The sequence below is a fragment of the Streptomyces sp. TRM70350 genome (assembly GCF_019219825.1).
Classification (GTDB): domain Bacteria; phylum Actinomycetota; class Actinomycetes; order Streptomycetales; family Streptomycetaceae; genus Streptomyces.
In genome coordinates this window covers 113,685-170,107 of the sequence record NZ_JAHUXH010000002.1, presented here as the reverse complement: position 1 = coordinate 170,107, position 56,423 = coordinate 113,685, and the positions used below count along the sequence as shown (strand labels likewise).

Genomic DNA, 56,423 nt, shown 5'->3' with positions numbered 1-56,423 from the left:
CCGGGCGGCCCCGCGCGGCCAGGACGGCGGCGGCGGTGCGCAGGGCGGCGAGGTGGGCGGTGGCGTAGCGCTCGTTCGGCGTTTCGTGGACTGCTGCCTCGTCGAGCCCGGCGCGGGCCTGGGCGAGCAGGTCGAGGGCGGCGGGCGGGGCCGTGGCCCGGCGGAGCACGGGGTGCACGTCGCTCACCGGGCCGGTCAGTGAGGGGGCAGGGCCGGTGGCGCGGCGCCGACGGGCGGCGGCTGCGGACGAGTTGGCCATGACGAACCTCCTGTCGTCTGTGTGACGGCACGCCCTCACACGGGGTGCCGTATGTGCCCATCGTGAGGTATGGCACTGACAATCCGTTCTGACCTGCGCTTTTGCTTCGATCGGAAGTTCGGGTTAGTTTTTGCACTGACCAGTCAGTTCAAATAGTTCGGTTCAAAAACACCTGGGGGCACTGTGGGGGGAACCGTGGCGGGACTCGCCGTCACCGCCCGCGACTTCGGGCTCGAGGGGCCCCGGGGCTGGGCCTTCCGCGGCATCTCCTTCGCCGCGGAGCCCGGCTCGCTGATCGCGATCGAGGGCCCGTCCGGTTCGGGCCGTACGAGCCTGCTGCTCGCGCTCACCGGCCGGATGAAGGCGACGGAGGGGGCGGCAGTGGTCGGCGACGCCCGGCTGCCGCGGCAGATGGCGGCCCTGCGGCGGGTCAGCGCGCTCGCCCACGTCCCCGGTGTCACCGACCTCGACCCGGCCCTGACCGTCGGGGAACACGTGCGCGAACGGGCGCTGCTGGAGCGGCGGTTCGGCGTCTCGCTGCGGGAGCTGCTGCGACCGCGCGCCGAGCGCGCGAAGGAGGCGCGGCTGCGGATCGACGCCGCCCTGACCGCCGCCGGGCTCGACCGGGAGGCCCTGCCCAAGGGCTCGCGGACGGCCGTACGCGACCTGGAGCGCGTCGAGGCGCTGCGGCTGTCCATCGCGCTGGCGCTCGTCGGGCGTCCGCGGCTGCTCGGGGTCGACGACACCGACCTCAAGCTCTCCGGCGCCGAGCGGGCCGAGGTCTGGGCGCTGCTGAGGTCGCTCACCGAGGCCGGGACGACGGTGGTGGCGGTGTGCAGCGAGGCTCCCGGGGACGCGGTGGCGGTGTCCACCGAACGGGCGAACAGCGACGCACCCGACGACCCCGAGCCCGGCGGCGACGGCGCCGAGGACGACGTACACGAAGGCCTTGAGGGCGACGACGTACCCCACGACCGGGGCGGTCAGGCGGCCCGTGACGATGTGAAGGAGGCGGCGGATGCGTTCGCCGAGGCTGGCCGCGCTTGAGCTGCGGCGGTTCGGGCGGGGCAAGCTGCCCCGGGCCGCCCTGGTGGCGCTGCTGCTGCTGCCGCTGCTGTACGGCGCGCTGTACCTGTGGTCCTTCTGGGACCCGTACGGCCGCCTCGACCGGCTCCCCGTGGCGCTGGTGAACGACGACAAGGGCGCGCGTGCCGACGGGAAGAGGATCGACGCGGGCGACGACATCGTGGCGGGGCTGCGGGACAGTGAGGTCTTCGACTGGCACGAGGTGAGCGCCGAGGAGGCGCGCGCGGGGGTCGAGGACGGCACGTACTACCTGTCGCTGACCATGCCGGCGGACTTCAGCGAGCGCATCGCCTCCAGCTCTGGCGACTCCCCCGAGACGGGCGCGCTTCAGGTCCGTACGAACGACGCGAACAACTACATCGTCGGGCAGATCTCGCGGACGGTGTTCAGCGAGGTGCGCACGGCGGCGTCAACCAAGGCGTCGCGGTCGTTCCTGGACCGGATCTTCATCTCGTTCTCCGACATCCACGGCGAGACGGTGAAGGCGGCCGACGGGGCCGACAAGCTCAAGAGCGGCATCGGTACGGCCGAGAAGGGCTCCAAGGACCTCGCCGACGGGCTGAAGGACGCCAAGGACGGCAGCGGGAACCTGTCCTCGGGGCTGACGAAGCTCACCAAGGGGGCGGGTGATCTGCAGGACGGTTCGGCGCGGGTCGCGGAGGGTACGCAGGCGCTCGCCGACCAGGTCAACGGCATCGCGGACAAGCTGGGGCCCTTCCTTGAGGACAACGAGAAGACCATCGGTGACACGGCACAGCTGGTCGCCGACTCCTCGGCAGCGATCCGCGACAACCTCGACACGCTGGTGAAGCGGGCCCCGGCCGCCGCCAAGGGAGCCCACCTGGCCTCCGACGCGCTGACCGACATCCACAAGAGGCGCTGCGAGACCCCCGTACTGTCCGACGCGGCCTGCTCCGACCTGGAGAAGGCCAGGGACTCGGCCGCCGACGTGGCCACGATCGCGGACGATCTCAACACGGTGCTCAGCAACTACGACGGCGACCTGGACAAGCTCGACGGCCATCTCGCCACCCTTGAGGAGCAGGCCCGGGCCCTCGCGCGGGACGCGCCGCACCTCTCGGAGGACCTCGACGAGGCCGTCGCGAAGATCAACAAGCTGAACGAGGGTGCCGGGAAGGTCGCCGAGGGCGCCAAGGCACTGCACTCGGGGCTGGGCACCGCCCGGACGGGCGCGGTGGACCTCGACGAGGGCGTCGGTGAGCTCAAGACGGGCGCGGACGACCTCAGTGGGGGCATGTACAAGCTCGTCGACGGCTCCATGAAGCTCAGGGACGGGCTCCACGACGGCGCCGAGCAGATCCCCGACTACGACAAGCGGGAGCGCGACGCGCGTACGGAGGTCATGGCGGACCCCGTCCAGCTGGCGTCCAAGTCCCTGCACCAGGCGCCCAATTACGGCACCGGTTTCGCCCCGTACTTCATCCCGCTGTCCCTGTGGGTGGGCGCGATGGTGGCGTACATGCTGATCCCGCCGATGAACCGGCGGGCGCTGGCCGCCGGTGCGTCCCCCTGGCGGATCGCGCTGGCGGGCTGGCTGCCGGTGCTGGCGATCGGCGTGCTCCAGACGGTGGCCCTGATGTCGGTGCTGCACTGGGCGGTCGGTCTGGAGATGGCGCGGGCGGCCGGGACGGTGGGCTTCCTGTTCCTGGTGACGGCGTGCTTCGCGGCGATCGTCCAGTGGCTGAACGCGCGCTTCGGCGCAGCGGGCCGGATCCTGGTGCTCGCGCTGCTGATGCTGCAACTGACGTCCGCGGGCGGCACGTACCCCGTGCAGACCAGTCCGGGCTTCTTCAACGCGCTGCACCCGTACCTGCCGATGAGCTACATCGTGGAGGCGCTCAGGAGGCTCATCACGGGTGGTGGCCTCGGTCCCGTGTGGCACGCGTGCGTGGTGCTCGGCGCGTTCACCGTGGGTGCCCTGGCGCTGACCGCGTTGTCGGCCCGCCGCCGTCAGGTGTGGACGCTGGACCGGCTGCATCCGGAACTGAGTCTGTGAGGTCGACGCGCGTGCCCTCCGGTGGTGCCGTTCCTGTGACAATCAGGGCCATGGAAAGCAGCAGCGCCACGTCGGGGGCGAGCACGCGCCGCGAGGCGACCCGGCAGAAGCTCTATGAGGCGGCCGTCACGCTCATCGCGGAGCAGGGCTTCTCCGCCACCACGGTGGACGAGATCGCCGAGCGGGCCGGGGTCGCCAAGGGCACGGTGTACTACAACTTCGCCAGCAAGTCCGTCCTCTTCGAGGAGCTGCTGCGCCACGGCGTGGGCCTCCTCACCGCCTCCCTCAGGGAGGCGGCGGAGCGGACGGCGAAGGACGGCGGCACCAAGGTGGCCGCGCTGGACACGATGATCCGGGCCGGGCTCGTCTTCATCGACCGCTACCCGGCCTTCACGCAGCTGTACGTGGCCGAGCTGTGGCGCACCAACCGGGCCTGGCAGTCCACGCTGCTGGTGGTCCGGCAGGAGGCGGTGGCGGTCGTCGAGGACGTGCTGCGGGCGGGGATCGACAACGGTGAGTTCAGCGAGGAGATCGATGTGCCGCTGACGGCGGCGGCGCTGGTCGGCATGGTGCTGGTGGCCGCGCTGGACTGGCAGGCGTTTCAGCCGGAGCGCTCGCTGGACGACGTGCACGCGGCGTTGTCGCGGTTGTTGCAGGGGCGGGTGAGTGGGCGGCCGTGAGTGCGGTTCCGTGCGGGTTCCGTACGGTTCGGGCGAGGCGGCCGAGACGCCTGGGTGACCCCCTCGGGAAACGGAAAGCGCCGGTCCGGATGGTGGCCGCGTCCCCCGCGGGCCACGCCGGACCGGCGCTCCCTTGTGCTCCCCCGTTCCCCCGTACTCCCCCGCGATCCCCCCGCTCCCCCGGTTTCCCCCGTTGGGCCCCCGTTCGGTCGTCCCTCCCCCGGGATCCCCCGTGCCTCGCTCCCGCCGACCTGAATCGGCGGAAGGAGCGGTCCAGGGCCGCGCCGTTCCGCCGCCCCGTGTCGGCGGTGCCGGCGCGGGGCCCCTTTCCGTGCCTCCACTCTCTCGTTCGCGCAGGTCGGGACCCATCCGCGCGCGTACTCATCTCCCTGCCTAGGTACGCATACTCAGGCCTGCGCGCTCACCCCCAGGACGCGCCGCCGCGCCCTGGTCACGATCACGTCCGTGTCCGTACTCCCCCTCGTCTTCACCAGCGGCTGGGCCAGCGGCGTCAACGCGTACGCCGTGGTGCTGCTGCTCGGCTTCTTCGGTGCGACGGGACTGAGCGACGAGGTCCCGGAGGCGCTGCAACGCCCCGAGGTGCTCATCGCGGCGGGCGTGCTGTTCCTGTGCGAGGCGGTCGCCGACAAGATCCCGTACGTCGACTCCGTGTGGGACTCCGTCCACACGGTGATCCGGCCCGCCGCCGGCGCGTGGGTCGGGGCGCTGCTCGCCGGGCAGAGCGGTTCGCTCTCCGATCTGGCGGCGGGCGCGATCGGGGGTTCCACGGCGCCGGCCGGCCATGCGGTCAAGGCGGGGACGCGGATGGCGGTCAACTCGTCGCCGGAGCCCTTCGGCAACGTGATCATCAGCGTGGCCGAGGATCTGGGCGTCGGGGGACTGGTGACGTTCGCGATCTTCCACCCGGAGGCAGCGGCGATCATCGCGGCGACCCTGCTGGTCATCGGCCTGGCCGCCCTGTACTTCCTCGCCTCCCGCATCCGCCGCTTCTTGCGCCGCAGGGCGCAACGCCGGGAGGAACGGCGACTGGCGGGGCGGGCAGGGTCGTCGCCGCCGGGCTGAGGTGCGGCGGGCGCCGGGCCGCATCGCAGCCCAGCGATCGCCCGCCCGCGCCCGCCCAGGGCAGCCCCTCCCCCGGCGATGCCACCTGCCACCGAAGGCCGCCCGCGCCGTCGGCCAGACCTCGGCCCGGCGCTACGGGGGCACCGTGCCGGGCTGTCGACGGCTGCAGGGCCGACCCTGACCGTTCCCACCCGGGCGCGGCCCACACCCTGCGCACCTCCCCGGCTGCCGGACCGGGCAGCACCCCGCCCCCGACGCCGCTGGTCACAGGCCCGGCCACGGACTGTCAGTGGCGGCCGATAAAGTCGCAGGCATGGCACGGATTGCGGTGATCGGCGCTGGGATGGGCGCCATGGCGGCTGCCGCGCGGCTGGCCGTGGCGGGCCACCGGGTGACGGTGTACGAGCGTACGGAGACGTACGGCGGGGCGGTGCGGCGGCTGGAGCGGGACGGGTTCGCCTTCGACACCGGCCCCGGCGTGCTGCCGTTGCCCGCGGTCTGGCGGGACCTGTTCCTCAAGACCGGCAAGGAGCCGCTGGAGGCGTGCGTCGAGCTGACGCAGGTCGATCCGTCGGCCCGGCACCTGTTCGCGGACGGCACCGCGGTGTCCCTGCCGAACGCCTCACGCGCGGGCGTGGTCACCGCCCTCGACGACGCGCTGGGCTCGGGTGCGGGCGCCCGCTGGGGCGACTTCCTGGTGCGGGCCCGTGAGGCCTGGGACCGGACGCGGCGCCCGCTCCTGGAGGAGCCGCTGTGGCCCGACTGGCAGGTGCTGGCCGAGCGCGAGCCCTACCCCGCCGTCCCGCACAAGCGGCTGCTGCGCACCCGCCGGGCCGGCACGCTCGCCGAGGTCGGCGCCTGGGAGCTGCGCGACCCCCGGTTGACGGCCCTGCTGGAGAGCCACGCGCTGGCCCACGGCCTGGACCCGCGCGTCGCCCCGGCGAGCGCGGCCGTGCTGCCGTACATGGAGCACGCCTTCGGCACCTGGTACGTGCGCGGCGGCATCCGTGAGCTGGCCCGCGCGGTGTACGAGCGTTGCCTCGCCCGCCGGGTCGAGTTCGCCTTCGGCGCCGAGGTCACCCGGGTGCTGGACAAGGACGGCCGCGCGGCGGGCGTGGAACTCGCCGACGGCACGGTGGCGGAGGCGGAGTTCGTGGTCGCCGGTGTCGCGCCCGGCGCGCTGCCGGACCCGCCGCCGCGGGCCACCGGCGAGGTCCCGCCCCAGCGCGGGCTGCCCAGCCGCCTGACGGTGCTGCTGGCGCTGCGCGGCCCCCGCCCGGAGGGGACACCGCACCGGACGGTGGTGCACACCGGAGACCGGGACGGCGAGTTGGAGTCGCTCTTCGGCACCGAGAGCGGCACGGTGACGGCCCCGCACCCCACGGTCACCGTCCTGCGCCCCGGCGACCCGCGCCTGGTCCCGGACGCCGGCCACGAGGCGGTCACCCTCACGACGACCGTCCCGGCCCCGACCGCCTCGGAGACCTCCGCCCTCTCCCACGCCCGAAGGGGCTTGAGCGGGGGGACCCCCACCGCCGAAGCCATGCTCACCGCCGCCGAACGCGCGATACCCGACCTCCGCGCCCGCCTCCTCTGGCACGAGCTGCACACCCCGGCGGACATCACCGAGGCGACCGGCGCGGAGGGCGGAGCCGTCCCCGCACCGGCACTGGCGGCGGCCGAGGGCAGGCTGCTGCACCCGTCCAACAACACGACTCTGCCCGGCCTGTTCACCGTCGGCGGCTGGTCCCACCCGGGCGGCGGTCTCCCGCACGCGGGCATGTCGGGCGCACTGGTCGCGGGGCTGATCGTGGAGGGCCCGGACTTCCGCGGCTCGCAGTGAAAACCGGCACTGGCTCGCAGTGACAACCGACGCTGGCTCTCAATGAGAACCGGCACCGGCTCTCCATGAGAACGGCGCTCAGAACCGGTACCGCTCGTCGTACCCGTTCTCCTGCTGCGCCTGCCCGTCCCCCTGATAGGGATACGACTGCTCCGGCGGCAGCTCGGCACCGTAGGGATCGTCGGCGTTGCGCTGCTGCGGCACCCACACACCCCCGGCCGGGGTCTCGCCGCCGTAGCCGCCGGTGGCACCGGCGGCACCCGTGGCGTACTGGTCCTGGCCGTAGCCCTGCTGGCCGTACTGCTCGTAGTCGGTGCCGTACGACCCACCGCTGTAGGTCTGGGTGCCGATGTACGGGTCGGAGTAGGCGGCGTACTGCTGCTGACCGGTGGTGTCGTAGCCGTACTGTTGCTGGCCGTAGGCGGAGTAGCCGTCGTAGGCGTAGCTCTGGTCGGCGGTCTGGGCGGCCGTCGCGTACTGGTCCTGTGCCTGGCCCTGGGTGGCGTAGGCGCCGGTGTCGCCGTACACGCCGTACGAGCCGGTGTCGTCGGGCATGGGCTGCGGCTCGTACACCGCGGTGGTCTCGGCGGCCGAGGGGGCGACGGGGCGGGCGGGGGTGAAGACGTCGTCGCGGTCGTAGTCGTCCTGGTCGTGGGCGGCGCCGCCCTGCTCGTACGTGGCGTCGCTGTCGCCGTCGTCGGCCGCTTCGAGGTCGGAGACCTCCAGGGTCGGGTCCTGGCGGTCCGGCTCACCGCGGCGGCGCTTGCTGCCGCCCAGACTCGGACGGCCGGTGACCGCCCAGCCGGCGGCGAAGCCGCGGCGGAACGACAGCGTGACGTATGTCTGCCCGACCGCGAAGGCGGCCGCGCCCACTCCGATCACGATGACGGACGGGATCAGTACACCGACGACGACACCGAGGAAGCCGACGAACGCCAGCAGCCGCCAGCGAAGCCGTGCCTTGTACTGCAGCAGAACCTCACCGAGCAGCCACAGCGCGACAATGCCGAACGCGATGTAGAGGACCGTCCAGCCCATGTACGCCCCTCTCCCAGTGGCCGCTACGCAGTGTGTCGTATGAGCGTGCGACCGGTCTAGGCCTGCGGTGGGTGGTGCAGGCCCAGGTTCTCGTAGATTTCCAGGGTCGCCGTGGAGTTGTTGAGCGTGATGAAGTGCAGACCCGGCACTCCCTCCGCCAGCAGCCGTGCGCAGAACTCCGTGGCGAACTCGATCCCAATGGAGCGTACAGCGGACGGATTGTCTTTCGCTGTGAGGATCCGCTCTTTCAAGGTGGACGGAATGTGAGCATTGCTGAGCTGCGGCAGCCGCTCCAGCATCCGGACGCTGGTCACGGGCATGACCTCCGGGATGACCGGCGTCTCGCAGCCCGCGGCGGCGACTCGGTCACGCAGTCGAAGATAGGACTCCGGCTGGAAGAACATCTGTGTGATCGCGTAGTCGGCGCCGGCCCGGCACTTGTCGACGAAGTGCTCGACGTCCGTGTCCCAGTCGACAGAGCGCGGGTGCATCTCCGGGAAGGCCGCGACGCCGACACAGAAGTCGCCCGACTCCTTGATGAGCCGGACGAGCTCGGCGGCGTAGGTCAGGCCCTTGGGGTGCGGCACCCACTCGCCCATGGGATCGCCGGGCGGGTCGCCACGCACGGCGAGCATGTTGCGGATCCCGGCGTCGGCGAACTGGCCGATCACATTGCGCAGCTCGCTGATCGAGTGGTCGACGGCGGTGAGGTGGGCGACCGGCGTGAGCGTGGTGTCGGCGACGATCTGCTGCGTCTCCTTGACCGTGCTCGCGCGCGTGGAACCGCCGGCGCCGTAGGTCACGGAGACGAAGTCGGGGGCCACCGCCTCGACCCTGCGCAGCGCGTTCCACAGGCTGCGCTCGCCCTTGGCGGTCTTCGGCGCGTAGAACTCGAACGAGTACGTCGTCTTGCCGGTGGCGAGCATGTCGCGCACGGTGCGTGCGCGATCAGTCCTGGTGGATGCGGTTCCGATGGCCATACGGGCAGGTTAGCCAGGGGCTGCCGGTCCCCCAACCGGACGTCGGAAATTTGCCCGAATTGTCGGCTTGTTGTCCATCCCTTGGACAACGCCCGGCGTCCCGCCCGCCGACCTCGCCTCACACGCCTCGCAGCCGCTTCGCGAACTCCGCCGCCGCCGCGCCCGGGTCGTCCGCCTCGGTGATCGCGCGGACGACGACCACCCGGCGGGCGCCCGCCTCCAGGACCTCGTCGAGGTTGCCGAGGTCGATGCCGCCGATGGCGAACCAGGGGCGGGCGGTGCCCAGCGCGGCCGTGTGCCGGACCAGGCCGAGGCCGGGGGCGTGGCGGCCGGGCTTGGTGGGCGTCGGCCAGCAGGGGCCGGTGCAGAAGTAGTCCACGCCCTCCTGGAGGGCCGCCGCCTCGGCCTCGGACTCCGCGTGTGTGGAGCGCCCTATGAGGATGTCGTCGCCGAGGATCGCGCGGGCCGCCGGGACCGGGAGGTCGCCCTGGCCGAGGTGGAGCACATCGGCGCCGGCGGCGTGCGCGACGTCCGCGCGGTCGTTGACGGCGAGCAGCCTGCCGTGCCGGGCGCAGGCGTCGGCGAAGACCTTGAGGTACTCCAGCTCCTCGGCGGCCTCCATGTCCTTGTCGCGCAGTTGCACGATGTCGACCCCGCCGGTCAGGACCGCGTCCAGGAACTCGGGCAGGTCGCCCTGGCGCTTACGGGCGTCCGTGCACAGGTACACCCGGGCGTCGGCGAGCCGGGCGCGAGCGGTGGCGGCGGTGTCGGGCATACGTGGGTCCCCCCGTGGATCGGTATCTCTGGGTGTCACTGTCGGTGGCGTACGGGCCGCGCCGGGCGAGGTCGGCCCGGGGGCCGTGGCCCGGGCCTGTCGTCTGGATCATGCCTGCGCCCGTGGGGCAGGCATGCGCCCAGGGGACAGGCCCTGGCCGGCCACGGCCCGTACGCCGGACGGTTGCTCCGGTCGGGCTGGGATCAGACGGCGAGCGCCTGGGCCCGCCGCTTCACCTCCGTGCCGCGATTCTCGCTCAGCGCCTGCGCGGGCGTTCCGGGCAGGGTCGGGTCGGGGGTGAAGAGCCACTCCAGCATCTCTTCGTCCGTGAAGCCGTCGTCCCGCAGGAGCGTCAGGGTCCCGGACAGGCCCTTGACGACCTTGTCTCCGTCGATGAAGGCGGCGGGGACGTGCAGCGCGCGGTTCTCACCGCGGCGGACGGCGATGAGCTGGCCCTCCTTGACCAGCTGCCGCACACGCGTCACCTCGACGCCGAGCTTTTCGGCGATGTCGGGGAGGGTGAGCCAGGCGGGGACGAGAGCATCGATCTTTGCGTCAATCTCGGTCACGGGAACAAGCCTGCCATCCCCCACTGACAGTCGGAAGTCAGCCCCGCCCAACAACCCCACCCACCTGCGAGAACGCGCTACGCCGTGGCCGCCTTCAGTGGGCGCGCCGGGTCGGCCAGCAGCTCCGCGTCCATCACGGTCCCGGCCTCGATCAGCCGCCGCCCCTGCGCCAGGTCCCGCGGGCGGCCCACGGCCAGCAGCGCGACCAGCCGGCCCCCGCGGAGCCAGCACACCGACCAGGCGGGCCCGGCCGGGTCACCGCGCCACACGGTGGCGTCGGCGGACGCGTGGTGCCCGGCGTACTGGACGAACCGCCCGAACTGCTCGGACCAGAAGTACGGCACCGGGTCGTAGACCGCCGGTGCCTCGCCGATGATGTTCGCCGCGACCGTACGGGGGCCCTGCAGGGCGTTGTCCCAGTGGTGCACCATCAGCCGCTCGCCGTACCTGCGGGAAGGGAAGGACGCGCAGTCGCCGACCGCGTAGACGTCCGGCGCCGAGGTGCGCAGGTGGTCGTCGGCCACGACCTCGCCGTGCGCGCCGAGCTCGATGCCGCAGCCGGTGAGCCAGCGCGTGGCGGGCCGGGCACCGATGCCGACCACGACGGCGCCGGCGGGCACCCGCGAGCCGTCGTCCAGGACGACCGCGCCCGGCTCGACACGCCGCACGCGCGCGTGGGTGCGCAGGACGGCCCCGCTGTCGGCGTACCAGGCGGCCATCGGCGCGGCCACCTCGGCGGGCAGCGCCCCGGCGAGCGGGCGGTCCGCGGCCTCCACGACGGTCACCGCGCAGCCCGCCTCCCGGGCGGCCGTGGCGAACTCGGCGCCGATCCAGCCCGCGCCGACGACCACGATGTGGTGCTGCCGGGCGAGCACCGGCCGCAGCCGTTCGGCGTCGTCGAGGGTGCGCAGCAGATGCACGCCGGGGACGCCCTCCGCGCCCGGCAGGGTGATGGGTTCGGCGCCGGTGGCGAGGACCAGCACGTCGTACGGCACCGGCCCGGCCTCGGTGTCCAGCTCGTGGTCACCGATGCGGACACCGGTCACCTCACGCCCGAGGTGGAGGTCGATGCCGAGCGCCTCGAAGTCGACGTCGAAGGCGGAGCCCTCGGCCTTCCCGAGCAGGACGGCCTTGGACAGCGGCGGCCGGTCGTACGGCCGGTGGGGCTCGGCGCCGATCAGCGTCACGGTGCCCGTGAAGCCCTGTTCCCGCAGGGCGACGGCCGTCTGCACCCCGGCCATGCCCGCGCCCACGACGACCACGCGCCGCGCCTGTGCCCTTCTCTGCTCGCTCACCTGATCACCATAGACAACTGACAGATTGTCAGTCAGGGGGCGGGGTCGGTGACCTGCTCCACATCGCTACCCGACCTGCTCGACCACACTCGTCCCGCTGCCCGCCTGCGACTCCCACTCCCAGCTCTCCGCCAGCCGCACCCGCCCGTCCGGCAGCTCCACGACCGTCGACACACAGTGCCCCGAGGACGTCGTCCCGTCCTGCTTCAGCTGCACGTAGCGGAAGTCCAGCCGGTCGCCCTCGCGGGTGCCCACCAGGTACCCGCGGACGACGTCCCCACCCGCGTACTCGGCCCAGACCTCGCCGTCCTGCTCGTGGTACGTGAACCGGGTGCGCGTCCCCACCTGACCCGGCGCCTGGTCGGCGACAGGGGCGAGCACGAGGCCGTCGAGTGAGCGAGGCATGACAGAGGCTCCCTTACAGAGGCGTGGAAGCAAGAGCTAGGGTGGCCACCGTAAAGCACTCGCGGGAGCCCGGACGCACCGGGCTGAGAGGGAGGCTGGACGGCCTCCGACCGTACGAACCTGATCCGGGTCATGCCGGCGAAGGGAGGGGCTGAGCGCCCGTGTCGTCTTCCGCACGTACCTCGGACGTCCTCGTCATCGGGGGCGGAATCATCGGTCTGGTCACGGCCTGGCGGGCCGCGCAGCGCGGACTGGCCACCGCGGTGGTGGACCCCGAACCGGGCGGCGGGGCCGCCCAGGTGGCGGCCGGGATGCTGGCCGCCGTCACGGAACTGCACTACGGCGAGGAGACCCTGCTCGGTCTGAACCTCGCGTCGGCCCGCCGCTATCCGGACTTCGCGGCCGAGCTCACCGATCTCACCGGCCAGGACCTCGGCTACCGCCAGTGCGGCACGCTCGCCGTCGCGCTGGACGCCGACGACCGCGCCCATCTGCGCGAACTGCACGCCCTTCAGCGGCGTTCGGGGCTGGACTCCGAGTGGCTGTCCGGCCGGGACTGCCGCCGCCTGGAGCCGATGCTGGCGCCGGGTGTGCGCGGCGGGCTGCGGGTCGACGGCGACCACCAGATCGACCCGCGGCGGCTCGCGGGGGCCCTGGTGGCCGCGTGCGAGCGGGTGGGTGTGGTCTTTCACCGGGAGTGGGCCGAGCGGCTGCTGGTCGTCGGGGAGCGGGCGGCGGGGGCCATCACGCGCGCGGGGGCCGAGTTGGCCGCCGGTCGGGTGGTCCTGGCCGCCGGGAGCCTCAGCGGGCGGCTGGCGGGCGTCCCGGACGCCGTACTGCCGCCCGTGCGGCCGGTGAAGGGGCAGGTGCTGCGGCTGACCGTGCCGCCGCGCCACGCGCCGTTCCTGAGCCGCACCGTGCGCGCGGTGGTGCGCGGCAGCCATGTCTACCTGGTGCCGCGCGAGAGCGGCGAGCTGGTCGTCGGCGCCACCAGTGAGGAGATGGGCTGGGACACCACCGTCACCGCCGGGGGCGTGTACGAGCTGCTGCGCGACGCGCACGAGCTGGTCCCCGGCATCACCGAGCTGCCGCTGACCGAGACCCGGGCCGGACTGCGCCCCGGCTCGCCCGACAACGCGCCCCTGCTCGGCCCGACCGACCTGGACGGCCTGCTGCTGGCCACCGGCCACTACCGCAACGGTGTCCTGCTCACCCCGGTCACCGGCGACGCCATGGCGCACGTCCTGACCACCGGTGAACTCCCGGACGAGGCCCGCCCCTTCACGCCGAAGCGCTTCAGCGCCGCACTCACGGAGCAGCCCGCATGATCATCTCCGTCAACGGTGAGCCCCGCCGGATCGCCGACGGCACGGCTCTCGACGCCCTCGTACGCACCCTCACCGCGGCGCCCTCCGGAGTGGCCGCCGCCCTCAACGAAACCGTCGTCCCGCGCGCGCAGTGGCCGACCACGCCGCTGTCCGAGGGGGACCGTGTCGAAGTCCTCACCGCCGTCCAAGGAGGCTGACCCATGGCCGACGATCCCTTTGTCCTGGGTAGTACGACCTTCACCTCCCGGCTGATCATGGGCACCGGTGGCGCGCCCAGCCTGGACGTGCTGGAGCGGGCGCTGGTCGCCTCCGGGACCGAGCTGACCACGGTCGCGATGCGGCGCGTGAACCCCGACGTGCACGGTTCGGTGCTGTCGGTGCTGGACAAGCTGGGCATCCGGGTGCTGCCCAACACGGCCGGCTGCTTCACGGCCGGCGAGGCGGTGCTGACCGCCCGCCTCGCGCGTGAGGCGCTCGGCACGGATCTGATCAAGCTGGAGGTCATCGCCGACGAGCGCACCCTGCTGCCGGACCCGATCGAGCTGCTGGAGGCGGCGGAGACGCTGGTGGACGACGGTTTCATCGTGCTGCCGTACACCAACGACGACCCGGTGCTGGCGCGCAAGCTGCAGGACGTGGGCTGCGCCGCGATCATGCCGCTCGGGTCACCGATCGGCTCGGGGCTCGGCATCCGCAACCCGCACAACTTCCAGCTGATCGTCGAGCACGCGCGCGTGCCGGTGATCCTGGACGCGGGAGCCGGTACGGCGTCGGACGCGGCGTTCGCGATGGAGCTGGGGTGCGCGGGTGTGATGCTCGCCTCGGCCGTGACCCGGGCGCAGGAGCCGGTGCTGATGGCGGCCGCCATGAGGAACGCGGTGGAGGCGGGGCGGTTGGCCCGGCTGGCGGGGCGTATCCCCCGGCGGCACTTCGCGGAGGCGTCCTCGCCGGTGGAGGGGATGGCCGCGCTGGATCCGGAGCGGCCCGCTTTCCAGTGAGCCGGTGCGTGCCCGCAGTTGAGTAAGACCGGTGCGTGCCCGCAGTTGAGTAATACACGTCACAGGTCGGCTGCAGTCCCGCCCCGGTGCCGCGGGAAGCGGCCAGGAGTGTCGGTGGCGGCTCGTACACTCGCCTGCGTGGACACGACCCTTCAGGACCCTCTGGTCGGGCAGCTGCTCGACGGCCGTTATCGCGTCGACGCGCGGATCGCGGTCGGCGGGATGGCCACGGTCTACCGGGCCGTGGACACCCGCCTCGACCGCGTGCTCGCGCTCAAGGTGATGCATCCGGCCCTGGCCGCCGACGGCTCCTTCGTCGAGCGGTTCATCCGCGAGGCCAAGTCGGTGGCCCGGCTCGCCCACCCCAACGTCGTCCAGGTGTTCGACCAGGGGGCTGACGGGTCGTATGTCTACCTGGCCATGGAGTACGTCTCCGGCTGCACCCTGCGGGACGTGCTGCGCGAGCGCGGGGCGCTGCAGCCGCGCGCCGCGCTGGACATCCTGGAGCCGGTCCTCGCCGCGCTGGGCGCCGCGCACCGCGCCGGGTTCGTGCACCGGGACATGAAGCCGGAGAACGTCCTCATAGGGGACGACGGCCGGGTGAAGGTCGCCGACTTCGGGCTCGTCCGCGCCGTGGACACGGTCACGCACACCACCGGGTCCGTCCTCGGCACGGTCTCCTATCTCGCCCCGGAGCAGATCGAGCACGGCAGCGCCGACCCCCGCGTCGACGTGTACGCGTGCGGTGTGGTGCTCTACGAGATGCTGACCGGCGCCAAGCCGCACACCGGGGACTCCCCCGCCCAGGTGCTCTACCGGCACGTCCACGACGACGTCCCGCCGCCCTCGGCGGCCGTGCCCGGCCTGCCGTACGAGCTGGACGAGCTGGTCGCCGTGGCGACCGCCCGCACGCCGGAGATCCGGCCGCACGACGCCGTGGCGCTGCTCGCGCAGGTCCGTGAGGCGCGCGGCGCGCTCAGCGCGGACCAGCTCGACGCGGTGCCCCCGCAGGCGATCGCGGCGGAGCACGACAACGCCGACGACCGTACGAGCGTGATCCCGCGCGCGATGACCGCGCTGCGGCAGCTGCCCGTCAACGAGGACGGCGACGAGTCCTCGTACCACCGGACCAGTCGGCTGCAGTCCCCGCCCCTGGACGCTCCGCGCCGCCGCGCACGGCCGCCGCGCACGGTCGTCACGGTCGTCGCCGCCGTGCTGCTGGCGCTCGGCCTCGGTGTGGGCGTGTGGTACATCAACTCGGGCCAGTTCACCGAGGTCCCACCGCTGCTGGCGAAGACGGAGGCGCAGGCCAAGGACCGGCTCGCGGACGCCGGGCTGGCGGTCGGGCAGGTCAAGCACGCCTACAGCGACACGGTGAAGCGCGGCACGATCATCAGCACCGACCCGGCGCCGGGCTCCCGGATCCGGCACAACGACTCCGTGACGCTCACCGTCTCCGACGGCCCCGAGACGGTGAAGGTGCCGGATCTCGCGGGGTACCGGCTGGACAAGGCACGCAGCGTGCTCAAGGACAGCGGGCTGGAGCCGGGCATGGTGACCCGGGCCTTCAGCGAGGACGTCCCCCGGGGCTTCGTGATCAGCACGGACCCGGCGACGGGCACGACCACGCGCGCGGGCAAGGCGATCGCGCTCACCGTCAGCAAGGGCGCCCCCGTGGACATCCCCGACGTCACCGGCCGTGGCCTCGGCGAGGCCAGGCAGCGGCTCCAGGAGGCGGGCCTGAAGGTGCGGATCGCCGCCGAGCGGATCAACTCGGAGTTCGAGGCGGGTCAGGTCGCCCGGCAGAACCCGGGCCCCGACGGCCGTGCCGCCGAGGGCGACACGGTGACGCTGACGCTGTCCAAGGGGCCGGAGATGATCGAGGTCCCGGACGTGGTGGGCGACAGCGTGGACGAGGCCAAGCAGACGCTGCAGGACGCCGGTTTCGAGGTCAAGGAGGACCGCGGGCTGCTCGGGCTGTTCGGCGACACCGTGCGGGGCCAGTCCGTGGAGGGCGGGGAGACGGCCCCCAAGGGGTCGACGATCACCATCGAGATCCGCTGACGGGGCACCCCGGGGCCCATGACACCCTGAACGGGTGAAGAGTCAACACCCCGGTCCCTCCCGCAACCCCATCGGCGGTCACGTCCCCGTGGCCGGCGGCCTGCACTCCGTGGGCCTCACCTACGCCCACGATCTCAAGGCCGAGACCGTGCAGGTCTTCGTCGCCAACCCGCGTGGCTGGGCCACCCCGGTCGGTGACCCGCGCCAGGACGAGGCGTTCCGCGCGGCGTGCGCGGAGGAGTCGATCCCGGCGTATGTGCACGCGCCGTACCTGATCAACTTCGGCTCGCACACGGAGGCCACTGTCGAGCGGTCGGTGGAGTCGCTGCGGCACTCACTGCGGCGCGGCCGGGCGATCGGCGCGCTCGGCGTGGTGGTGCACACCGGGAGCGCGACCGGCGGCGGGGAGAGGTCGGTGGCGCTGAAGCAGGTACGGGAGTACCTGCTGCCGCTGCTCGACGAGCTGACCGACGACGACCCGTACCTCCTGCTGGAGTCCACGGCGGGCCAGGGCGCCTCGCTGTGCTCCCGCACCTGGGACTTCGGGCCGTACTTCGAGGCGCTGGACGCCCACCCGAAGCTGGGCGTCTGCCTCGACACCTGCCACATCTTCGCCGCCGGGCACGATCTGACCGGCCCGAACGGCATGCACCAGACGCTGGACCTGCTTCTCGACACGGTCGGCGAGGGCCGGCTGAAGCTGATCCACGCCAACGACTCCAAGGACATGGTGGGCGCACACAAGGACCGGCACGAGAACATCGGCGTCGGCCACATCGGTGAGGACCCGTTCCGCGCCCTGATGACCCACCCCGCCACCGAGGGCGTCCCGCTGATCATCGAGACTCCCGGCGGCAAGCAGGGGCATGCGGCGGACGTGGAGCGGCTGAAGAAGCTCAGGGACGGGTGAGCCCCCCAGGAGTCAGAGCTCGGGGCCGTCCCCGGGCTCCTCCTGGTACGAGTAACGCTGTTCCTTCCACGGATCGCCGATGTTGTGGTAGCCGCGCTCCTCCCAGAAGCCGCGGCGGTCCGCGGTCATGTACTCCACGCCGCGCACCCATTTCGGGCCCTTCCAGGCGTACAGGTGCGGGACGATCAGGCGGAGCGGGAAGCCGTGCTCGGCGGTGAGGAGTTCGCCGTCCTTGTGGGTGGCGAAGATCGTGTGCTCGGAGGCGAAGTCCGAGAGCCGGAGGTTGGAGCTGAAGCCGTACTCCGCCCATACCATCACATGGGTGACAGTCGGGGCGGGCGGCGCGAGCTCCAGGATGGTCCGGGCGGGGATTCCACCCCATTCCGCGCCGAGCATGCTGAACTTCGTGACGCAGTGCAGATCGGCCACCACGGTGGTGTACGGCAGGGCCGTGAACTCCTCGTGGGTCCAGCAGTGCTTGTCCCCGTCGGCGGTGGCGCCGAAGACCCTGAACTCCCAGCGCTCCGGCCGGAACTTGGGCACCGGGCCGTAGTGCGTGACCGGCCATCCGCGCTGCACTCGCTGCCCCGGCGGAAGCTCGAACGATGCCGCTGCTCCAGATTCGCTCTCCACCGGATGACCCATGACTCCATCCTGACAGACAGCGGAGAGTGCACAGGACCAGCCCGGTCCGGAATCGGGCAACTCGCACTAAGCCTGCACTTACTTACTAAGTACGCACTTACTGGACGATCTTCGATGTGCGGTGCAATCATGCGGCGGCAACCTCCCGTTTCGACCTCCCGACGTGGAAGGAGCCCACTCATGCAGGGCGACCCCGAGGTGCTCGAACTGCTCAACGAGCAGCTGACCGCCGAGCTCACCGCGATCAACCAGTACTTCCTGCACTCCAAGCTGCAGGACCACAAGGGGTGGACGAAACTCGCCAAGTACACCCGGGACGAGTCGTTCGACGAGATGCGGCACGCCGAGGCGCTCACGGAGCGCATCCTGCTGTTGGACGGTCTGCCCAACTACCAGCGGCTGTTCCACGTCCGCGTCGGCCAGAGCGTGACCGAGATGTTCGAGGCGGACCGGCAGATCGAGGTGGAGGCCATCGACCGGTTGCGGCGCGGTGTGGAGATCATGCGCGCCAAGGCCGACATCACGTCGGCGAACCTCTTCGAGGCGATCCTCGCCGACGAGGAGCACCACATCGACTACCTGGACACCCAGCTCGAACTGATCGAGAAGCTGGGCGAGTCGCTCTATCTGTCGACCGTGATCGAGCAGAGCCAGCCGGACTCCAAGGAGTCGGGCAGCCACGGCGGCTGAGGCACTCAGGCGGCGTCGGCGGTCACCTGGGCGGCGGGCGGCTGCGCCACATCGGTCAGGGGCGACCTGCCCTGGTCGGCCAGCTCCCGGCGCGGACAGTTGCCGCGGCCGAGGAGTGCCTGGATACGGCGTACACAGCCGCCGCAGTCCGTGCCCGCCTTGCAGGCCGAGGCTATCTGGCGAGGGGTACAGGCGCCGTTCTCCGCGTGCTGCTTGACCTGCTGCTCGGTGATGCCGAAGCAACTGCAGACGTACACGCGGTTCACCTCCCGCCGGGGCTCGATTGATGGTGCCTTCCCCGTTGATCGGTGAGGCTAACCTAACCTTACCCGCAGCACCCGGAGCGCAAAAGTGGAGGGGCGCGGATCGTTTGTGATCCGCGCCCCAATGCATGCGCCGGTAACAGGTGAACCGCCTACTGGTCCCTGTACATCTCCGCGACCAGGAACGCCAGGTCCAGCGACTGGCTGCGGTTCAGCCGCGGGTCGCAGGCCGTCTCGTAGCGCTGGTGCAGATCGTCGACGAAGATCTCGTCGCCGCCGCCCACGCACTCGGTGACGTCGTCGCCGGTGAGCTCCACGTGGATGCCGCCCGGGTGGGTGCCCAGCGCCTTGTGGACCTCGAAGAAGCCCTTGACCTCGTCGAGCACGTCGTCGAAGCGGCGGGTCTTGTGGCCGGAGGCCGCCTCGAAGGTGTTGCCGTGCATCGGGTCGGTCACCCAGGCCACCACCGCGCCGGACGCCGTGACCTTCTCGACCAGTTCGGGGAGCCGGTCGCGGATCTTGTCGGCGCCCATACGGACGATGAAGGTCAGCCGGCCGGGCTCGCGCTCGGGGTCGAGGCGCTCGATGTACTGCAGCGCCTCCTCCGGCGTGGTCGCCGGGCCGAGCTTGATGCCGATCGGGTTGCGGATCTTCGAGGCGAACTCGATGTGCGCGTGGTCCAGCTGCCGGGTGCGCTCACCGATCCACACCATGTGCGCGGAGACGTCGTACAGCTGGCCGGTGCGCGAGTCGACCCTGGTGAGCGCGGACTCGTAGTCGAGCAGCAGCGCCTCGTGCGAGGAGTAGAACTCGACGGTCTTGAACTCCTCCGGGTCGGCCCCGCAGGCGTGCATGAAGTTCAGCGCGTTGTCGATCTCGCGGGCGAGCTGCTCGTAGCGCTGGCCGGACGGGGACGACTTCACGAAGTCCTGGTTCCAGGCGTGCACCTGGCGCAGGTCGGCGTAGCCACCGGTGGTGAAGGCACGGACCAGGTTCAGCGTGGAGGCGGACGCGTGGTACATCCGCTTCAGCCGCTCCGGGTCCGGGACGCGGGCCGCCTCGGTGAAGTCGAAGCCGTTGACGGAGTCGCCGCGGTACGACGGCAGGGTCACGCCGTCGCGGGTCTCGGTCGCCTTGGAGCGCGGCTTGGAGTACTGGCCGGCGATCCGGCCGACCTTCACCACGGGCACGGACGCGGCGTACGTCAGCACGGCGCCCATCTGGAGCAGGGTCTTGAGCTTGTTGCGGATCTGGTCCGCGGACACCGCGTCGAAGGCCTCGGCGCAGTCGCCGCCCTGGAGGAGGAACGCCTCTCCCTTGGCGACGGCCGCCATCCGGGCGCGCAGCTGGTCGCACTCGCCCGCGAAGACGAGCGGCGGATACGACTCGAGGTCCGCGATCACTGCGCGCAGAGCCTCGGGGTCGGGGTACTCGGGCTGCTGCGCCGCGGGCAGGTCTCGCCAGGTGTTGCCAGCGGTGGTGCTGGTCTTAGCGTTCACGGTCACAGGCTCAACATTACGGGGTGATGTCCGGCCTTCCCGCCCGTGCCCAGGAAGTGAGACGCCGGTAACGCTGCGCGGACATGGGGTAAGGTGCGGCACATGTTCGCGCACTCGATCCAGAGCTGGTGGTGGACCGCTTCTCCGGCGGCCCACTGACTGCGCGTACGCAAGACTTTCGCGAAGGCCGCCCGAGGGGCGGCCTTCGGCGTTCCCGGGGCCGTTCCTCGAATCCGATCACGACGACGGAAGAGGAACCATGGACCTGGCACAGCTCCCGCACGACGACCGCCCCTTCGCCCTGCTCCGCCGCCGCGCCCCCGGCCATGACCACGACACCGTGGAACTGCTGCTCGGCCCCGTGACGGCGTACGACCGCCTCGCCGACCTCCCCGACGAGAGCCTCGCGCTCGTCCCGCACCGCCAGATCCGCGAGCGCGGCTTCGACGTCCGCGACGACGGCACCCCGCTGCTGGCGCTCACCCCCGAGGAGTCGTACGACATCCCGCTCGCCGAGGCGCTGCGGCGGCTCCCGGCGCACGAGGTGCGCGTCGAGGGCGGCGGCTTCGACGTCGGGGACGAGGAGTACGCCGGGATCGTGGGCCGCGTGCTGCGGGAGGAGATCGGGCGGGGCGAGGGCGCCAACTTCGTCGTCCGGCGGACGTACGAGGGTGAGATCCCGGGGTTCGGCCGGGCCGACGCGCTGGCGCTGTTCCGGCGGCTGCTCGTCGGGGAGCGGGGCGCGTACTGGACGTTCGTGGTGCACACCGGTGACCGGACGCTGGTCGGGGCCAGCCCCGAGGTGCACGTGCGGATGTCCGGCGGCACGGTCGTGATGAACCCGATCAGCGGGACGTACCGCTATCCCGCCGAGGGACCCACCCCGGAGCACCTGCTCGGCTTCCTCGCCGAAGGCAAGGAGATCGAGGAGCTGTCGATGGTCGTCGACGAGGAGCTCAAGATGATGTGCGCGGTCGGCGACATGGGCGGGGTGGTCGTGGGGCCGCGGCTGAAGGAGATGGCGCACCTCGCGCACACCGAGTACGAGCTGCGCGGCCGGTCCTCGCTGGATGTGCGGGAGGTGCTGAAGGAGACCATGTTCGCCGCCACCGTCACCGGTTCGCCCGTGCAGAACGCCTGCCGGGTCATCGAGCGGTACGAGGCGAGCGGGCGCGGCTACTACGGCGGGGCCCTCGCCCTGCTCGGCCGGGACTCGGGCGGGGCGCAGACCCTGGACTCGCCCATCCTCATCCGCACCGCCGACATCGACGCCGCCGGACGGCTGCGGGTGCCGGTGGGCGCCACGCTCGTCCGCGGTTCGGACCCGGCGGGTGAGGTCGCGGAGACGCACGCGAAGGCGGCGGGGATGCTGGCGGCCCTGGGCGTGCGGCGGCAGCGGCCGCGTGAGGAGGCCGCACGGCCGGGGCTGGCCGACGACCCCCGGGTGCGGGCCGCGCTGGACGGGCGCCGGGCGTCTTTCGCGCCCTTCTGGCTGCGGATGCAGGAGCGGACGGAGGAACTCACCGGGCACGCCCTGGTCGTCGACGGCGAGGACACCTTCACGGTGATGCTCGCGCATGTGCTGCGGTCCTCGGGCCTCACCGTCACCGTCCGCCGCTATGACGAGCCCGGCCTGCGCGAGGCCGTGCTCGCGCACGAGGGGCCGCTGGTCGTCGGGCCCGGCCCCGGTGACCCGTCCGACCTGGACGATCCGAAGATGCGGTTCCTGCGGGAGCTGACCGCCGAGGCCGTCCGCGGGCACCGGCACGGAGTGCTCGGCGTCTGCCTGGGCCATGAGCTGGTCGCGGCCGAGCTGGGGCTGGACATCGTACGGAAGGAAGTGCCGTACCAGGGGGCGCAGACGACGATCGACCTGTTCGGGCGGGCGGAGACCGTCGGCTTCTACAACAGCTTCGTGGCGCGCTGCGACGACGAGACGGCGGCGGAGCTGGCCGCGCACGGCATCGAGGTCAGCCGGAGCGACACCGGTGAGGTGCATGCCCTGCGCGGCCCGGGGTTCGCCGGGGTGCAGTTCCACCCGGAGTCGGTGCTGACGCTGAACGGCGCCGGCGTCGTGCGGGAGCTGGTCGGTCAGCTGCGCGGCACCAGCACGTTCTCCGAGCGGCGGCCGGCCCGGTAGTCGAGGACGTTGCGCAGCGTGGTGTCGACGATCTGGCCGACCGCGTCCTCGGTGTAGTACGCCTGGTGTGAGGTGACCAGCACGTTCGGGAAGGTGACGAGGCGGGCCAGGGTGTCGTCCTCGACGGCCTGCAGGGACTTGTCGAGGAAGAACAGCCCGGCTTCCGCCTCGTACACATCCAGGCCGACGCCCGTGAAGCGGCCCGCGCGCAGCTCGTGGACGAGGGCGACGGTGTCGATCAGGCCGCCGCGGCTGGAGTTGATCAGGATCGCGTCGTCCTTCATCGACTTCAGGGCGGGTACGTCGATCAGGTGCCGGGTCTCCGGCATCAGCGGTACGTGCAGGGTGACCAGGTCGGACTCGGCGAGCAGCTGTTCCTTGGGGACGTACGTCATGCCGAGCTGCATGCATTCGGGGTTCTCGGCGATGTCCCAGCCGAGCAGCCGCATGCCGAAGCCGTGCGCGATCCGGGCGAACGCCTCGCCGATCTTGCCGGTGCCGAGGACGCCGGCGGTGCGGCCGTGCATGTCGCGGCCCATCAGGCCGTCGAGGCGGAAGTCGAAGTCGCGGGTGCGGGTGGAGGCGCGGACGAGACGGCGGTTGACGGCCATGGCGAGGGCCCAGGCGAACTCGGCGACCGCGTACGGCGAGTAGTACGACACCCGGGCCACCGTCATGCCGAGCCGCTCGGCCACGTCGAGGTCGATGTTGTTGAAGCCGGTCGAGCGCTGGGCGATCATCCGGGTGCCGCCGGAGGCGAGGGTGGACAGCACCGGAGCGCCGAGGTCGGCGTTGACGCTGGTGGAGATGATCTCGTGGCCGGCGGCGATGGGGGCGGTGTCCTCGGTGAGGAAGACGTCCAGACAGCGGATGTCGTGGTGGCCCTGGAAGGCCCGCGCGATCAGGGGCTTCTCGTCGGCCTGCACGCCGAAGGCCAGGATTTCCACGACATCTCCTGTTCTGTCCGAGTATGGGCCGAATATACGGCCCCTACCCGTGGGGCGCCGGGTCAGCCGAAGAACACCCCGACCTCCTCGTAGAGCTTCAGGTCGACCGTCTTCAGCCGGGCCGTGGCCTCGGCGATCGGGACCCGGACGATGTCGGTGCCGCGCAGGGCGACCATCGTGCCGAAGTCGCCGTCGCGGACGCAGTCGATGGCGTGCAGGCCGAAGCGGGTGGCGAGCCAGCGGTCGAAGGCGCTGGGCGTGCCGCCGCGCTGGACGTGCCCGAGGACGGTCGTCCGGGCCTCCTTGCCGGTCCGCTTCTCGATCTCCTTGGCGAGCCACTCGCCGACCCCGGACAGCCGTACGTGCCCGAAGGAGTCGAGGGTCTGGTCCTTGAGGACCAGGTCGCCGTCCTTCGGCATGGCTCCCTCGGCCACGACGACGATCGGGGCGTACGACGCCTTGAACCGGGACGTCACCCAGGCGCACACCTGGTCGACGTCGAAGCGCTGCTCGGGGATGAGGATGACGTTGGCGCCGCCGGCCAGGCCGGAGTGGATGGCGATCCAGCCGGTGTGACGGCCCATCACCTCGACGACCAGGACGCGCATATGGGACTCGGCGGTGGTGTGCAGGCGGTCGATCGCCTCGGTGGCGATGCCGACGGCGGTGTCGAAGCCGAAGGTGTAGTCCGTGGCGGACAGGTCGTTGTCTATCGTCTTCGGTACGCCGACGCAGGGCACGCCGTACTCGCCGGACAGCCGTGCGGCGACGCCGAGGGTGTCCTCGCCGCCGATCACGATGAGCGCGTCGACCTCGTGCTTGGCGAGGTTCTCCTTGATCCGGGCGACGCCGTTGTCGTGCTGGAACGGGTTGGTGCGCGAGGAGCCGAGGATGGTGCCGCCGCGGGGCAGGATGCCGCGCACGGCCGGGATGTCGAGGCGCGTGACGTCACCGTCGAGCGGACCGCGCCAGCCGTCCCGGAAGCCGACGAAGCCATGGCCGTACTCCTGCACGCCCTTGCGGACGATGCCCCGGATGACGGCGTTGAGCCCGGGGCAGTCGCCGCCTCCGGTCAGTACTCCGACCCGCATGGAATTGTCCCTTCGCCGCGGTTGCCGTGTGCCGTACGAGCACGCTAATGGTGACTCAGGTCACTACGGCATGGCCCGTAAGGGCAATTCCGGTGAGTCGGCGAATGGTTGGTTCGGACGGGTCCTACTCCTCGTCGAGACCGCGCTCTATCGCGTACCTCACGAGTTCCACCCGGTTGTGCAACTGGAGCTTGCCGAGGGTGTTCTGGACGTGGTTCTGGACCGTGCGGTGGGAGATGACCAGCCGTTCGGCGATCTGCTTGTAGCTCAGGCCCTTGGCGACCAGCCGCAGCACCTCGGTCTCGCGGTCGGTCAGCCGGGGCGCCTTGGGCTCGTCGGCGTCCGCCGCCGCGCCGGACGCAGGGTCCGAGGCGAGGCGCCGGTACTCCCCGAGCACCAGCCCCGCCAGGCCCGGCGTGAAGACCGGGTCGCCGGCGGCCGTACGGCGTACCGCGTCCAGCAACTGCTCCGTGGACGCCGACTTCAGCAGATAGCCGGTCGCGCCGGACTTCACCGCCTCCAGCACGTCGGCGTGCTCACCGCTCGCCGACAGCACCAGGACCCGCAGCGCCGGGTTGTGGGCGACCAGCTCCTTGCAGACCTGGACGCCGGGCTTGGCGGGCAGGTTGAGGTCCAGGACGAGGACGTCGGGCGCGGCCGCCTTGGCGCGGCGTACCGCCTGGTCGCCGTCGCCCGCGGTGGCGACCACCTCGAAGCCGGACTCGGCCAGGTCGCGGGCGACCGCGTCGCGCCACATGGGGTGGTCGTCGACCACCATCACCTTGATCGGGCCCTGCTGTTCGCTCATCGCTGCCCCCGCGCCATCTGCTTCGGTACCTTCAGCTCGACTTCCGTGCCCTGTCCGGGCGTTGAGATCAGCTCGGCCGTGCCGCCCAGGTCGCGCAGCCTGCCGCAAATGGACAGCGCCACGCCGAGCCGTCCCTCGCCCTCGGCCTGCGCGAGACGGCCCTCGGGGATGCCGGGGCCGTCGTCGCGGACGGTCACGATCACCGCGTCGGGCTCGTCCTCGACCAGGATCCAGGCCCGGGCGCCCGCACCGGCGTGCTTGCGGACGTTGTCCAGCGCCGCCGACACGGCGGCCGCCAGCTCCCGCGCGGCGGACGGCGGCAGCAGGACGGGCGCGCCGGGCTCGGCGAGACTGACCCGGGCGGCGGCGAACGGGGCGAGCAGCGCGCGCAGATCGACGGGGCCGCCGTCGTCGTCCGACTCCTCTACGGTGCGGACGACCGCTCCCTCGGCGGCGTCCTCCGAGACCCGGGAGACGGGCACCATGCCGCCGGACACCAGCGTGCGCAGGGCGACCTCCTGCTCACCGGCCATGCGGCCCAGCTCGGCCGCCTCACCGCCGATGACCGCGCCGCGCCGCTGCACCATCGCCAGCACCTGGAGCACGCTGTCGTGGATGTCCCGGGCGAGCCGCTCCCGCTCCCGGGTCGCGGCCTCGATCTCCAGGGCGCGGGCGAGGGTGCGCTCGGAGGCGCGGGCCACCTCGACGACGTACCCGATGGCGATGGAGGCGATCCAGACCAGCAGCACCATGTGGACGGTGTCGCGGGTCGGTACGCCGGAGCGGTGGACCAGGTTGGCGGCGGCGACCAGCGTGGAGGCGAAGGCCGCCCAGCGCCAGCCGCCCTTGATGGCGAAGGCCAGCACGGCGCCCGCAGTCCATATCGACGGCAGCGTCGGGGCGCCCGCGTCGATCCGCTCGGGCGTCTCGGCGACCCGGGTGAGCAGGATCCCGGCCAGGGCGATGGCGAGGTCGACGGTGAGGAAGCGCTTGGTGCAGCTGGCGGCGTTGGCGACCCTGGGCAGGGTGGCCAGGGTCCAGACGGCCAGGACGGCCAGGTAGGCGATGGTCACTCCGGGGCGGGCCACCTCGTCGTAGGCGCTGACGAAGAGCCCGATCGCGTACACCATGGTCAGGACGCGGTACCCCATGAGCGCCCGCCACAGCGGCTGCTCGACCGACATCCTCATGACGCGCTCACGCCTGGCCATGTCCCCCCGCCCCCGTCGCTACTGGTCGGCCCGCTGTTCCTTTTCCTTCAGCGCCTGTTCTTTTGCCTTCTGCGCCCGTTCTCTTTCCTTCTGCGCCTGTTCCTTCTCGGCCTGCGCGAGCGCGGCCTTGGCCGCCTTGGCCGCTTCCTTCTCCGCCTTGGCCGCCTCCGCGATCTGCCGCTTGGCGGCGGTCGCGTAGATGTCGACGTACTCCTGGCCGGAGAGCTTCATGATCTCGTACATGACCTCGTCGGTCACCGCGCGGAGCACGAAACGGTCGTGCTCCATGCCCCGGTAGCGGCTGAAGTCCAGCGGCTTGCCGATCCGGATGCCGGGCCGCATCAGCTTCGGCACGACCTTGCCGGGCGGCTGGATCTTCTCCGTGTCGATCATCGCGACCGGGATGACGGGGGCGCCGGTGGCGAGCGCCACGCGCGCGAGGCCGCCGGGCTTGCCGCGGTAGAGGCGGCCGTCGGGCGAGCGGGTGCCCTCCGGGTAGATGCCGAACAGCTCACCGCGCTCGATGACCTCTATGCCGCTCTTGATCGCGGCCTCGCCCGCGCCCCGGGCGCCGGAGCGGTCCACCGGGAGCTGGCCGACGCCCTTGAAGAACGCGGCGGTCAGACGGCCCTTGATGCCGGGGGTGGTGAAGTACTCGGCCTTCGCGATGAAGGTGACCTTCCGGTCGAGCACGGCGGGCAGGAAGAACGAGTCGGAGAAGGACAGGTGGTTGCTGGCCAGAATCGCGGGACCCTCGGCGGGAACGTTCTCCAGGCCCTCCACCCAGGGCCGGAAGACGAGCTTCAGCGGCCCCCCGACGGAAACCTTCATCGCGCCGTACAACAACCGAGTGCCTCCTGTGTCTATAGATCAGACCTTAACCCGGCGGCCGGGCAATGAACCCGACGACCCTGGTCGGTGTCAGTGCGGTCGCGTACGGTGAAGCACACCTGGACTCTTTTCACGCCCCTCTCACATGAACAGGAGACCGAAGGTGCCGGTCCTTCCTGGAGCCGAGCCGTACCGCCATGACGGCGGAGAAGTCGGCGTCCTGCTCTGCCACGGCTTCACCGGTTCCCCCCAGTCACTGCGTCCCTGGGCGGAGTTCCTCGCCGAGCACGGCCTGTCCGTCACGCTGCCGCTGCTGCCCGGGCACGGCACGCGCTGGGAGGACATGGAGCTCACGGGCTGGCAGGACTGGTACGCCGAGGTGGACCGCGAGCTGCGCGCGCTCAGCCGCCGGTGCGCGCAGGTGTTCGTGTTCGGCCTGTCCATGGGCGGCGCCCTCGCGCTGCGGCTCGCGGCCCGGCACGGGGACGCGGTCAGCGGTGTGGTGGTCGTCAACCCGGCGAACAAGGTGCACGGACTGTCGGCGTACGCCCTGCCGGTCGCCCGCCATCTCGTGCGGTCGACGAAGGGGATCACCAGCGACATCGCCAGGCCCGGTGTGGTCGAGATCGGCTACGACCGGGTCCCGCTGCACGCCGCGCACTCCCTGCGGACCTTCTTCCGGATCGTCGACGGCGAGTTGCCGCAAGTGACGCAGCCACTGCTGCTTCTGCACAGCCCGCAGGACCATGTGGTGCCGCCGGCCGACTCGGCCCGGATCCTCAGCCGGGTGTCGTCCACGGACGTCCGGGAGGTCCTGCTGGAACAGAGCTACCACGTCGCGACGTTGGACCACGACGCGGACCGGATCTTCGAGGAGAGCCTCGCGTTCATCGGCCGGCTCGCACCCAGTGTCGGCAAGGAAGGGACGGCCGCAGGTGGCTGAACACCACTCCGACCGCGAGGACCGCGAGGACCACGAGGAGCGGGAAGAAACGGAGGCTCGCCAGGCCCGCGCCGGGGAGCGGCGCGAGCCCGGTGAGCAGCATGTGCCGTTCGACGAGGACGCCGCCTGGGCGGCGATCGTCGCCGGGTTCGGCGAGGAGCCGCCGGACCCGCCGGGGGCCAAGCCGTTCAAGTCGGTGGAGGATCTGGCGTTGCTGGAGTCCGAGACGAACGACGGTGCGGGCGAGGCGGGCGAGCGGGAGCCGGAGCCCGAGAAGGAGGCGCCGAAGCCGCTCGGCGGCTCGGTGACCTTCGCGCCGGGCGTGGGCGCCGGGCCCCGGGACTACTCCCCGCCCGAGCCGTCCGACGAGGACCTCGGCGAGGACGACGAGGGCCACTTCGTACCGCCGGAGCCGCCGCCGCTGCCCGCCGCCGACGCCACGGCCAAGTTCGCGTGGCTGGGGGTGCTGGGCGGGCCGGTGCTGCTTCTGCTGGCGGTGCTGCTCGGCTGGGACATGACCTGGTGGCTGACCACGCTCGGCATCGGCGGCTTCCTGGGCGGCTTCGCGACGCTGGTGATGCGGATGCGGACGGACGAGGAGGACGACGACGATCCGGGGCGGGGCGCGGTCGTCTGACCTGCGGGCACTGTGAGGGCTGGCTCGCGGGCACTTTCAGGGCTGGCCGCGGGCACTTCAGGGCGCACTTCAGGGCTGGCTCGCGGGCACTCTGAGGGCGGCCAGGACCGGGAGGTGGTCCGTGGCCGCCCTCAGGTCCGTGTCCGTGACGCCGGGGTGGCCCTGCGGCACCCCGCAGCCGAGGACCTTGATCCCCTTGGTCGCGAAGATCGCGTCGATGCGCTGGTGGGGTGCGGCCGGGGTCGAGGTGTACTCGCCGCCCCAGGGTACGGTGGCCCAGCAGTCCTGGAGTCGCTCGGCCAGGCGCTGGAAAGTGCGTCCGCCGGGCCGTTCGTTGAGGTCGCCGCCCGCGATCACATGCTCCGTGCCGAGGTCGGCGACACGGTCGAGGAGCATCCCGGCCTGCTCGTACCGCTCGTCCTTCCGCAGGCTCAGGTGACAGCTCACGACGCCCAGCCGGGCGCCGCCGAAGCGTACGACGGCGGTGGCGAGGCCGCGCCGGTGCAGGCCCGGCGTGAGCGGCAGGAGCACGTCCTCCGTCCGTTCGACGGTGGCCCGCAGGGAGCACAGCAGCGCCGGTCCGGCGGCGGTCGCGCCGCCCGAGAGGATCACCTGTCCCGACGCGGCGGCCAGCCGGGCCAGCTTCTTGCGCCAGCGGAAGAAGCGGGGCGCCTCCTGGATCAGGGTCAGGTCGGGGTCGCAGGCGCTGATCACGCGGGCGAGTGCGGCGGTGTCGTCGCGCATCGAGCGGATGTTGTAGCTGAGGACGCGCAGGACGGCGGAACCGTCCGGCTCGGTACGGGAGTTGGGCAGCTCCATGTGGATCAATCTACGCCCCACGGCTCGGGGCGCGAGGGTTTGTGGGCGACTGCCGGTTCGTTGTGGCTTGTCGCGCAGTTCCCCGCGCCCCTTGGCGTCGAACGGACCCTTACATAAACGGACCCTTACATGATCGGATCGGGCTCCCGGGCCAGGTCCGCCGCGCCCACCAGCCCGGCCTTGTTGCCCAGCTGCGCGGCGATCACCTCGGCCACCGGGCGCCAGTTGCCGCCCACGAGCCACCGCTTGTACGACTTGCGGATCGGGCCCAGGACCAGCTCGCCCTCCTCGGACAGCCCGCCGCCGACGATGAACGCGGACGGGTCGAAGAGGGAGGCGAGGTCGGCGAGGCCCGCACCGGCCCAGCGGGCGAGTTCGCGGTAGGAGTCGACGGCGACGGGGTCGCCCTGGCGGGCGGCCATGGAGATGTGCTTGCCCTCGATGCCGTCGGGGGTGCCGTCGCCGAGGCTGAGCAGCAGCTCCGCGTTCTCGGGGGTGGCGTTGGCGCGCTGCTTGGCGTACCGCACGAGGGCGCGGCCGGAGGCGTACTGCTCCCAGCAGCCCTGCGAGCCGCAGCCGCACAGCAGCCCGTCCGGCACCATCCGGATGTGGCCGAACTCGGCGGCCACGCCGAAGTGCCCGCGGCGCAGCTTGTTGCCGATGATGATGCCGCCGCCGAGGCCGGTGCCGAGCGTGATGCAGATGACGTTGCGGTGGCCCTTGCCCGCGCCGAACTTGTACTCGCCCCATGCGGCGGCGTTGGCGTCGTTCTCCACGACGACGGGGAGGCCGGTGCGTGCCTCGACCTTCTCCTTCAGCGGCTCGTTGCGCCAGTCGATGTTGGGCGCGAAGTAGACCGTCGAGCGCTGCCGGTTGACGTATCCGGCGGCACCGATGCCCACGCCGACGATCTCGTGTCCCGCGCGCGCACCCTCCACTGCCGAGGCGATGGAGTCCACGATGGCCTCGGGGGTGGTGGGCGTCGGCACCTTGAAGGTCGAGAGGATGTTGCCTTCCTCGTCGACCACGCCGGCCGCGATCTTCGTGCCGCCGATGTCGACGCCGATGGTGAGTCCCATGAATCCCTCAGTTTCGGTCGAGCCCCGCTACGGCCAACCGTACCCGAGCAGTGCGTCAGTCCAAGTCGATGCGCTGGCCGGGGCCCGTGCCCTCGCCGGGGTCGCGGCGGGGGTCGTCGAGGCTCTTCAGTTCGTCCGAGGCGCTGGCGGTGTCCGTACCGGCCGTCCAGCGGCGTTCCTGGGCCTGGACCGCGGAGCGGTACGCGGCGAGGAGTTCGTGACCGGCCGCGGCGAGGTGGTCGAAGACGTCCGGGTTGCGTTCGATCACGGGTTCCACGGCGGCCTTGGCCTGCTGTACGACCTGCTGCACCATCTGCTGGGCGGCCGGGCCGGCGACCGCGCCGAGCAGCGGCGACTGCAGCCCGGACAGCTTGTCCGCGACGGTGTCGACGAGCCGGCGCAGCTCCTCGGCGGCCGAGCCGGGCGGCGGCCCCTGCTGGGCCCGGCGGCGGGCCTTCTCCGCCTCCAGGTCCTCGGCACACGCGGTCGCCCACGCGTCGGCGTCACCCGTGGGACGCGGCTCGTCGACCGGCTGCTCCTGAGCGGCGTCGGAGAGGGGGCGCTCTTCGCTCATGGCGGGCTCCTGACTACGTCTCGTTCCTACGACGTTACCCGAACGGGGGGAGCGGTTTCACGGCGTCCGCAACGGATGCACAGCACACCCTCACGCAGACCCGCCCCGGCAACGGTGCCCCAGGCGCAGCGCGGACGGCAGCGGGACGCGGCGGAACCGAGCGGCCGTGACCACCACGTCACCGCCGCGCCGAAAGTGGATAGCAGTTCACGGCGTCCGCGGCCACAGCCCAGGGTCCGGCGTGAACCGAATGCACAACTCACCCTCACACAGACCCACCCCCGCGACGGCGCACCGACGCAACGCGGACGGCAGCCGGACGGCCGAGACCACCACGTCACCGCCGCGCCGAAAGTGGATGGCAGTTCACGGCGTCCGCGGCCACAGCTCAGGGTCAGGCGTGAACCGAATGCACAACTCACCCTCACACAGACCCGCCCCGGCAACGGCGCACCGGCGCAGGGCGGAGGGCAGCGGGACCACGCGGCGGAATGGGGCGGCCGAGACCACGATGTCGTCGCCGCGTCGGACGAGGTCGAGGTCCTCGCGCACGGCGCCGGGGAGCGGGATGTGCCAGACGAGCACGCCGTCGTCGGCGAGCCGGTCCTCGACGGGCCACTCGACGCGGGCGGGCGTCTCCTCGGCCACGGGTACGGCGAGGGCGGCGAGGTCGTCGGTGCCGCGCGGGTCGCGCCCGAGGTGGGGGACGCGGCGCACGTCGTAGGCGGCTGCCCACTCGTCGACGGCTTTCCGCTGCTGGGCGAGCGGCCCGGCGAGCCAGCCGTCCCCCGCCTCCTCCGGGAGCACCCGGTTGGCGATCAGCACGTCGGGGCGCAGGCCGCGCAGGGCGAGGCCGAGGGTGGCGGCGTGGACGGCGTCGAGGCCGGACGGGGAGGGCTCGGCGACGAGCCGTACGGTCGTGGCGCGGTCGGCCAGGACGGCTTCCAGGGCGGCGAGTTCGAGGTCCCAGCGGGCGGCGGTCTCGTACAGCCAGTCCGCGGGCATGGGTACGCCGGCCAGTCGGCCCAGTACGGGGCGCAGGGCGCGGGCGGCCTGCCGCTCGGGCGGGAGCAGGCGGCGCAGATAACGCCGGAGTTCCTCGGGCAGGGCGAGGAGGGCGAGGGCGTGCGGGGTGGGTGGCAGATCGACGACGAGCAGCTCGTGCGCCTCGGCGAGGGCGGCGTCGCGCAGGGCGCGGAGTATGGCGAGCTCCTCCGCGCCGGGGAGCGGGGTGAGCTCCTCGGCGTCGAGCGGACTGGCGCCGAGCAGGTCGAGCACGGTGGACGCACGTTCCTGCAGCCCGGCGAGGTCCTCCTGGAAACCGGCGGCGGGGTCGGGACGCCATGCGGTGAGGCCGGGCGCGGCTGCCACGGGGGCCGGTCCGGTCGCCGTCCCCAGCGCGGCCCCGAGCGTGTCGTTCCGGTCGGTGCCGAGAACGAGCGTGCGGACGCCTTCGCGCGCGGCAGCGAGCGCGGTGGCCGCGGCGACGGTGGTACGGCCGCTGCCGCCGGGCCCGGTGATCAAGATGGTGCGCATGAGGGTGAACCGTACCGGGGCGTCGACGGCCCGCCCGTCCACGGCCGCACGGCGTGGTGGGCAGGCCGTGGTGGGCAGGCCGTGATGGGCAGGCCGTGATGGGCAGGCCGTGATGGGCAGGCTACTGGCCGGACTCCACCCGCTTCTTCAGACCCGCCAGCGCCCGGTCGATGATCACCTTCTCCGCCTTGCGCTTGATCATCCCGAGCATCGGGATCTTGACGTCCACCGTCAGCTGGTAGGTGACCTCCGTCGAGCCCGCGCCGGCCGGCTTGAGGAGGTACGAGCCGTCCAGGGACCGCAGCATCTGGGACTTCACCAGCGTCCAGGAGACCTCGTGCTCCCCGGTCCAGGTGTACGCCAGCGTCTGGTCGTCCTTGATCGCGCCGGCGTCCATGACCAGCCGTACCTGCTCGGCGCGGCCCTCGCCGTCGGTCTTGAGGACCTCCGCCTCCTTCACCTCACCGGTCCAGTCCGGGTAGCGGGCGAAGTCGGCGATCACCGCCATGACGTCGGCCGGAGCCGCCTCGATCTCGATGCTCGAGCTGGTGTGTTCCGCCATCGCCGTGGCTCCTCCAGATGCGGTCCGGCAAGAGGTCGTCGTGCGCACGTGTGTGCCGCGTGCAGGCTACCGCGCGGCGACCCACCCGCCGTCACCCCTACCTGCGCGTACCGGCCGCGGAGCTCACCACTGAAGGGCCCACGGCCGCCCCGTGTCCGCGAAGTGCCCCACGTTCACGCACTCGGTCGCGCCGATCCGCATCCGGCTGACGAGCGGCTGGTGGACATGCCCGAAGAGGGAGTAACGGGGCCGCGTGCGGCGGATGGCGTCGAGCAGCGCCCGGCTCCCCCGCTCGAAGCGCCGCGCCACCGTGTCGTACACCAGCTCCGGCACCTCCGGCGGGATGTGTGTGCACAGCACGTCGACCTCGCCCACCGCCTCGATCTTCGCGGCGTACTCCTCGTCGCTGATCTCGTACGGCGTGCGCATGGGCGTGCGCAGGCCGCCGCCCACGAAGCCGAACACCCAGCCCTCGATCTCCACCCGCTCGCCGTCCAGCACCGTCGTGCCCGGCCCGGCGTACTCCCGCCACAGTGGCGGCATGTCGACATTGCCGTAGGTGGCGTACGTCGGTGTCGGGAACGCGGCGAACAGCTCGGCGTACTGCTTGCGCACCGCCCGCTCGATCACCGCGGCCCGGTCCTCCCCGAACCCCGCCCACAGCCGGGCGCCCAGCTCGCGCGCCTCCTCGAAGCGCCGGGCGGTGCGCAGGGCGACGATGCGGTCGGCGTTCTCGACACCGAACAGGTCGGGGAAGATGCCGCGCGAGTGGTCGGCGTAGTCGAGGAAGAGGACCAGGTCCCCGAGGCAGACGAGCGCGTCCGCGCCGTCCCCGGCGCGTGCGAGGTCACGCGCGTTGCCGTGCACGTCGCTGACCACATGGATCCGCGTCCTGCGGTCACCGGCTGGTGTGGGTGCCATGGCGATCAAGGGTAAGCGTGTGCGACTGACGTGAACAGTGGCGGCCGGACCTGCGATTACTCGCCAGTCGGGAAATCCGTCGACTACTGTGCGCACAGGAGCACCAACAGGAACATCGACCAAGCACCAACTGTGTGACGCAGCGAACATCTCGCCGGACCCCCCTGTCGTAGACGCCATACCGGCGGGTAACGTCCGGGCAGTCCAGTCGTGCTCAGGTTTTCAACCAGTGGGATCCGTTGGCTCCTGCCGGACCCTGAGCGCCCTGCCCGAGCCTTGGACCGGACCGTCGCAGCACACAACGTCGTGGCGCCGGCGCCCTATGAGGAGCAGCAGTCTTGCGCGAGTTCAGCCTTCCGGCTTTGTACGAGGTCCCCTCGGACGGCAACCTGACGGACATCGTCCGCAGAAACGCCGCGCAGCATCCCGACGTCGCCGTGATCGCCCGCAAGGTCGGCGCCGCCTGGCAGGACGTGACGGCCGCCGCCTTCCTCGACGAGGTCCGCGCCGCGGCCAAGGGCCTCATCGCCTCCGGCGTGCGGCCGGGCGACCGGGTCGGACTGATCTCCCGTACCCGCTACGAGTGGACGCTGCTCGACTTCGCGATCTGGAGCGCGGGCGCGGTCACCGTACCGGTGTACGAGACCAGTTCGCCGGAGCAGGTGCAGTGGATCCTCAGCGACTCGGGCGCGACCGCCTGCGTGGTGGAGACGGACCACCTGGCGGCCGCCGTCGAGTCGGTGCGCGACCGGCTGCCCGAGCTGAAGCACGTCTTCCAGATCGAGGGCGGCGGCGTCGACGAGCTGGGCCGTCTGGGCCAGGGTGTCAGCGACGCGGCGGTCGAGGAGCGCAGCTCGCTGGCGAAGGCCGACGACCCCGCGACGATCGTCTACACCTCGGGCACCACCGGCCGCCCCAAGGGCTGCGTGCTCACCCACCGCAGCTTCTTCGCGGAGTGCGGCAACGTCGTCGAGCGCCTGCGCCCCCTCTTCCGCACCGGCGAGTGCAGCGTGCTGCTCTTCCTGCCGCTGGCGCACGTGTTCGGCCGCATGGTGCAGATCGCGCCGATGGTGGCTCCGATCAGGCTGGGCTGTGTCCCGGACATCAAGAACCTCACCGACGAACTGGCCTCGTTCCGGCCGACGTTGATCCTCGGAGTGCCGCGCGTCTTCGAGAAGGTCTACAACTCGGCCCGTGCCAAGGCCCAGGCGGACGGCAAGGGCAAGATCTTCGACAAGGCGGCGGACACCGCGATCGCGTACAGCAAGGCGCTGGACACCCCCTCCGGCCCCTCGATGGGTCTCAAGATCAAGCACAAGGTGTTCGACAAGCTCGTCTACAGCAAGCTGCACGCCGTCCTCGGCGGCCGCGGCGAGTACGCCATCTCCGGCGGCGCCCCGCTCGGCGAGCGCCTCGGCCACTTCTTCCGCGGCATCGGCTTCACCGTCCTGGAGGGCTACGGCCTGACCGAGTCCTGCGCCGCCACCGCCTTCAACCCGTGGGACCGGCAGAAGATCGGCACGGTCGGCCAGCCGCTGCCCGGCTCGGTGGTGCGGATCGCGGACGACGGCGAGGTGCTGCTGCACGGCGAGCACCTGTTCAAGGAGTACTGGAACAACCCGGGCGCGACCGAGGAGGCCCTCGCCGACGGCTGGTTCCACACCGGCGACATCGGCACCCTCGACGAGGACGGGTACCTGCGGATCACCGGCCGCAAGAAGGAGATCATCGTCACCGCGGGCGGCAAGAACGTGGCGCCGGCCGTGATCGAGGACCGGATCCGGGCGCACGCGCTGGTCGCGGAGTGCATGGTGGTCGGCGACGGACGGCCGTTCGTGGGCGCGCTGATCACCATCGACGAGGAGTTCCTGGGCCGTTGGGCCGCCGACCACGGCAAACCGGCCGGCTCCACGGCCGCGTCCCTGCGCGACGACCCCGACCTGCTGGCCGCGATCCAGTCCGCCGTCGACGACGGCAACGCGGCGGTGTCGAAGGCGGAGTCGGTCCGCAAGTTCCGCATCCTGGACTCGCAGTTCACCGAGGACTCCGGTCACCTCACGCCGTCGCTGAAGCTGAAGCGGAACGTGGTGGCGAAGGACTTCGCGGCCGAGATCGAGGCGCTCTACCAGAAGTAGCAAGCTGTGTGACGTACCGTCAGGCGCGGGTCCACAGCAAGGGGACCCGCGCCGCGGTGGGTCTACAACAGCTCCTTGAGCCGTTCCGCCAGCAGGTCCCAGCGCCACTTCTCCTCGACCCAGCTCCGCCCCCGCTCCCCCATCCGGCGGCGCAGCTCGGCGTCCCCGAGGAGGGTGACGATCCGGTCGGCGGTGTCCTCCACGGACCCGCCGCGCACGACCCACCCGGTCTCCCCGTCGAGCACGGCGTCGGGCGCGCCCCCGGAGTCCCCGGCGACGACCGGCAGCCCGGTCGCGGACGCCTCCAGGTAGACGATGCCGAGCCCTTCGACGTCGAGCCCGCCGCGCCGGGTGCGGCACGGCATGGCGAAGACGTCACCGGCGCCGTAGTGGGCGGGCAGATCCGACCAGGGCACGGACCCGGTGAAGACCACGGAGTCCTCGACCCGGGTCTCCCGCGCCAGCTTGCGCAGCTCTCTCTCGTACGGCCCGCCCCCGACGATCAGCAGCACGGCGTCCGGCTCCTTGGCCAGGATCAGCGGCATGGCCAGGATCAGCGTGTCCTGCCCCTTGCGCGGCACGAGCCGGGAGACGCACACCACGACGGGCCGGTCGGTGAGCCCGAGCCGGGCCCGCACCCGGTCGCCGCCGGAGCCGGGGTGGAAGGTCTTCTCGTCGACGCCGGGCGGCAGTTGGACCATCCGCGCGGCCGCGTCCGGCGTCAGCGCCCCCGCGATCCGCGAGCGCGTGTACTCGCCCAGGTAGGTGAGGGTGTCGGTGGAGTCGCCGATCCGCCGCAACAGCTGCCGGGCGGCGGGCAGTTGGGCCCACCCGGCCTCGTGGCCGTGGGTGGTGGCCACCAGCCGCTCCGCGCCCGCCCCGCGCAGCGCCGGCGCCATCAGCCCGAGTGGCGCCGCCGCCCCGAACCACACCGACGTGCACCCGTGCGCGCGCAGCAGCGCGACGGCCTGCCGGGTCGCGGCGGGCGTCGGCAGCAGCATGGTCGTCCGGTCGCGTACGACGGTGAAGGGCTGCTCGGCGTCGAAGGCGGCGGTGGCCTCGACGCCCTCGCGGCTGCGCTTCCAGGTCGAGGCGTAGACGACGAGCCGGTCGGGATCCAGCCGGAGCGCCATGTTGTGCAGAAACGCCTGGATGCCGCCGGGCCGGGGCGGGAAGTCGTTCGTGACGATCAGGGTCTTGCGCATCAGCGCCGACCCTACCCAACGTACACTCACGCGGGTGGACAGGACGGACGGAACGCGATCGCTGACCGGACTTCTCGCGCTCTGGGGACTGACCAGACTGCTGCTGCTCCTGTTCGTCTTCAAGGTGTACGTCTTCCCCGGCCCGGACGTCACCAGCGACGTCTCCGTGATCTACCAGGGCTGGTACGAGGTGCTGCGCACCGGCACGTTCCCGCTGGACGACGTCACCTGGCAGTACCCGCCCGCCGCCGCCCTGCCGGTCCTCTCCCCGGCGCTGCTGTCCTTCCTCGACTACGCGCAGGCCTTCTTCGTCCTGGCCTTCCTCGCCGACCTGGCCGTCCTCGCGCTGCTGCTGAACGCGGGCCTGCGCCCCGGCCGGGCGGTGCGCGGCGCCTGGGTGTGGGTGGTGGGCGTACCGCTGATCGGGCCGACGGTGTACGCGCGCTACGACGTGATGGTCACGGCCGTGGCGGTGGCCGCGCTCCTGGCGGGCACCCGCCGTCCCCGGCTGATGGGGGCGCTGGCGGGCCTCGGGGCGATGCTGAAGGTGTGGCCGGTGCTGCTGCTGATCGGTGCCGTGCGGCGCCGGGCGTGGGCCGCGGCGGCGGTGACGGCGGGGGTGCTGGTGACGCTGTTCACGCTGGCCATGCCGGGCGCCTTCGCGTTCCTGACCTTCCAGCGGGACCGGGGCACCGAAGTGGAGTCGCTGGGCGCGCTGGTGTTCCATGTGGCGCGGCACTTCGGCTGGGACGGGCAGGTGCTGCTCAACTACGGCTCGGTGGAGTTCCTCGGTCCGTACGTCGACGTGGTGAGCACCGCCGCCCTGGCGCTGACCGGGCTCTCCTTCGGCTGGCTGCTGCTGTGGCGGCTGACGGCGACGCGGTTCCTGCCGCACACGCTCGCGGACGCCGCCTTCGTGGCGGTGCTGATGTTCACGACCACGAGCCGGGTGATCAGCCCCCAGTACATGGTGTGGCTCGTCGGGGTCGCGGCGGTCTGCCTGTGTTTTCACCGCACCGGCATGCGCGTACCGGCCGCCCTGGTCCTGCTGGCGTCCCTGGTGACGATGCTGGAGTTCCCGCTCTGGTTCTCGCACGTCGTCGCCAGCGACCCGCTCGGCGTCACCCTCCTGTTCGTCCGCAACGGCCTGCTGGTGCTGGCCACCGTCGTCGCGGTCCGCGAGCTGTGGCGGGCGTCGGTGCCCCGCACCGACCGGCGGGAACCGGCGGGCCTCACGGACGCGGGCCCGAAGGGCGGGCCCCTGCACGGGGCCCGCGGGCTCACTTCCCGGGCTTCCCGAGGGGCTGGGTGAAGCGCAGCAGGTTCCCGGCCGGGTCGCGGAACGCGCAGTCGCGCACGCCGTAGGGCTGGTCCATCGGCTCCTGCAGGACCTCGGCGCCCGAGGCGCTGATGCGCTCGAAGGTGGCGTCGCAGTCCTCCGTCGCGAAGAGGACGCCGCGCAGCAGGCCCTTGGCCATCAGCTCCGCCAGCGCCTGTTTGTCGGCCGGCGAGGTGCCCGGGTCGGCGGCGGGCGGCTCCAGGACGATGTTGACGTCCGGCTGTGCGGGCGACCCTACGGTCACCCAGCGCATCCCCTCGAACCCGACGTCGTTGCGTACTTCGAGGCCGAGCACGTCGCGGTAGAAGGCGATCGCCTTGTCGTGGTCGTCGACGGCGATGAAGCAGGTGGAGAGCTTGAGATCCATGCCGCTCACGCTACGGGCGAGCGGCGGGCCGCGCTTCTCCGTTCCTGACCGGTCGCGTGTAGATCTTGGCCATGCAGGCGGGGATGGCGGCGCCCTGGTCGTGGCCGCGGGCCCGGTAGGCGCTCGGGCTCTCGCCGACCAGTTCCGTGAAGCGCGAGCTGAACGACCCCAGCGACGTACAGCCGACCGCGAAGCAGACCTCGGTCACCGAGAGGTCGCCCCGCCGCAGCAGCGCCTTGGCGCGCTCGATGCGGCGGGTCATCAGGTAGCTGTACGGCGTCTCGCCGTAGGCGGCGCGGAAGCTGCGGGAGAAGTGGCCCGGCGACATCAGGGCCTCACGCGCCAGCGCCGGGACGTCGAGCGGCTCGGCGTAGTCGCGGTCCATCCGGTCGCGGGCCCGCCGCAGCCGGACGAGGTCGTCGAGGTCCTGCCGTTTCACCCGACGAGTCTCCCACAGCGGCCCGGCACGGGCGGGGCCACTGTGGGAGCCCGGTCAGCCGCCGACGTACGCCGCGAGGTGCTCGCCGGTGAGGGTGGAGCGGGCGGCGACGAGGTCGGCCGGTGTGCCCTCGAAGACGATCTTGCCGCCGTCGTGGCCGGCGCCGGGGCCGAGGTCGATGATCCAGTCGGCGTGCGCCATGACCGCCTGGTGGTGCTCGATGACGATCACCGACTTGCCGGACTCCACGAGCCGGTCCAGCAGGCCGAGCAACTGCTCGACGTCGGCGAGGTGCAGGCCCGTCGTCGGCTCGTCGAGGACGTACACGCCGCCCTTGTCGGCCATGTGCGTGGCGAGCTTCAGCCGCTGCCGCTCGCCGCCGGACAGCGTGGTGAGCGGCTGGCCGAGGGTGAGGTAGCCGAGGCCGACGTCGGCGAGCCGGTCGAGGATCCTGTGCGCGGCGGGCGTGGCCGCCGCCCCGGCACGGAAGAACTCCTCGGCCTCGGTCACCGACATCGCGAGCACCTCGCTGATGTCGCGCCCGCCGAGCCGGTACTCCAGCACCTCCGCCTGGAACCGCTTCCCGTCGCAGTCCTCGCAGGGGGTGGCCACACCGGCCATCATCGCGAGGTCGGTGTAGATCACCCCGGCGCCGTTGCAGGTGGGGCAGGCGCCCTCGGAGTTGGCGCTGAACAGCGCGGGCTTGACCCCGTTGGCCTTGGCGAACGCCTTGCGGATCGGGTCGAGCAGTCCGGTGTACGTCGCCGGGTTGCTGCGCCGGGAACCGCGGATGGGCGTCTGGTCGACCGACACCACGCCCGCCGAGGCGGGGACGGAGCCGTGGATCAGCGAGCTCTTGCCGGACCCGGCGACGCCGGTGACCACGCACAGCACGCCGAGCGGGATGTCGACGTCGACACTGCGCAGGTTGTTCGCCGTCGCGCCGCGGATCTCCAGCGTGCCCTTCGGTGTCCGCACGGTCTCCTTCAGCGCCGCCCGGTCGTCGAGATGGCGGCCGGTGACGGTGCCGCTGGCCCGCAGCCCCTCGACGGTGCCCTCGAAGCAGACGGTGCCGCCCGCCGTACCGGCGCCGGGGCCGAGGTCGACGACGTGGTCGGCGATCGCGATGGCCTCCGGCTTGTGCTCGACGACGAGGACCGTGTTGCCCTTGTCCCGCAGCCGCAGCAGCAGGTCGTTCATCCGCTGGATGTCATGCGGGTGCAGGCCGATGGTGGGCTCGTCGAAGACGTACGTGATGTCGGTGAGCGCGGAGCCGAGGTGGCGGATCATCTTCACGCGCTGCGCCTCACCGCCCGACAGCGTGCCCGCGGGCCGGTCCAGTGAGAGGTAGCCGAGGCCGATCTCCACGAACGAGTCGAGGGTCTGCCGCAGCGCGGTGAGCAGCGGCGCCACCGAAGGCTCCTGGAGGGCGCGGACCCATTCGGCCAGGTCGCGGATCTCCATCGCGCAGGCGTCGGCGATGCTGACGCCCTTGATCTTCGACGACCGGGCGCCCTCGCTGAGCCGGGTGCCGTCGCACTCGGGACAGGTCGTGAAGGTGACGGCCCGCTCCACGAACGCCCGGATGTGCGGCTGCATCGCCTCCTTGTCCTTGGACAGGAACGACTTCTGGATCTTGGGGATCAGCCCCTCGTAGGTGAGGTTGACCCCGTTGACCTTGACCTTGGTCGGCTCGTGGTGGAGGAAGTCCCGCATCTCCTTCTGGGTGAAGTCGCGGATCGGCTTGTTCGGGTCGAGGAAGCCGGACTGGGCGTAGAGCCCGACGGTCCAGACGTTGTCGGACTTCCAGCCGGGGATGGTGAAGGCGCCCTCGGCGATCGACTTGGAGTCGTCGTAGAGCTGGGTGAGGTCGATGTCGGAGACCGTGCCGCGGCCCTCGCAGTGGGTGCACATGCCGCCGGTGCGCTGGAAGGTCGCCTTCTCCGCCTTGGTCTTGTTGCCGCGCTCGACGGTGATCGCGCCGCTCGCGCGGACCGAGGCGGTGTTGAAGGAGTACGCGCTGGGCGGGCCGATGTGCGGCTCGCCGAGCCGGCTGAAGAGGATGCGCAGCATCGCGTTGGCGTCGGTGGCGGTGCCGACGGTGGAGCGGGGGTCGGCGCCCATCCGCTGCTGGTCGACGCTGATCACGGTCGTCAGCCCGTCGAGCACGTCGACCTCGGGCCGCGCAAGCGTCGGCATGAAGCCCTGCACGAAGGCGCTGTACGTCTCGTTGATCAGCCGTTGCGACTCGGCGGCGATGGTGTCGAACACCAGCGAGCTCTTGCCCGAGCCGGACACGCCGGTGAACACCGTCAGCCTGCGCTTGGGGATCTCGATGCTGACGTCCTTGAGGTTGTTCTCACGCGCACCGTGCACGCGGATCATGTCATGGCTGTCGGCAGCGTGCGGCGCAGGCGACTGCGTGTTCGGTCTCGTGGGCATGCTCATGTCTCCGTCCTCCGTTCGGGGCAAGGCCGCCCCCGCGACTCCCCTCGGCCTCAGGCCCGCACCCGTGCGAAGACGCCGTCGAGGTCGACGCCCGTCACACTAGGCGCGCCCCGGGCGCCGACGCTTCTCGATTCCTGACCGGTTCCCTGCGCAGGCGGAACAGCGGCGACGCCGACGCGCACTGCATCCCCATCGCCGACGCAGGCACGCCCCGGGCAGCCCGAAGCCGGACAGCATACGCCAACGGCAGCTGGCCGGGGCCCCGTACGGGCGGGAGGAGGCGGGCGATCTGTTCCGGCAGGGCACGCTGCGGGTGGCCCGGGCCACCGGCGAGGCGGAACGGGCGCGGCTGAAGGAGGCGATCGCCGTACTGGACCCGCCTCGGCCGAACTGGACCCGCCTCAGCCGAACTGACCCCCCGCCTCAGCCACACACAGCCCCGCCCGGCGACACCCCACCTCAGCCACACATACCCGCCCAGCCAGACCCTCCTCAGCCGCACGCACCCCCGCCCGGCCAGAGTTCACCTCTGCCACACATGCCCCCGCCCGACCAGAGTTCACCTCAGCCACACAAGCCCGCCCTGGCCAGAATTCACCTCAGCCACACAAGCCCCGCCATGGCCAGAATCCACCTCAGCCACAGAAGCCCCCGGCACCACCCAGAGTTCACCTCAGCCACACAAGCCCCCGCCCCACCGAGAGTTCACCTCAGCCACACAAGCCCCCGCCCCGGCCAGAGTTCACCTCAGCCCCCATCCGGCCATAGCCACCTCAGCCACACACACCCGCAGAGCCACACCCCACCTCAGCCACACACACCCGCCCAGCCACACCCCACCTCAGCCCCACACACCCGCCCGGCGACACCCCACCTCAGCCGAACTCAGCCCGCAGATACTCCCGCCACCACCCCGTGAACTCCCCCGGCGAGGTCCCCAGCACCCCCGTCATGGCGGCCTCCACCCCGTTCGCCCCCACCGCCCGGTAGAACTCGCCGAGCCGCCGCTCGCCCCACCGCTGCTCGATCAGTCGGCAGGCCATCCAGCCGCCCTCGTAGGCCTGCGCCAGCGCGGTCGAGTCCCCGGTGAAGCCGAAGTCGCCGTTGTTCGGCAGTGCGGTCGGCACGTCCCCCGCGGCGACCGCCCGCGCCAGCTCCGGCGCGGTCTCGGCCGGGGTGCGTCCGCTGTCGCGGTAGCCGACCCAGTCGGCGTATCCCTCGGACAGCCACAGCGGGGTGCCGGAGTTGGTGTGGGCGCGGGTGGCGACATGGGTGGTCTCGTGGGTGAGGACCACCTGCTTGCCGACGGAGCCCAGGACGCCGTACGCCTCGGGGTTGACGATGATCCGGTCGGCGGGCGCCCGCGCCGTCCCCGTCTCGCCGGTGGTCACCGCGGCGATCCCCCGGTAGGAGGTGGCGGGCGACCCGAGCAGTCCCGCCATCGCCTCCAGCGACTGAGGTACGAGCACGACGACGTGCCCGCTCCAGTCCGTGCCCCACGCCCGCGACACCGCGGGCACGGCCCGGTCGCCGAGATCCGCGTAGAGCCCCAGTGTCCTGCGGGACTGCCCGACGCCGAGCACCAGGCTGTGCTCGCCGCGGACGACGGTCACCGGGCCCCGGTCCCACAGTTGCTCGGCGGAGTTCGGCGCGGGCCGGTCCGAGGTGACGGACCAGCCGCCGTCCGCGTCCCGGGTCAGGCCCAGGGTGCGCCGGGTCGTGACGGGCGCCTTGTCGAAACCCTCGATCCGGTAGCGCAGTTCGGCGTCGGCGGTGGCCTCGTCGCCGGTGCGGTGCAGCTCCGTCAGCCGGTACGACCAGCCCGCCAGCGGAAGCGCGGCCACCTGGGCGAAACCCGTCGCCGACCCGGTGCTCCGGTAGCCGCTCTCGTCGTGGTCGAGGACCGCGGCCGCCCGCCGGTCGAGCAGCCGCTGCACGTCGGCCCGTGCGGTGTCCGTGGTGGGCCCGCCCCCGCAGGCGACCAGGGAGACGAGCAGCAGACAGAGTGCCACGACCGAGGAACCCGACGCCCGCCTTCGACCTGCCACCTTCCCGATCGTACGGGGCCCGCGCCGCCCGGTCAGACCCTGGTGACTCCGGAGACCGGCATCATGCCGACCGGGTCGTAGCGCACCGGCGCGCCCGGGTAGGGGGCGTGGATGACCTGGCCGTTTCCCATGTACATCGCGACATGGCTGGCGTCGGACCGGTAGGTGATCAGGTCGCCGGGCTGGGCCTCGGAGAGCGGCACCTGACGGCCGGCCGCGCGCTGGCCCTGCGAGGTGCGCGGCAGCGCGATCCCGGCCTGCGCGTACGACCACTGCATCAGGCCGGAGCAGTCGAAGCCGCCGGGACCGGCCGCGCCCCACACATAGGGCCTGCCGAGCGCGGCGCGGGCGGCGGCAACCGCGGCGGCGGCACGACCGGAGGCGGGGACGGCACTTCCGGGACCGGGCATGTCGAAGCGGCCGGAGCGGGAGGCCCGGTCATAGGCGGCGCGTTCGTCGTCGGGCAGGGCGTTGAGGAGTGCGCGGGCCTGGGCGAGCTTCTTCTCGACGGTGCGCTTGTGGGAGGCGACGGCCTTGCGGCTCTTCTCCAGCTCGCCGAGCTTCTCGGCGGCCTGCGCGCGCTCCTGCGTGAGCGTGCGCATGGCCTCCTGGAGGTCCGTCAGCTGCCCGGCCTGGTGGAAGCTGATCCGGTCCAGGACGGCGGCCTTGTCGAGGTAGTCGTCCGGGTCGTCGGAGAACAGCAGGGCCAGGGTGGGGTCGAGGCCGCCGGAGCGGTACTGGGCGCCGGCCAGCGAACCCAGCGCCTCCCGCAGGGAGTTGATGTGGTCCTGCTGCCGGGCGATCCGGTCCTGTGCCCGGCTCACCTGCCCGCGCAGCGCGTCGGCGCGCTCGTCGGCCTTGTTGTAGGCCTCGGTGGCCTTCTCGGCCTCCGCGTAGAGGCGGTCCACCTCGGCGCGGGTGTCGTCGAGCGGCGCGGCCTGCGCCGGTACGGCGGCGACGGCGGCCGCGGCGGCCGACACCACGCCGACGGCGAGACGCACCACGCAGGCGCCCCGGTCGAACCCGGACGGTGCAAGGCGGCGATGAGACCCCACGAGAAGCCGCGCTCCTTCCACTGGCGGACAGGAAAATCCCCCGGCACCGGGCGGCAGCCCGACCATGGGGGAAACGCGGCAGACAGTAGCCCCGTCGCGGGGCACCGGCCAAAGACCTCGGCGGGCCCTCAACGCCCCACCCCGCCGCTGACGCAGGTCATGGGCGGGGTGGGGGTCACAGCCCGGTCCCGTAATTCGCCCGAACGGGCGGCACGGTTACTTGATCTTGAGGTCCCCGAAGGGAATCAGATCCGGACGCCGAACTGGTACGGCATGTTGTTGATCGACTCGTAGCGCACGACCGTGCCGGGGCGCGGGGCATGCAGCACCTGGCCGTTGCCCGCGTAGAAGCCGACGTGGTGCAGGTCGCCGTAGAAGATGACCAGGTCTCCGACCTTGAGGTCGGCCTGGCTGTAGATGCGCGTACCGGCGCTGGCCTGGGCCTGCGAGGTGCGCGGTATGCCGACGCCGGCCTGGGCGAAGGCCCAGGAGGTCAGGCCGGAGCAGTCGAAGGAGGACGGACCGGAGGCGCCGTAGACGTAGGGCGAGCCGATCTTGCTCTGGGCGGCCTGGAAGGCGGCCATGGCCCGGCCGGAGGCGGCGCCGGTGTTGCCGAGGTCCACCCGGGCCTCGGAGGACCGGCTGGCCCGCTGCTCCTCGGCGGCCAGCGCCGCCTTCTCCGCGGCGGTGAGGGAGTTGAGCAGCTTCTGCGCCTCGGCGAGCTTGCCCTGCACCTCGCTCTTCTTCTTGCCCAGCTCGGTGCGGGTGGCGGCGAGGTCCTTGAGCTTGCCGGAGGCCTCGGCGCGCTCCTGGGCGAGTTCGCGCTGCTTCTCCTGGATCTTCTTCAGGGCCTCGACCTGCTGGGCGCTCAACTGGTCGAGCGTGGAGGCCTTGTCGAGGTAGTCGTCCGGGTCGGCGGAGAGGAAGAGCTGCAGGGAGGGGTCGATGCCGCCCGAGCGGTACTGGGCGCTGGCCATCGCACCGAGGCCCTCGCGCAGCTCGTTGACCTCTTCCTGGCCGCGGGCGACGTTGTCCTGGATGGTGGAGATCTCCTTCTGGAGCTTCTCCTGCTTCTCCTTGGCCCCGTTGTACTTCTCGGTGGCCTGCTCGGCTTCCTCGTAGAGCTTGTCGACCTTGGCCTTGACCTCGTCCTTGCTCGGCTTCTCGCTCGGCGCGGCGTTGGCGGCCTGCGAGCCGAGAGCGACGGCAGCGGCGGCTGCGGTGGTCAGCACGGTCACGCGGGTGCGACTGGGCTGCTTGGGTCGACGGTGGGACGCCACGGGGGCAATCTCCTTCTTGTGAGTGATCACCCGATCGGAGGTTCGAGGCCAGACCCTAGTGACCTCGCTGTGATCAGATCAAATCCTCGCAAGGAAAATCTCGGTGACTGAGCGCATCCTTTACCTACAACTCACATGCAGTGATGCATGTTGACGCTACGTTGCGTGACGGTCCCGTCAATTCGGGCATTCTCCGGGCACATTGCACGCTTGGGGCGTACGTTGCGCATGGGACGTACGTCAGCTGCGCGAGAGGCGCTTCAGCAGCACCGCCGACGCCACCGGCCGCGCCCCCGCCCGGGCCACCCCGTCGGCCACCTCCCGGTCGGTCGAGACGACGACGACCGGACGCCCGGGCGGCTCGGCGCGCACCAGCTGGCGGATCAACTCGTCGGCGGTGACGCCCGGTTTGGAGAAGAGCACCCGCACCCCGCGCGGCGGCGCCAGCAGCACCGGCGCGGCCAGTTCGGCCCCGTCGAAGACACAGGTCACCTCGGCGCCGGACTGCGCGGCGAGCTGCGAGAGCTGCCCGAGCAGCCGCAACCGCTGCTTCTCCAGCGGCATTTGGGGATAGCCGGTCTTGGTGACGTTGTAGCCGTCGACGACCAGGTGCGCCTGCGGCAGCGCCAGCAGCTGGTCGAGAATCGCGGGGTCGTTCTCGGACAAGGCCCGTGCGGCGATGTCCTTCGGAGTCATTCGTCCCGGTTCGACCGCGTCCACGGTCTCGGCGGGGCGTACGGACACCGGCGGCAGCGCCAGTTCCCGGCGCAGCCCCTGCGCCGCGTCCAGCACGGTGTCGAGCAGCAGCCGTACCCGCATGTCCTCGACGCTGCGCCCCTCGCGCGCGGCCCGGCGGGTGGCCTCCAGGGCGGCCTCCGCCTCCCCCAGCCTCGCCTTCAGCCGCCGTGCCTCGCTCTCGGCGGCGGACACCTGGGCCTGGCCCTCGGCGCGCACGGCCTCCATCTCGGCCTGCACCTTGCGCAGCGCCGCCTCGCCGCGCTTGACGTCGCTGAGCGCGGCCCGCAGCTTGCGGTGAAGCGATTCGGCTTCCTTGCGGGCGCCGTCCAGCTCGGCGCGCAGCCGCTCGGTCTCGGCGCGGGTGTGGTCGCGGGCGGCGGCGAGTTCGGTGCGCAGCCGCTCCAGCTCGGCGCGGTTCTCCTCGTCGGCCCGCTCGGCGTCGGCCCGCAGGGCCTCCTCACCGGCGGCCGCGACCAGCTTCACCCAGCCGGTCGGGCGCAGCACATAGGCGGCGGCCGCCACGTCCAGCGGGTCCGCGGCCGGCGGCGGCGATCCGGCGTCGAGGGCACCGGCCAGCTCGGGCTGGGCCTCGCGGAACTTCTCCCCGATGCGCTGCCGGAACAGCGGGTCGGTCTCCACCGCCGCGGCCATCGCGTTACCGGCGAACTTGGCCCGGCGATTCGGGGCGAACCGGGCGTACTGCCGCAGTTGTGCGGGCAGTTCGGCCATCGTCAGCCCGCCGAAGCCGTCGGAGACGATCTGCACGACCCTTCGGCGCACTCCTTCGGGCAGCGGACGATCGAGCACCTCAGCGGCGCCGTCGCCCGGCCCCCCGCCTGCGGTCTCCACCATCCGTCACCCCAATGCCCCTGCGGGGCCGGTCCCTGTCAGGAGCCGGCGCCCGGCCTGTCCACGAGTTCCACCTGATCCACGGCGTTGCACCACCGGCACCGCACCGACTCGATCGTCTCACTGACCACCTCGCGTTCCTCGACCCTCGGCTCACCGGCGAGGTCCAGGTGGACGTACTCGACGACCTTCGAGGAGCGGGTCACGTCGAAGCGCGTCAGATTGCCGCAGAGGGTGCAGCGCCACCGCGTGGTGTCGGTCGGCAGGGGAACCGTCATCGTGGCTGTTCGCTTTCCTTCTAGTTTCGGTGATGCGTAGCTTCCGTGATGCGCCAGTTTCCCTGGTGCGTGTGGCTCGTAACCCTACGGCCTGGCGGGTCCTCGACGCCCCGCCCGTCCCGGGCGGCGAGGCGGTCTGTGCGGTTGCGTCCGCTTACGTCATGCTCTGTGTCCATGATCAGCCTCTGGAGCGCGGTGGGCCGCCGGGCGGTCCGCCGACCGCAGGCGCCGGTGATGTACGGACTGATCGCCCTGTGCTGCCTGATCTTCCTCATCGGCCCCGCCTCGGGCCTCAGTCCGGCGTACGGCTCCGGCGACGAGCTGCTCGCCGTGCAGCGGGCGTACTTCCGCCACTGGGGGGTGATCCCCGCAGAACTGTTCGAGGGTTCCCCCCGTGCCGCCCTCACCCCGGCGACGGCCCTCTTCGTGCACGGCAGCTGGGTGCACCTGCTGGGCAACATGCTCTTCCTCTACGTCTTCGGGGTGATGACCGAGGAACGGATGGGCCGCGTCGAGTTCACCCTCTTCTACCTCGGCTGCGGCTACCTCGCGCTGCTGGGGTACGCGGCGGCCAACGCCCGCTCCGAGCAGTCCCTGGTCGGCGCGTCGGGCGCGATCTCGGCGGTCCTCGGGGCCTTCCTGTTCCTCTTTCCCCGGGCCCGGGTGACCAGCCTGCTGCCGTTCCTGTTCTTCCTGCCGCTGCGCTTCCCGGCGTGGGTGGTGCTGCCCTTCTGGGTGGCGCTGCAGTGGCTGGCGGCGGGCCGGGCGCCCAGCGGGCCGGGGGTGGCCTATCTGGCCCACCTGGTGGGGTTCGGCCTGGGCTTCGCGTACGCGTGGGCGCGGTTCGGCCGGACGACTAGAGTGAAGGTCGCCCCAGCTCCGGCCCCCGAGGGAGAGAACCAGCCGTGATCACCGCGATCGTCCTGATCAAGACCAGCGTGGACCGGATCCCCGAGATCGCCGAGCAGATCGCCGCGCTGGACTCCGTCAGCGAGGTCTTCTCCGTCACCGGCACCTACGACCTGATCGCCATGGTCCGCGTGAAGCGGCACGACGACCTCGCCGACGTCATCCCCGGCAGCATCAGCAAGATCCCCGGCGTGGAGGCGACGGACACCCACGTGGCGTTCCGGACGTACTCCCAGCACGACCTGGAGGCGGCGTTCGCGATCGGGCTGGACAGCTAAGCGCTCCGCGGGAAGCGCCGCGAGGGGCCGTCGATCGTCCGCGGGCCCGTCGCGGCTGGTCGCGCGGTTCCTCACACCCCCGAAGGAGGCGGACGGGTAGTCGGCGTCGCCCCGAGCGCCCGCTGCCATCGCGGTGGACCATCCCCTTGGCGCGGACGGCGGCCGGCGCCCCGTCCTCGGGGAGCGGCCCGTGGTCCAGCACGGCGTCCCGCGGGTTCGGCCCGTCCACGAACTCCGTCGCCATCCAGGGGCGTCCGTCGTCGGTGTCGGCGTCGGCCCGGGATCCGTCTCCCACAGCGCCTGCGCCCTGTGCGCCCCCTGTCCCGCGTACGGCTGCCGAGGGGAGCGCATACGCCGAGTTCGCGTCAGCGGTTCACACGGCGGGGACGCAACGCCCGTCCACCGTGCGGTAGTTCCACTTCGCGCCGTCGCGGACCAGTTCCCGCACCGCCGCGACGAACCGCTCGACATGCTCGTCCGGCGTACCCGCCCCGAAGCTCACCCGGATCGCGTTGAGCGACTTCTCGCCGGGAGCCGCCTCGGGGGCGCCGCACTCGCCCTGGGTCTGCGGGTCGCTGCCGAGCAGGGTGCGCACGAGGGGGTGGGCGCAGAAGAGGCCGTCGCGGACGCCGATGCCGTACTCGGCGGAGAGGGCCGCGGCGAAGTGCGAGCTGTTCCAGCCGCCGACGACGAAGGAGAGCACGCCGACACGGGGGGCGTCGTCGCCGAACAGGGACAGGATCCTGACCTCGGGGACCTCGGCGAGGCCCTCCCGGACCGTCCGGATCAGGTGCTGCTCACGGGCGGTGAGCGCGTCGAAACCGGCCTCGGTGAGGGCCTTGCAGGCCGACGCGACGGCGTAGGCGCCGATGACGTTCGGGGAGCCCGCCTCGTGCCGGGCGGCGCCCTCGTGCCACTCCACGTCCACGCCGCCGTCCGCCCGCCGGGCGACCTTGCGGCTGGCGCCGCCGCCCGCGAGATACGGCTCGGCCGCGCGCAGCCAGTCGGCGCGGCCCGCGAGGACGCCGGAGCCGAAGGGGGCGTACAGCTTGTGCCCGGAGAAGGCGACCCAGTCGACGTCCAACTCCCGTACGGACAGCGGGTGGTGGGGCGCCAGCTGGGCGGCGTCCAGCACGATCCGGGCGCCGTGCGCGTGCGCGGCCGCGGCGAGCTCCCGTACCGGCCACAGCTCGCCGGTGACGTTGGAGGCGCCCGTGACGCAGACCAGGGCCGGGCCGTAGGAGTCACGGTCGGCGAGCGCCCGCTCCAGGGTCCGCACGGCCTGCTGCGGGGTGCGCGGCGCGTTGAGGTAGGTGACGTGGGCGTCGCGCCAGGGCAGCAGGGAGGCGTGGTGCTCGGTCTCGAAGACGAAGACCTGGCAGCCCGCGGGGAGGGCGGCGGCGAGCAGGTTCAGCGAGTCGGTGGTGGACCTAGTGAAGACCACCTGGTCGTCGCCGCGGCAGTCGAGGAACTCGGCGACGGTCCGGCGAGCGTTCTCGAACAGGTCGGTGGAGAGCTGGGAGAGGTAGCCGGCGCCGCGGTGGACGCTGCCGTAGTACGGCGCGTAGGCCGCCACGTCGTCCCAGACGCGCTGGAGGGCGGGGGCGCTGGCCGCGTAGTCGAGGGCGGCGTAGGTGACTTCGCCCCCGGTGACGAGCGGGACGGTGACATCCCAGCCCAGAACGGGCAGCGGGGCACAAACGGTCTGGTCGGCGGCAGCGGTGGAGACGGACATGGGGGAACTCCCGTGAGAGACAGAGAGGTAAGGAGAAAAGGGGTGTGCGGAGGCGGGGCGCGACCGGCCCTAACGCATTCGCTTGCTCACGGAAGACTCCTCGACGACCAGGACCCCTGGTTTCGCGAGGGGTCCGCGCTTGCCGTAGACCTCGCTGCCCACGGCCTGGTCTTCACCCGGGGCACCCCGCCACGGACGGAGGGTTGCCGGACAGTCGGCCGGGGCCTCATGACTGTCACTCATGACCTGAACAGGAACGTACGTGAAAGGATCGGCGTCCCGCAACCCGGGTCCGGATCGCGGGACGCGCGCCGCACTCCGTCCGGTTACGCGTTGCTGACGGCCACCCAGCGGTCCAGGACGCGCTTGGCGGCCCCGGAGTCGATCGACTCGGCCGCCTTGGCCATGCCCACGCGGATCTGTTCGGTCAGCGGCCCGTCACCCGGCCGCAGTGCCACCAGCGCCGCCGCCGCGTTGAGCAGGACCGCGTCCCGTACGGGGCCGGGCTCGCCGTCCAGCAGGCGCCGGGCGACCTCCGCGTTGTAGGACGCGTCGGCGCCGCGCAGCGCCTCCACCGGCACCAGGTCGATGCCCGCCTCGCGCGGGTCGAAGGTCTCCTCGGTCACCTGGCCGTCCCGGACCACCCACACCCGGGACGTCGACGTGGTCGTCAGCTCGTCGAGGCCGTCGTCACCGCGGAAGACCAGCGAGGAGTTGCCACGTTCGGCGAAGACACCGGCGACGATCGGCGCCATCCGGAGGTCCGCGACGCCCACCGCCTGGGCCTTGACCTTCGCCGGGTTCGTCAGCGGGCCCAGGAAGTTGAACGTCGTCCGGATGCCCAGCTGGCCTCGCGCCGCCGCCACATGACGCAGCGCCGGGTGGAACTTCACCGCGAAGCAGAAGGTGATACCGGCCTCCTCGGCGACCTCGGCGACCCGCTGCGGCGTCAGCTCCAGATTGACGCCCAGTTTCTCCAGCACGTCGGACGCGCCCGAGGCGGAGGACGCGGCGCGGTTGCCGTGCTTGACGACCTTCGCGCCCGTACCGGCGATGACGATCGCCGACATGGTGGAGATGTTCACCGTCTTCGCGCCGTCGCCGCCGGTCCCGACGATGTCGACCGTCTCCCCCGGCACCTCGATCACGTTCGCGTGCTCGTACATCGTCCGTACGAGACCGGTGATCTCCTCGACGGTCTCGCCCTTGGCCCGCAGCGCCACCGCGAACCCGGCGATCTGCGCGTCCGTCGCCTCGCCCCGCATGATCAGATCCATCGCCCAGGCGGTGTCGTCCGCGCTCAGGTCACGGCCGTCCAGCAGGCCGTTCAGCAGGGCGGGCCAGGAGCGGCCCGCCGCGGTGTCGCCTCCAGCGGGGGTCACAGCGCTCATAAGCCGCTCCTGGGTCAGTCCCGTCGTACGGGACACGTGTCTCGAACAAGGTCCACCCTATCCAGCCCGGGGGACGGCGAAGGGCCCCGTCCGGACATCGGACGGGGCCCTTCGCCGTGGCGTGGCGAGTGCAGCGATCAGTGGTGGCCGTGGCCGCTCGTGATCTCCTTGTACTCCTCGACGGAGGGCTTGGGGATCTGGGCGTCCCCACCGAAGTACGCGTTGCTGAGCTTGGCGCGCAGCTTCTCGGAGCCCTTCACCTTGCGCTCGACACCGTTCTCGTCGACCGTCGGACCGATCTCGGCCGGCTGGTACTGCTCGTGTGCCGTGAGCGTGTACAGGGCCTCCTGGCTGAGCGGCTCGTGGACCTCGATGAACTCACCGTGCGGCAGGCGCTTGATGGTGCCGGTCTCCCGGCCGTGCAGCACCTTGTCCCTGTCCCGGCGCTGCAGGCCGAGGCAGATCCGCTTGGTGATGATGAACGCGATGACGGGCCCCACGAAGAACCCGATCCGGACGAACCAGGTGACCGCGTTGATCGACAGGTGGAAGTGCGTGGCGACGATGTCGTTGCCACCGCCGATCAGCATGATCATGTACGCGGTGACCCAGGCGACACCGAAGGCGGTCCGGGTCGGGGCGTTGCGCGGCCGGTCCAGGATGTGGTGCTCGCGCTTGTCCCCGGTGATCCACGCCTCGATGAACGGGTACAGCGCGATCACGGCGAGGAACACACCGAACAGCACCAGCGGGACGAACACGCCCAGGACCAGCGTGTGACCCCAGAAGTTGATCTCCCAGCCGGGCATGGCGCGGACCAGGCCTTCGGCGAAGCCCATGTACCAGTCGGGCTGGGCGCCGGTGGACACAAGGTCCGGACGGTACGGGCCGAGCACCCAGATCGGGTTGACGGTCGCGATGGCGGACAGGGCCGCGATCAGACCGAAGACCAGGAAGAAGAAGCCTCCGGCCTTGGCCATGTAGACCGGCAGCAGCGGCATGCCCACGACGTTCTTGTTGGTCTTTCCGGGGCCCGCGAACTGCGTGTGCTTGTGGTAGAAGACCAGGATCAGGTGCGCCACCACGAGGCCGAGCATGATGCCCGGCAGCAGCAGGATGTGGATCGAGTAGAAGCGGGCCACGAAGTCGGTGCCCGGGAACTCGCCGCCGAACAGGAAGAACGAGATGTACGTGCCCACGATCGGCATGGACAGGATCGCGCCCTGGGTGAAGCGGACACCGGTGCCGGAGAGCAGGTCGTCCGGGAGCGAGTAACCGGTGAAACCGGTGAACATGCCGAGGACGAACAGCAGGAAGCCGAACAGCCAGTTGATCTCACGCGGCTTGCGGAACGCGCCGGTGAAGAAGACGCGCATCATGTGCACGAACATGCCGGCGAGGAAGATGATCGCCGCCCAGTGGTGGATCTGCCGGATCAGCAGACCGCCGCGCACGTCGAAGCTGATGTCGAGCGTGGAGGCGTACGCCTCACTCATCAGCACGCCCTGCATGGGGACGTAACTGCCGTGGTACTCCACCTCGTTCATCGACGGGTGGAAGAACAGCGTCAGGTACACACCCGTGAGGATGATGATGAGGAAGGTGTACAGGCAGATCTCGCCCAGCATGAAGGACCAGTGGTCCGGGAAGATCTTGCGCATGTTGGCCTTGGCCAGGGAGTAGATCCCGAGCCGGCCGTCGGCCCAGTCGGCGACGCGCTCGCCGGCCGGTGCCTTCCCGCGAGAGCGGGACTCGGAGGGGGTCGTAGTGCTCATCCGCGCTCCCAGAATGCAGGACCGACGGGCTCTTCGAAGTCGCCGAGCGCCTCGAGGTAACCCTCGTCGTTCACCCCGATGCGCAGCTGCGGCAGGGGGTGACCGGCGGGGCCGAAGATGACCCGGGCACCGTCGGAGAGGTCGAAGGTGGACTGGTGGCAGGGGCACAGCACGTGGTGCGTCTGCTGCTCGTACAGCGAGACCGGGCAACCGACGTGGGTGCAGATCTTCGAGTACGCCACGATGCCCTCGTGCGACCACTCGAGCTCGCGCTGGTCCTTGATGTCCTCCGGCTGGATCCGGACGACCATCACGGCGGCCTTGGCGATCTCGGTGTTGAAGTCGTGGTCGTGCTCCTCCAGGCCCTCGGGCTTGACGAAGGTGAGGGAGCCGACGATGACGTCGGAGGGACGCAGCGGCTCGTTCGTGTTCATGTTGACGAGCCGCTTGCCCCTCCTCCACAGGGTGTGGCGGAGCTTGTCCTCGGGCAGCGGGCCGAGGTCGCGCAGCAGCACGACGCCGGACAGCGGCACCAGGGTGAGCGCGCCGAGCATCGTGTTGCGGATCAGCTTGCGGCGGCCGAGCGCGGACTCCTTGGCACCCTGCCGGAAGTCGGCGTGGACCTTCGCGCGGACCTCGGGGGAGGCCTCGATCGGGTGCCGCTCGTCGGCGACCTCCACGTCGGACATCAGGGTGCGGGCCCAGTGGACCGCGCCCGCGCCGATGCAGAACAGCGCGAGGCCGAGGGTCATGCCGAGCGCGAAGTTCAGCGCGCTGATGTGCCCGAGCGGCCAGATGTAGACGGACTTGTCGATCGGGATCGCCACGAACGAGGCGATGAAGCCGATCGTGGCCAGCATCGACACCGTGAACAGCAGGGCCACCGTGCGCTCGGACCGCTTGGCGGCCCGCTCGTCGATGTCCTGGATCCGGTGCTCGTGCGGGGGCAGACCCGGGTCCGCGAACGGGTGCTTCTCGTCGGCGACGTCGACCGCGCCGCCTCGCTCGGCGGGCAGGTTCTCTTCTGGGATGTCTTGGCTACTCATGACTTCTTGGCCTTTGCGGTCCGGGCGGCGACCCACACGGCGACGGCGATCAGTCCGCCGAGACCGAAGATCCAGCCGAAGAGGCCCTCACTGACCGGCCCGAGGCCGCCCAGTCCCAGACCGCCGGGGCTCTCCGTATCGGGGCTGTTGACCGCCTCCAGGTACGCGATGATGTCCTTCTTGTTCTGCTCGGTCAGCACCGTGTCAGGGAAGGACGGCATGTTCTGCGGGCCGGTCAGCATGGCCTCGTAGAGGTGCTTCTGGGAGACGCCTTCCAGGGACGGCGCGTACTTGCCGTGGGTCAGCGCGCCGCCCTTGCCGGTGAAGTTGTGGCACTGCGCGCAGTTGGTGCGGAACAGCTGGCCGCCCTCGGCGCTGTCCGCGCCCTCCGTGCTGTACTGCTCCTCGGTCGGAATGGCCGGGCCGGGGCCGAGCGAGGCGATGTACGCGGCGAGCTGGTCGATCTGGGCCTGGCTGTAGACGACCTTCTTCTCCGGGATCTGGGCGCCCTGGGAGGTCGCGGCGGGCATACGGCCGGTGCCGACCTGGAAGTCGACGGCCGCCGCGCCCACGCCGACCAGG

General features: G+C 71.6%; 54 protein-coding genes and 2 riboswitches (2 of these 56 cut by a window edge). Of the genes, 19 read left to right on the top strand and 35 right to left on the bottom strand.

Translation table 11 applies throughout. The features are described from left to right. Positions 1-259, bottom strand: the beginning of a protein-coding gene (locus KWI83_RS04165) for an SAV_6107 family HEPN domain-containing protein (RefSeq protein ID WP_218512880.1). 317 nt of this gene lie to the left of the window's left edge; the window shows 259 of its 576 coding nt (coding positions 1-259); its start codon is at positions 257-259; its stop codon lies off the left edge, out of view. 195 nt (positions 260-454) lie between these two features. Here KWI83_RS04165 and KWI83_RS04160 point away from each other — a divergent pair, with 195 nt between their 5' ends. From KWI83_RS04160 to KWI83_RS04140, 5 genes are all read left to right on the top strand, one after another. Next, positions 455-1,306: an ATP-binding cassette domain-containing protein gene (locus KWI83_RS04160; protein ID WP_218512879.1), complete on the top strand. Its 852-nt coding sequence runs from the start codon at positions 455-457 to the stop codon at positions 1,304-1,306. Then, positions 1,278-3,362, top strand: coding sequence for a YhgE/Pip family protein (locus KWI83_RS04155; RefSeq protein ID WP_218512878.1), 2,085 nt, complete (start codon positions 1,278-1,280; stop codon positions 3,360-3,362). The genes KWI83_RS04160 and KWI83_RS04155 overlap by 29 nt, the downstream gene beginning before the upstream one ends. A gap of 50 nt (positions 3,363-3,412) precedes the next feature. Then, a complete protein-coding gene (locus KWI83_RS04150) occupies positions 3,413-4,042 on the top strand; it encodes a TetR/AcrR family transcriptional regulator (protein ID WP_218512877.1) in 630 nt (209 codons plus the stop codon). A 465-nt stretch (positions 4,043-4,507) separates the two neighbouring features. Next, on the top strand, positions 4,508-5,125 hold the full coding sequence (locus KWI83_RS04145) for a DUF4126 domain-containing protein (RefSeq protein ID WP_218512876.1): 618 nt from the start codon (positions 4,508-4,510) through the stop codon (positions 5,123-5,125). 313 nt (positions 5,126-5,438) lie between these two features. After that, on the top strand, positions 5,439-6,968 hold the full coding sequence (locus KWI83_RS04140; protein ID WP_218512875.1) for an NAD(P)/FAD-dependent oxidoreductase: 1,530 nt from the start codon (positions 5,439-5,441) through the stop codon (positions 6,966-6,968). 78 nt (positions 6,969-7,046) lie between these two features. Here the strand turns inward: KWI83_RS04140 and KWI83_RS04135 are convergent, their stop codons facing one another. The 6 genes from KWI83_RS04135 to KWI83_RS04110 all read right to left on the bottom strand — a co-directional run bounded on the left by KWI83_RS04135 (position 7,047) and on the right by KWI83_RS04110 (position 12,030). Continuing rightward, positions 7,047-8,006, bottom strand: a complete 960-nt coding sequence (locus KWI83_RS04135) for a hypothetical protein (protein WP_218512874.1) — start codon at positions 8,004-8,006, stop codon at positions 7,047-7,049. 56 nt (positions 8,007-8,062) lie between these two features. Continuing rightward, complete coding sequence (gene metF / locus KWI83_RS04130; protein ID WP_218512873.1) at positions 8,063-8,986, bottom strand: methylenetetrahydrofolate reductase [NAD(P)H]; 924 nt, start codon at positions 8,984-8,986, stop codon at positions 8,063-8,065. A gap of 118 nt (positions 8,987-9,104) precedes the next feature. Next, positions 9,105-9,761 (bottom strand): thiamine phosphate synthase, encoded by a 657-nt coding sequence (gene thiE / locus KWI83_RS04125; protein WP_218512872.1) that lies wholly within the window; start codon positions 9,759-9,761, stop codon positions 9,105-9,107. A gap of 203 nt (positions 9,762-9,964) precedes the next feature. Continuing rightward, the gene (locus KWI83_RS04120; protein ID WP_141308424.1) at positions 9,965-10,330 is read right to left on the bottom strand and encodes an Rv2175c family DNA-binding protein; all 366 of its coding nucleotides are present in this window, start codon (positions 10,328-10,330) and stop codon (positions 9,965-9,967) included. A 77-nt stretch (positions 10,331-10,407) separates the two neighbouring features. Beyond that, on the bottom strand, positions 10,408-11,571 hold the full coding sequence (locus tag KWI83_RS04115; protein WP_256361804.1) for an NAD(P)/FAD-dependent oxidoreductase: 1,164 nt from the start codon (positions 11,569-11,571) through the stop codon (positions 10,408-10,410). A 120-nt stretch (positions 11,572-11,691) separates the two neighbouring features. Continuing rightward, a complete protein-coding gene (locus tag KWI83_RS04110) occupies positions 11,692-12,030 on the bottom strand; it encodes a hypothetical protein (protein ID WP_218512871.1) in 339 nt (112 codons plus the stop codon). 51 nt (positions 12,031-12,081) lie between these two features. After that, a riboswitch (TPP riboswitch) is annotated at positions 12,082-12,194 on the top strand. Between KWI83_RS04110 and thiO the strand changes: the two genes are divergently transcribed. The 5 genes from thiO to KWI83_RS04085 all read left to right on the top strand — a co-directional run bounded on the left by thiO (position 12,192) and on the right by KWI83_RS04085 (position 17,330). Continuing rightward, entirely contained in the window at positions 12,192-13,358 is a 1,167-nt protein-coding gene (thiO, locus tag KWI83_RS04105; RefSeq protein ID WP_218512870.1) for a glycine oxidase ThiO, read from the top strand. (Overlaps the previous riboswitch by 3 nt.) Continuing rightward, positions 13,355-13,555 (top strand): sulfur carrier protein ThiS, encoded by a 201-nt coding sequence (thiS, locus tag KWI83_RS04100; protein ID WP_141308416.1) that lies wholly within the window; start codon positions 13,355-13,357, stop codon positions 13,553-13,555. Before thiO ends, thiS begins: the two co-directional genes overlap by 4 nt. 3 nt (positions 13,556-13,558) lie before the next feature. Next, positions 13,559-14,356 carry a thiazole synthase gene (locus KWI83_RS04095; RefSeq protein WP_218512869.1) on the top strand — a complete coding sequence of 266 codons (798 nt, stop codon included), beginning with the start codon at positions 13,559-13,561 and terminating at the stop codon, positions 14,354-14,356. Positions 14,357-14,494: 138 nt separating this feature from the next. Then, positions 14,495-16,420 (top strand): Stk1 family PASTA domain-containing Ser/Thr kinase, encoded by a 1,926-nt coding sequence (pknB, locus tag KWI83_RS04090; RefSeq protein WP_218512868.1) that lies wholly within the window; start codon positions 14,495-14,497, stop codon positions 16,418-16,420. Between the two features lie 34 nt (positions 16,421-16,454). Continuing rightward, a complete protein-coding gene (locus tag KWI83_RS04085) occupies positions 16,455-17,330 on the top strand; it encodes a deoxyribonuclease IV (RefSeq protein ID WP_218512867.1) in 876 nt (291 codons plus the stop codon). Positions 17,331-17,342: 12 nt separating this feature from the next. Here KWI83_RS04085 and KWI83_RS04080 read toward each other — a convergent pair whose 3' ends face one another. Further along, positions 17,343-17,975, bottom strand: coding sequence for a sulfite oxidase-like oxidoreductase (locus tag KWI83_RS04080; RefSeq protein ID WP_218512866.1), 633 nt, complete (start codon positions 17,973-17,975; stop codon positions 17,343-17,345). A 180-nt stretch (positions 17,976-18,155) separates the two neighbouring features. Here KWI83_RS04080 and bfr point away from each other — a divergent pair, with 180 nt between their 5' ends. Then, on the top strand, positions 18,156-18,665 hold the full coding sequence (gene bfr / locus KWI83_RS04075; RefSeq protein ID WP_218512865.1) for a bacterioferritin: 510 nt from the start codon (positions 18,156-18,158) through the stop codon (positions 18,663-18,665). A gap of 5 nt (positions 18,666-18,670) precedes the next feature. Here the strand turns inward: bfr and KWI83_RS04070 are convergent, their stop codons facing one another. Both KWI83_RS04070 and KWI83_RS04065 read right to left on the bottom strand, forming a co-directional pair. Further along, positions 18,671-18,931 (bottom strand): bacterioferritin-associated ferredoxin, encoded by a 261-nt coding sequence (locus KWI83_RS04070; RefSeq protein ID WP_218512864.1) that lies wholly within the window; start codon positions 18,929-18,931, stop codon positions 18,671-18,673. A gap of 149 nt (positions 18,932-19,080) precedes the next feature. After that, on the bottom strand, positions 19,081-20,433 hold the full coding sequence (locus KWI83_RS04065) for a class II 3-deoxy-7-phosphoheptulonate synthase (protein ID WP_218512863.1): 1,353 nt from the start codon (positions 20,431-20,433) through the stop codon (positions 19,081-19,083). A 96-nt stretch (positions 20,434-20,529) separates the two neighbouring features. On the opposite strand from KWI83_RS04065, the gene KWI83_RS40190 reads away from it, so the two are divergent. Both KWI83_RS40190 and KWI83_RS04055 read left to right on the top strand, forming a co-directional pair. Beyond that, positions 20,530-20,586: a trp operon leader peptide gene (locus KWI83_RS40190; RefSeq protein ID WP_218513217.1), complete on the top strand. Its 57-nt coding sequence runs from the start codon at positions 20,530-20,532 to the stop codon at positions 20,584-20,586. Between the two features lie 100 nt (positions 20,587-20,686). After that, entirely contained in the window at positions 20,687-22,567 is a 1,881-nt protein-coding gene (locus KWI83_RS04055; protein ID WP_218512862.1) for an anthranilate synthase family protein, read from the top strand. Here the strand turns inward: KWI83_RS04055 and KWI83_RS04050 are convergent. The 5 genes from KWI83_RS04050 to KWI83_RS04030 all read right to left on the bottom strand — a co-directional run bounded on the left by KWI83_RS04050 (position 22,519) and on the right by KWI83_RS04030 (position 27,455). Then, positions 22,519-23,514, bottom strand: coding sequence for a 2-hydroxyacid dehydrogenase (locus tag KWI83_RS04050; RefSeq protein WP_218512861.1), 996 nt, complete (start codon positions 23,512-23,514; stop codon positions 22,519-22,521). The genes KWI83_RS04055 and KWI83_RS04050 overlap by 49 nt on opposite strands. 62 nt (positions 23,515-23,576) lie before the next feature. Next, complete coding sequence (locus KWI83_RS04045) at positions 23,577-24,605, bottom strand: 6-phosphofructokinase (RefSeq protein WP_218512860.1); 1,029 nt, start codon at positions 24,603-24,605, stop codon at positions 23,577-23,579. A 124-nt stretch (positions 24,606-24,729) separates the two neighbouring features. Further along, positions 24,730-25,413: a response regulator transcription factor gene (locus KWI83_RS04040; protein WP_218512859.1), complete on the bottom strand. Its 684-nt coding sequence runs from the start codon at positions 25,411-25,413 to the stop codon at positions 24,730-24,732. Continuing rightward, a complete protein-coding gene (gene macS, locus KWI83_RS04035; protein WP_218512858.1) occupies positions 25,410-26,624 on the bottom strand; it encodes a MacS family sensor histidine kinase in 1,215 nt (404 codons plus the stop codon). The genes KWI83_RS04040 and macS overlap by 4 nt, the downstream gene beginning before the upstream one ends. Before the next feature lie 18 nt (positions 26,625-26,642). Next, the gene (locus tag KWI83_RS04030) at positions 26,643-27,455 is read right to left on the bottom strand and encodes a 1-acyl-sn-glycerol-3-phosphate acyltransferase (RefSeq protein ID WP_218512857.1); all 813 of its coding nucleotides are present in this window, start codon (positions 27,453-27,455) and stop codon (positions 26,643-26,645) included. A gap of 163 nt (positions 27,456-27,618) precedes the next feature. On the opposite strand from KWI83_RS04030, the gene KWI83_RS04025 reads away from it, so the two are divergent. Beyond that, positions 27,619-28,398: a carboxylesterase gene (locus tag KWI83_RS04025; protein WP_218512856.1), complete on the top strand. Its 780-nt coding sequence runs from the start codon at positions 27,619-27,621 to the stop codon at positions 28,396-28,398. Next, positions 28,391-29,035, top strand: a complete 645-nt coding sequence (locus KWI83_RS04020; protein WP_218512855.1) for a hypothetical protein — start codon at positions 28,391-28,393, stop codon at positions 29,033-29,035. The genes KWI83_RS04025 and KWI83_RS04020 overlap by 8 nt, the downstream gene beginning before the upstream one ends. Before the next feature lie 69 nt (positions 29,036-29,104). Here KWI83_RS04020 and KWI83_RS04015 read toward each other — a convergent pair whose 3' ends face one another. The 6 genes from KWI83_RS04015 to KWI83_RS03990 all read right to left on the bottom strand — a co-directional run bounded on the left by KWI83_RS04015 (position 29,105) and on the right by KWI83_RS03990 (position 34,526). Beyond that, positions 29,105-29,854: an endonuclease/exonuclease/phosphatase family protein gene (locus KWI83_RS04015; RefSeq protein WP_218512854.1), complete on the bottom strand. Its 750-nt coding sequence runs from the start codon at positions 29,852-29,854 to the stop codon at positions 29,105-29,107. Between the two features lie 125 nt (positions 29,855-29,979). Next, entirely contained in the window at positions 29,980-30,933 is a 954-nt protein-coding gene (locus tag KWI83_RS04010; protein ID WP_218512853.1) for an ROK family glucokinase, read from the bottom strand. 55 nt (positions 30,934-30,988) lie between these two features. Beyond that, on the bottom strand, positions 30,989-31,507 hold the full coding sequence (locus KWI83_RS04005) for a DUF5304 domain-containing protein (RefSeq protein ID WP_218512852.1): 519 nt from the start codon (positions 31,505-31,507) through the stop codon (positions 30,989-30,991). Between the two features lie 366 nt (positions 31,508-31,873). Next, the gene (locus KWI83_RS04000; protein WP_218512851.1) at positions 31,874-33,043 is read right to left on the bottom strand and encodes an ArsA family ATPase; all 1,170 of its coding nucleotides are present in this window, start codon (positions 33,041-33,043) and stop codon (positions 31,874-31,876) included. A gap of 121 nt (positions 33,044-33,164) precedes the next feature. Then, entirely contained in the window at positions 33,165-33,605 is a 441-nt protein-coding gene (locus KWI83_RS03995) for an SRPBCC family protein (RefSeq protein WP_218512850.1), read from the bottom strand. Positions 33,606-33,728: 123 nt separating this feature from the next. Then, entirely contained in the window at positions 33,729-34,526 is a 798-nt protein-coding gene (locus KWI83_RS03990) for a metallophosphoesterase (protein WP_218512849.1), read from the bottom strand. Positions 34,527-34,864: 338 nt separating this feature from the next. On the opposite strand from KWI83_RS03990, the gene KWI83_RS03985 reads away from it, so the two are divergent. Then, on the top strand, positions 34,865-36,661 hold the full coding sequence (locus KWI83_RS03985) for a long-chain fatty acid--CoA ligase (RefSeq protein ID WP_218512848.1): 1,797 nt from the start codon (positions 34,865-34,867) through the stop codon (positions 36,659-36,661). Between the two features lie 62 nt (positions 36,662-36,723). Here the strand turns inward: KWI83_RS03985 and KWI83_RS03980 are convergent, their stop codons facing one another. Continuing rightward, positions 36,724-37,866: a glycosyltransferase family 4 protein gene (locus KWI83_RS03980; protein WP_218512847.1), complete on the bottom strand. Its 1,143-nt coding sequence runs from the start codon at positions 37,864-37,866 to the stop codon at positions 36,724-36,726. A 34-nt stretch (positions 37,867-37,900) separates the two neighbouring features. Here KWI83_RS03980 and KWI83_RS03975 point away from each other — a divergent pair, with 34 nt between their 5' ends. Beyond that, positions 37,901-39,178: a glycosyltransferase 87 family protein gene (locus KWI83_RS03975; RefSeq protein ID WP_308121982.1), complete on the top strand. Its 1,278-nt coding sequence runs from the start codon at positions 37,901-37,903 to the stop codon at positions 39,176-39,178. Here KWI83_RS03975 and KWI83_RS03970 read toward each other — a convergent pair. The 8 genes from KWI83_RS03970 to KWI83_RS03935 form a co-directional block, all read right to left on the bottom strand. Beyond that, positions 39,147-39,572, bottom strand: a complete 426-nt coding sequence (locus KWI83_RS03970) for a VOC family protein (RefSeq protein ID WP_218512845.1) — start codon at positions 39,570-39,572, stop codon at positions 39,147-39,149. The genes KWI83_RS03975 and KWI83_RS03970 overlap by 32 nt on opposite strands. A gap of 10 nt (positions 39,573-39,582) precedes the next feature. Next, complete coding sequence (locus KWI83_RS03965; RefSeq protein ID WP_218513216.1) at positions 39,583-39,957, bottom strand: helix-turn-helix transcriptional regulator; 375 nt, start codon at positions 39,955-39,957, stop codon at positions 39,583-39,585. A 108-nt stretch (positions 39,958-40,065) separates the two neighbouring features. Continuing rightward, entirely contained in the window at positions 40,066-42,459 is a 2,394-nt protein-coding gene (locus KWI83_RS03960; RefSeq protein ID WP_218512844.1) for an excinuclease ABC subunit UvrA, read from the bottom strand. An 875-nt stretch (positions 42,460-43,334) separates the two neighbouring features. After that, a complete protein-coding gene (locus tag KWI83_RS03955) occupies positions 43,335-44,507 on the bottom strand; it encodes a hypothetical protein (protein ID WP_218512843.1) in 1,173 nt (390 codons plus the stop codon). Positions 44,508-44,539: 32 nt separating this feature from the next. After that, complete coding sequence (locus tag KWI83_RS03950; protein ID WP_218512842.1) at positions 44,540-45,562, bottom strand: C40 family peptidase; 1,023 nt, start codon at positions 45,560-45,562, stop codon at positions 44,540-44,542. 245 nt (positions 45,563-45,807) lie between these two features. Beyond that, positions 45,808-46,842 (bottom strand): C40 family peptidase, encoded by a 1,035-nt coding sequence (locus KWI83_RS03945; RefSeq protein ID WP_218512841.1) that lies wholly within the window; start codon positions 46,840-46,842, stop codon positions 45,808-45,810. 240 nt (positions 46,843-47,082) lie between these two features. Then, positions 47,083-48,432 carry an NYN domain-containing protein gene (locus tag KWI83_RS03940; RefSeq protein WP_218512840.1) on the bottom strand — a complete coding sequence of 450 codons (1,350 nt, stop codon included), beginning with the start codon at positions 48,430-48,432 and terminating at the stop codon, positions 47,083-47,085. A 35-nt stretch (positions 48,433-48,467) separates the two neighbouring features. Then, positions 48,468-48,707 carry a hypothetical protein gene (locus KWI83_RS03935; protein WP_171115436.1) on the bottom strand — a complete coding sequence of 80 codons (240 nt, stop codon included), beginning with the start codon at positions 48,705-48,707 and terminating at the stop codon, positions 48,468-48,470. A 174-nt stretch (positions 48,708-48,881) separates the two neighbouring features. Here KWI83_RS03935 and KWI83_RS03930 point away from each other — a divergent pair, with 174 nt between their 5' ends. After that, entirely contained in the window at positions 48,882-49,616 is a 735-nt protein-coding gene (locus KWI83_RS03930) for a rhomboid family intramembrane serine protease (protein WP_218512839.1), read from the top strand. Then, positions 49,613-49,894, top strand: a complete 282-nt coding sequence (locus KWI83_RS03925; RefSeq protein WP_141314915.1) for an Lrp/AsnC family transcriptional regulator — start codon at positions 49,613-49,615, stop codon at positions 49,892-49,894. The genes KWI83_RS03930 and KWI83_RS03925 overlap by 4 nt, the downstream gene beginning before the upstream one ends. A 373-nt stretch (positions 49,895-50,267) precedes the next feature. Here the strand turns inward: KWI83_RS03925 and KWI83_RS03920 are convergent, their stop codons facing one another. The 5 genes from KWI83_RS03920 to KWI83_RS03900 all read right to left on the bottom strand — a co-directional run. After that, positions 50,268-51,629, bottom strand: coding sequence for an aminotransferase class V-fold PLP-dependent enzyme (locus tag KWI83_RS03920; RefSeq protein WP_218512838.1), 1,362 nt, complete (start codon positions 51,627-51,629; stop codon positions 50,268-50,270). Between the two features lie 130 nt (positions 51,630-51,759). Further along, a riboswitch (SAM riboswitch) is annotated at positions 51,760-51,876 on the bottom strand. A 79-nt stretch (positions 51,877-51,955) separates the two neighbouring features. Then, a complete protein-coding gene (gene trpD / locus KWI83_RS03915; RefSeq protein WP_218512837.1) occupies positions 51,956-53,020 on the bottom strand; it encodes an anthranilate phosphoribosyltransferase in 1,065 nt (354 codons plus the stop codon). A 137-nt stretch (positions 53,021-53,157) separates the two neighbouring features. Then, the gene (locus KWI83_RS03910; protein WP_218512836.1) at positions 53,158-54,795 is read right to left on the bottom strand and encodes a cytochrome bc complex cytochrome b subunit; all 1,638 of its coding nucleotides are present in this window, start codon (positions 54,793-54,795) and stop codon (positions 53,158-53,160) included. Then, positions 54,792-55,841 (bottom strand): ubiquinol-cytochrome c reductase iron-sulfur subunit, encoded by a 1,050-nt coding sequence (locus tag KWI83_RS03905; protein WP_218512835.1) that lies wholly within the window; start codon positions 55,839-55,841, stop codon positions 54,792-54,794. Before KWI83_RS03905 ends, KWI83_RS03910 begins: the two co-directional genes overlap by 4 nt. Next, positions 55,838-56,423 carry the 3' portion of a c-type cytochrome gene (locus KWI83_RS03900; protein ID WP_218512834.1) on the bottom strand. It continues 227 nt past the right edge of the window, so 586 of the gene's 813 nt are visible here — the last part of the coding sequence; the start codon falls outside the window, past its right edge — the gene reads right to left on this strand; its stop codon occupies positions 55,838-55,840. Before KWI83_RS03900 ends, KWI83_RS03905 begins: the two co-directional genes overlap by 4 nt.

Bases quoted from the DNA above. Each gene is read 5' to 3' on its own strand.
- KWI83_RS04155 (WP_218512878.1), top strand. From the start codon at position 1,278: ATGCGTTCGCCGAGGCTGGCCGCGCTTGAGCTGCGGCGGTTCGGGCGG.
- KWI83_RS04150 (WP_218512877.1), top strand. From the start codon at position 3,413: ATGGAAAGCAGCAGCGCCACGTCGGGGGCGAGCACGCGCCGCGAGGCG.
- KWI83_RS04140 (WP_218512875.1), top strand. From the start codon at position 5,439: ATGGCACGGATTGCGGTGATCGGCGCTGGGATGGGCGCCATGGCGGCT.
- KWI83_RS04135 (WP_218512874.1), bottom strand. From the start codon at position 8,006: ATGGGCTGGACGGTCCTCTACATCGCGTTCGGCATTGTCGCGCTGTGG.
- metF (WP_218512873.1), bottom strand. From the start codon at position 8,986: ATGGCCATCGGAACCGCATCCACCAGGACTGATCGCGCACGCACCGTG.
- thiE (WP_218512872.1), bottom strand. From the start codon at position 9,761: ATGCCCGACACCGCCGCCACCGCTCGCGCCCGGCTCGCCGACGCCCGG.
- KWI83_RS04115 (WP_256361804.1), bottom strand. From the start codon at position 11,571: ATGGCCGGGGTGCAGACGGCCGTCGCCCTGCGGGAACAGGGCTTCACG.
- KWI83_RS04110 (WP_218512871.1), bottom strand. From the start codon at position 12,030: ATGCCTCGCTCACTCGACGGCCTCGTGCTCGCCCCTGTCGCCGACCAG.
- thiS (WP_141308416.1), top strand. From the start codon at position 13,355: ATGATCATCTCCGTCAACGGTGAGCCCCGCCGGATCGCCGACGGCACG.
- KWI83_RS04095 (WP_218512869.1), top strand. From the start codon at position 13,559: ATGGCCGACGATCCCTTTGTCCTGGGTAGTACGACCTTCACCTCCCGG.
- KWI83_RS04080 (WP_218512866.1), bottom strand. From the start codon at position 17,975: ATGGGTCATCCGGTGGAGAGCGAATCTGGAGCAGCGGCATCGTTCGAG.
- bfr (WP_218512865.1), top strand. From the start codon at position 18,156: ATGCAGGGCGACCCCGAGGTGCTCGAACTGCTCAACGAGCAGCTGACC.
- KWI83_RS04055 (WP_218512862.1), top strand. From the start codon at position 20,687: ATGGACCTGGCACAGCTCCCGCACGACGACCGCCCCTTCGCCCTGCTC.
- KWI83_RS04045 (WP_218512860.1), bottom strand. From the start codon at position 24,605: ATGCGGGTCGGAGTACTGACCGGAGGCGGCGACTGCCCCGGGCTCAAC.
- KWI83_RS04040 (WP_218512859.1), bottom strand. From the start codon at position 25,413: ATGAGCGAACAGCAGGGCCCGATCAAGGTGATGGTGGTCGACGACCAC.
- macS (WP_218512858.1), bottom strand. From the start codon at position 26,624: ATGGCCAGGCGTGAGCGCGTCATGAGGATGTCGGTCGAGCAGCCGCTG.
- KWI83_RS04030 (WP_218512857.1), bottom strand. From the start codon at position 27,455: ATGAAGGTTTCCGTCGGGGGGCCGCTGAAGCTCGTCTTCCGGCCCTGG.
- KWI83_RS04015 (WP_218512854.1), bottom strand. From the start codon at position 29,854: ATGGAGCTGCCCAACTCCCGTACCGAGCCGGACGGTTCCGCCGTCCTG.
- KWI83_RS04010 (WP_218512853.1), bottom strand. From the start codon at position 30,933: ATGGGACTCACCATCGGCGTCGACATCGGCGGCACGAAGATCGCGGCC.
- KWI83_RS04005 (WP_218512852.1), bottom strand. From the start codon at position 31,507: ATGAGCGAAGAGCGCCCCCTCTCCGACGCCGCTCAGGAGCAGCCGGTC.
- KWI83_RS04000 (WP_218512851.1), bottom strand. From the start codon at position 33,043: ATGCGCACCATCTTGATCACCGGGCCCGGCGGCAGCGGCCGTACCACC.
- KWI83_RS03995 (WP_218512850.1), bottom strand. From the start codon at position 33,605: ATGGCGGAACACACCAGCTCGAGCATCGAGATCGAGGCGGCTCCGGCC.
- KWI83_RS03990 (WP_218512849.1), bottom strand. From the start codon at position 34,526: ATGGCACCCACACCAGCCGGTGACCGCAGGACGCGGATCCATGTGGTC.
- KWI83_RS03980 (WP_218512847.1), bottom strand. From the start codon at position 37,866: ATGCGCAAGACCCTGATCGTCACGAACGACTTCCCGCCCCGGCCCGGC.
- KWI83_RS03970 (WP_218512845.1), bottom strand. From the start codon at position 39,572: ATGGATCTCAAGCTCTCCACCTGCTTCATCGCCGTCGACGACCACGAC.
- KWI83_RS03965 (WP_218513216.1), bottom strand. From the start codon at position 39,957: ATGGACCGCGACTACGCCGAGCCGCTCGACGTCCCGGCGCTGGCGCGT.
- KWI83_RS03960 (WP_218512844.1), bottom strand. From the start codon at position 42,459: ATGAGCATGCCCACGAGACCGAACACGCAGTCGCCTGCGCCGCACGCT.
- KWI83_RS03940 (WP_218512840.1), bottom strand. From the start codon at position 48,432: ATGGTGGAGACCGCAGGCGGGGGGCCGGGCGACGGCGCCGCTGAGGTG.
- KWI83_RS03935 (WP_171115436.1), bottom strand. From the start codon at position 48,707: ATGACGGTTCCCCTGCCGACCGACACCACGCGGTGGCGCTGCACCCTC.
- KWI83_RS03930 (WP_218512839.1), top strand. From the start codon at position 48,882: ATGATCAGCCTCTGGAGCGCGGTGGGCCGCCGGGCGGTCCGCCGACCG.
- KWI83_RS03920 (WP_218512838.1), bottom strand. From the start codon at position 51,629: ATGTCCGTCTCCACCGCTGCCGCCGACCAGACCGTTTGTGCCCCGCTG.
- trpD (WP_218512837.1), bottom strand. From the start codon at position 53,020: ATGAGCGCTGTGACCCCCGCTGGAGGCGACACCGCGGCGGGCCGCTCC.
- KWI83_RS03910 (WP_218512836.1), bottom strand. From the start codon at position 54,795: ATGAGCACTACGACCCCCTCCGAGTCCCGCTCTCGCGGGAAGGCACCG.
- KWI83_RS03905 (WP_218512835.1), bottom strand. From the start codon at position 55,841: ATGAGTAGCCAAGACATCCCAGAAGAGAACCTGCCCGCCGAGCGAGGC.